We start from the raw sequence: 57,671 nt of genomic DNA, 5'->3' as shown, positions 1-57,671 counted from the left end.
CGGAAACCAACAATGTGAAAAAGCCGAGTTCAGCTTTTGACTGCGGACTCGGCGTACCGGCCTGGCCGATCAGACAACCCGGCCGGGTGGATGCTGCTGGAGCTGATTTCCTAAAAATCCGCCCGGGCTGCGGAAAAACCGCACCCGGGCGCGAGCGCTGACGTCAGGTAAAACGAGGCGTCAGTCCCGGATTACTTCACTTCCTTGAAGTCGGCGTCGACCACGTTGTCGTCCTTGGCTGAAGCACCGGCGGCACCGGCAGCACCAGCCTGGCCTGCGGCACCCGCTGCACCACCAGCGGCAGCGGCCTGCGCCTGCTGGTCGGCGTACATCTTCTCGCCCAGCTTCTGCGCGGCAGTGGAGAGGGCGGCGGTCTTGGCGTCGATACTGGCCTTGTCGTCACCCTTCAGGGCCTCTTCCAGTTCCTTGATGGCCGCTTCGATGACTTCCTTCTCGCCACCTTCCAGCTTGTCGCCGTATTCGCCCAGGGCCTTCCTGGTCGAGTGCACCAGCGCGTCGCCCTGGTTGCGGGTCTCGGCCAGTTCCTTCAGGCGCTTGTCTTCCTCGGCGTTGGCTTCGGCGTCGCGCACCATCTTTTCGATCTCTTCCTCATTCAAGCCCGAGTTGGCCTTGATGGTGATCTTGTTTTCCTTGCCGGTGGCCTTGTCCTTGGCGCCCACGTGCAGGATGCCGTTGGCGTCGATGTCGAAGGTCACTTCGATCTGCGGGGTACCGCGCGGTGCCGGCGGAATGCCTTCCAGGTTGAACTCGCCCAGGGCCTTGTTGCCCTGCGCCATTTCACGCTCGCCCTGGTAGACCTTGATGGTCACGGCCGGCTGGTTGTCGTCGGCAGTGGAGAACACCTGGCTGAACTTGGTCGGGATGGTGGTGTTCTTCTTGATCATCTTGGTCATGACGCCGCCCATGGTCTCGATACCCAGCGACAGCGGGGTCACGTCCAGCAGCAGCACGTCCTTGCGGTCGCCCGAGAGGACCGAACCCTGGATGGCGGCGCCCACGGCGACGGCTTCGTCGGGGTTGACGTCACGACGCGGGTCCTTGCCGAAGAATTCCTTGACCTTCTCGATGACCTTGGGCATGCGGGTCATGCCGCCGACCAGGATCACGTCGTCGATGTCGGAAACCTTCACGCCGGCATCCTTGATGGCGGTGCGGCAGGGCTCCATGGTCTTGGCGATCAGTTCCTCGACCAGGGATTCCAGCTTGGCGCGGGTGATCTTCAGGTTCAGGTGGACCGGCGCACCATTGGCCATGGCGATGTAGGGCTCGTTGATCTCGGTCTGTTGCGAGGACGACAGCTCGATCTTGGCGCGTTCGGCCGAGGCCTTGATGCGCTGCAGGGCGATGGCGTCCTTGGACAGGTCCAGGCCGTTGATCTTCTTGAATTCCTCGATGATGTAGTCGATCAGGCGCTGGTCGAAGTCTTCCCCACCCAGGAAGGTGTCACCGTTGGTGGAGAGCACTTCGAACTGCTTTTCGCCATCGACATCGGCGATTTCGATGATCGACACGTCAAAGGTGCCGCCGCCCAGGTCATACACGGCGATCTTGCGGTCACCCTTCTCTGCCTTGTCCAGGCCGAAGGCCAGCGCAGCCGCGGTCGGCTCGTTGATGATGCGCTTGACGTCCAGGCCGGCGATACGGCCAGCGTCCTTGGTGGCCTGGCGCTGGGCATCGTTGAAGTAGGCCGGCACCGTGATGACGGCTTCGGTGACTTCTTCGCCCAGGTAGTCTTCGGCGGTCTTCTTCATCTTGCGCAGGACTTCTGCGGAGATCTGCGGCGGCGCCAGCTTCTTGTCACGCACGCCAATCCAGGCGTCGCCGTTGTCGGCGGCCACGATCTCGTAGGGCATCAGGTTGATGTCCTTCTGCACTTCCTTTTCCTGGAACTTGCGGCCGATCAGACGCTTGGAGGCGTAGATGGTATTGCGCGGATTGGTCACCGCCTGGCGCTTGGCGGGCGCACCGACAAGGATTTCGCCGTCTTCCTGGTAAGCAATGATGGAGGGCGTGGTGCGCGCGCCTTCCGAGTTCTCGATCACCTTGGGCTGGTTGCCTTCCATGACGGAAACGCAAGAGTTGGTGGTGCCCAGGTCAATGCCAATGATTTTTCCCATGATTTTTCCTTCGATCTTTCAGCCCTGGATGCCGGGCTACAGTAGTTTTGAATGTTTTTAATATGTGGAGGAAAGATGGACTTTCAAGCGTCGAAACCACCGGAACAAGCAAAAATGATGCCTTTGGCGCTGCTCCCCTTTCGACGCCGGTCCACTTACTTTCCCTGGGCCACCGTCACCAGCGCCGGGCGCAGCAGACGCTCGGAAATCATATAGCCTTTTTGCAGCACGGCCACGACGGTATTGGCTTCCTGCTCGGCCGGCACGGCCGAGACGGCCTGGTGCTTCATGGGGTCCAGCTTGTCGCCGGCTTGCGGGCTGACTTCCTGCAGCTTGTTCTTTTCGAAGGCCGAGGTCAGTTGCTTCAGGGTCATGTCCACGCCTTCCTTGAGGGATTCCAGCGAGGCGTTTTCGATCTTCAGGGCCATTTCCAGGCTGTCCTTGACGGCCAGCAGGGATTCGGCAAAACCTTCGATGGCGAACTTGTGCGCCTTGGCGATGTCTTCCTGAGCGCGGCGGCGGATGTTCTCGCCTTCGGCACGGGCGCGCAGGAAGGCGTCCTGCATCTCGGCAGCACGGGCTTCGGCGGCGGCCAGCTTGTCTTCCAGCGTGGGCTGGGCCGGAGCAGCCTGCTCGGCGGCGTTGGCGGCAGCGGCATCAAGCGACTGCGGATCTTGCTGGGCGGTTTGGGCTTCCTGTTTTTCCATGTCTTGCATTCCTGAATTACCTCCAACGAATCGATTGGTGACGTGCATCCGGCAAGTTGCGTGCTGTATCGCCGGCGCAAGATGCGGCTCAAGTAAGGCATAACCCTGCATTTTCAAGGGCTATTTAGCCTTTTTTGAGTGGTTTTTTGCCTGATTCTGCCGTTGCCGCGTGAAATCCCGAGCGTTGGACAGCTGTTACAGCTGTTACCAGACCGGCCTTCATGTTCACTCGATGCCGGGCTAATATGAATTTAGCCTCAGAGCAGGCTACCCCTCGGACTTATCGTATCAACAAGGTGACATCATGAAACCGCCACTGATTGCGGCCACCATCCTCATCGCCGCCTATAGCCTGCTGGCCACCGCCTGGATCAGCTATACCCATCTGGTCGGCGAATTCACGCTATGAGGCGGCCTCCGGGCTGACATCCTGCGTCTGCCGTCGCGACCGCTGGCAAGCTGTGGCGACCCGCGGAACGGCTGCTTTGTTCTTCTGTGGAGCAGGTCCGCGCACCCAGGAAATTGCAAAATCAACAACAACGACGTATCCCGTCCGTATTCTAGCAGGCCGGAGGCGGCATTCCGTCGGTTCGAGGCAACTTGCTGTTGCCCTTTGGAAATGAATTATTGAGGGGCCCCCAGGGCCTTGGCGCGTTCGACGGCGATGCCCGCTTGCCGGACAGCCTCGTCGCGGGCAGCAGCATTGCTCATGGTGGGCCAGCCGGCCAAGTGCTGCTCGACGATCTCCACCATGCCACCGATCCAGGCGGGGGTTTCATTCAGGCAGGGGATGAAGTGAAACTCCTTGCCGCCGGCCTGCAGGAAGTCATGCTTGACCTCCATGGCGATCTCTTCCAGGGTTTCCAGGCAGTCGCTGGTGAAACCGGGGCACATCACATCGACCCGGCGTACGCCCTGGCGCCCCAGTTCCTGCAAGGTCGGAGCGGTATACGGCTGCAGCCATTCCGCCTTGCCGAAGCGCGACTGGAAGGTGACCAGATATTGATCCTCCGACAGCCCCAGCGACTCCGCCAGCAGGCGCGCCGTCTTGTAGCACTCGCAATGATAAGGATCGCCCAGCAGCAACGTGCGCTTGGGGACGCCGTGGAAACTCATCACCAGCTTGTCGGGGCGGCCATTGAGTTCCCAATGATCCAGCACCGACTGGCGCAGGGCCTGGATGTAAGCGTCCTGATCGTGATAGTTGCGGATCAGGCGCAGCTCGGGGATGTTGCGCACCTGGCGGTAGTGCTCGAACACCGCATCGAAGATGGAGGCCGTAGTCGTCCCGGAATATTGCGGATAGGCCGGCAGCACCAGGATGCGGGTGCATCCCTGTTCCTTCAGCTGGTCCAGCACCTGCGGCAGCGAGGGCGTGCCATAGCGCATCGCATACGTCACCTGCAATTGATGATGGCCGCGCGCAGCCAGCTGTGTGGCCAGCGCAGCGGCCTGGCGCTGCGTATGCACGCGCAACGGCGAGCCCTCCGCGGTCCAGATGCTGGCGTACTTTGCGGCCGACTTGGAAGAGCGGAACGGCAGAATGATGCCATTGAGGATGAACCACCAGATCGCCCGCGGGATTTCCACCACCCGCGGGTCTGACAGGAACTGCCTGAGGTAGCGGCGCAGCGACGAGGCATCCGGCGCATCGGGTGTGCCGAGGTTGACCAGCACCACGGCGGTGGAGGCCGGGTTGCCATGGGTGTGGGGAGGTTCTTTGCGGAAGGCCATGGTCGCTTCGTTGGATGTTCTTGTTGTGATCGCGGACGATCAGGGATCAGGGTTCAGGACGCCAGCAGTTCGCGCGCGTGCTTGCGCGTGGTGGCGGTAATTTCCAGGCCGCCCAGCATGCGCGCAATTTCCTCGACACGGGCCTTGGCATCCAGGCCGTCGATGTCGGACAGGGTCTTGCCGCCCTCGCTGCGCTTCTTGACCTGGTAATGCTGGTTGGCCTGGCTGGCAACCTGTGGCAAGTGGGTCACGCACAGCACCTGGCGTTCCTGTCCCAGGCGCTTCAACAGGCGTCCCACGACCTCGGCCACGGCGCCGCCGATACCGCTGTCGACTTCGTCGAAGATCAGGGTCGGCACGCTGGTGGCGGCCGAAGCGATCACCGAGATGGCCAGCGAGATACGCGCCAGTTCCCCCCCCGAGGCCACCTTCGCCAACGGACGCGGTGCCACTCCGGCGTGACCGGCGACCAGAAATTCCACCTGTTCCAGGCCATACGCGGCCGGCTCGCCGACGTTGAGGGCGATCTCGAAACGACCACCAGCCATTGACAGGTCTTGCATGGCCGCAGTGACGGCCTCGCCCAATGCGGCGGCTGCCTTGGCACGCGCCTTGGACAATTTCTGCGCCAGGGCCAGGTAGGCGGCTTGCAGCTTGTCTTCCTGGGCGCGCAGGGCGTCGAGGTCGCTAGCATCGGCCAGTTGTTTCAACTGTTCGGAGAGCTTGCGATATTCCTCGGGCAATTCATCGGGCTGCACATGGAATTTGCGGGCGCTGGAATGAATCGCCTCCAGACGCTCTTCCACTTCCAGCAGGCGGGCTGGATCGAGCTCTACCCGCCCCAGGTAATCATTGAGCGCATACACGGCTTCCTGCAGCTGGATCTGCGCCGGCTCCAGGGCATCGAGCACGGGCTTGAGGGCGGTATCGACATCCACCAGCTTGCCCAGCTTCTGCGTGATCGAGGACAGTTGCGAGAGGATCGGCGACTCCGATTCGGAGATCACGCCCAGCGCTTCCTGCGCACCGCCGATCAGCGCTGCCGCATGCGACAGGCGGCTATGCTCGGTGCTGATGTCGGCCCACTCGCCGGGCTTGACGGCCAGTTTCTGCAACTCCGCCACCTGCCACTCCAGCCGCTCGCGCTCCAGCAGCACATTGCGGGCATCCAGCTCGAACTGCTCGCGTTGCCGTGCCAGCGCACGCCAGGTGCGATGGGCAGCGGCAACTTCACGCGCCTGCTCCAGCAGGCCGGCCTGGCTATCCAGCAACTGGCGCTGGGCATCGGCCTTCATCAGCGACTGGTGCGCATGCTGGCCGTGGATATCGACCAGCATTTCGCCGACCTCGCGCAATTGGCCAGCGGTGGCGGCGCTGCCATTGATGTAGGCCTTGCTGCGGCCGGCATTGTCGATCACCCGGCGCAGCAGCACGCCACCGTGCTCGTCGGCGAACTCATGCTCTTCCAGCCAGGCCTGGACCTCGGGCGTGGCGGTGAAATCGGCGCTGACATCGGCCTTGGGCGCACCCTCGCGCACCACGCTGGGGTCACCGCGCCCGCCCAGGGCGAGCGCCAGGGCATCGATCAGGATGGATTTGCCGGCGCCGGTTTCGCCGGTGAAGACGGAAAATCCGCGCGCGAATTCGAGCTCGATGGCATCGACAATCACAAAGTCGCGGATCGTTAAGGTACGCAGCATGGTGGTCTCGCAGCGGGTTGGACGGACAGGCCAGAAGAATGGAGCAAGCCGGCGTGCGCCGGCCGCGCTTATTGTAATCGGCCTTCTATCGAGGGGTATTCATTCCAGTGCAGCTTCTCGCGCAGGGTGTCGAAATAGCTCCAGCCCTGGGGATGCAGGAAGGTGATCTTGTGCGCCGAACGGCGGATCACGATGCGGTCGCCATGCAGCACGCTGGTGAGCGACTGCATGTCGAAGTTGGCGCTGACCTCGCGCCCGGAGACCACCTGGATCACGATCTCGCAGGAATCCGACAGCGTGATCGGGCGATTGGACAGCGAATGCGGCGAGATCGGCACCATCACGATGCCATGCAGGCTGGGGTGCAGGATGGGTCCACCGGCCGAGAGCGCATAGGCGGTCGAGCCCGTCGGAGTCGCCACGATCAGGCCGTCGGAGCGCTGGTTGTACATGAAGCGGCCATCGACCTCGACCCGCAGCTCGACCATGCCAGAGGTGGAACCCCGCGCCACCACCACATCGTTCAGGGCCAGGGCGCGGAAGATCTCACCGCCCTCGCGATAGACCCGTGCTTCCAGCAGCGAGCGCGACTCGGCCTCGACATTGCCTTCCAGCATTTCGGCCAGAGCCGGTATCATGCGGTCTTGCGCGATGTCGGTGATGAAGCCCAGGCGTCCCTGATTGATGCCGATCAGCGGTACGTTGTACGGTGCCAGCTGGCGCGCGATGCCCAGCATGGTGCCGTCGCCGCCGACCACGATGGCCACGTCCGCATGATGGCCGATCTGCTCGGGGGTCATGCTGTCGTAACCTTGCAGCGCGATGTTCTCGGCGGTCTCGGTCTCGAAGACCACGGTGTGGCCGTGCGACTCCAGGAACACGGCGATGTCCGACAAGATCTGCGCGATGCCGACGGCCTGGTACTTGCCGACGATGGCGACGGTTTTGGGTACGGCTGCCTGAACGGGTAATTTGATGGGCCACATGCTGCGGATTAGACCATAATTTGAGATGACATTGTAATGAAACCAAGCGCTTCCACCCTGCCTCCCCCGCCCATCGAAGCCGTCCTGTTCGACCTCGACGACACCCTGTGGGCCATCGAACCGGTACTCGTGCGCGCCGAAGGCCTGCTCTACGACTGGCTGCGCGAACACGCGCCGGCCGTAGCCGCCGCGCATACCGTGACCAGCCTGCGCGAGCGTCGCATGGCCCTGATGCAGACCGATCCCGTCTACCGCATCGACCTCTGGAAGTTGCGCCATACCGCACTCACCGAGGTCTTCGGCGAACACGACGTGGATCTGGCCCTGGTCGATCCGGCCATGGCCCTGTTCTCGGAGGCGCGCAGCACGGTCGCGCTGTTCGACGATGTGGAACCGGCACTGCAGCGCCTGAAAGGCAGGCTGACGCTGGGCTCGGTCTCCAATGGCTTCGCCGACCTGGAACGCATCGGACTGGCCGGCCACTTCGGCGTCTCCATCGCGGCCCACCGCTTCGGGCGCGCCAAGCCCGATCCGGCGATCTTCCATGCCGCCTGCGAAGCGCTGCAGGTGGCCCCCGGCGCCACGGTCTATGTCGGCGACGATCCCCTGCTGGATGTGCAGGGCGCGCAGCAGGCCGGCCTGCGCGCAGTGTGGATGAACCGCTTTGCGCGGACGCTGCCCGATGGCATCTACCCCGATGCCATCTGCCGCGATCTGCACGAGCTGCACGACTGGCTGGCGGCGCAGGCCTGAAGCTCCGGCTGGCACCAATTCACATCAGCCGTCATGTAGCTGTCACTCTTTGCATCATAAGCCGCTAGAATACGCATCATGCAACTCGATAACCGCGCCCGCACACTCCTGAAGGCCCTGGTCGAACGGTACATCGCCGACGGCCAGCCGGTGGGCTCGCGCGCCCTGTCGAAACTGTCCGGACTGGAACTGTCGCCGGCGACCATCCGCAACATCATGGCCGATCTGGAAGAGATGGGCTTCGTCGCCAGTCCGCACACCTCGGCCGGACGGGTGCCGACGCCGCGCGGCTACCGCATGTTCGTCGATACCCTCCTGACCGTCGAGGCGATCGACGAAAGCGCGCTGGAAGGCCGCTTGCAGGCCCGCCTGCAGCACAGCGCCTCGCCGCAGAAGATCATCACCAATGCCGCCCAGGTACTGTCTTCGCTGTCGCAGTTTGCCGGGGTGGTGATGACGCCCAAGCGCGAATCGGCGTTCCAGCAGATCGAATTCCTGCGGCTGTCGGAAAAGCGCATCCTGCTGGTGATCGTGGACCAGGGCGGCGATGTACAAAACCGCATGCTGCTCACCGAGGTCGATTACACCCCCAGCCAGCTGATCCAGGCCGCCAACTACATCAACCAGCATTACGCCGGCCAGTCCTTCGACCAGGTGCGCCTGCGTCTGCAAGGCGAGCTGCGCCAGTTGCGCGATGACATGACCGTGCTCATGCAGGCCGCCGTGGAAGCCGGCAGCGACGCCATGAGCGAGGAAGCCGACAACAACGTGGTCATCTCCGGCGAGCGCAACCTGCTGTCGGTGACCGACCTGTCCTCCAACATGAATTCGTTGCGTCGCCTGTTCGACATGTTCGAGCAGAAGACCGGCCTGCTGCAGCTGCTGGATGTGTCCAGCAAGGCCACGGGCGTACAGATCTTCATCGGTGGCGAATCGCAACTGGTACCGATGGACGACATGAGCATCGTGACCGCCCCCTATGAAGTCAACGGGCGCATCGTCGGCACCCTGGGCGTGATCGGCCCGACCCGCATGGCCTACGAGCGCGTCATCCCCATCGTCGACATCACCGCCAAGCTGCTCTCCAGCGCGCTGAGCCAGCACTGACCGGACGCTACCGGCGCCCGGCGCCAGGTTGTGCAGCACGAACGAAAAAAAGCCACGTGTGTCGTCACGTGGCTTTTTTTTGCTGCCCTTCTACTGCGCTTTCCCTGCATATTCTTTGCAAAGGATTACCTCCGCAAAAAATGTGCAGGGAAGGAGGCTGATTACTTCTTCAGCTTCTTGCAGTTCTTGCAATGTCCATACAGCGCCAGGGCGTGGTCGGCGATTTCGAAACCATGTTCCTGGGCAATCTTGAGCTGACGCTTCTCGATCTCGGCATCGAAAAATTCCTCGACCTTGCCGCAGTCCAGACAGACCAGATGGTCATGGTGCGAACCTTCGTTCAGCTCGAAGACGGCCTTGCCGGTCTCGAAGTGATTGCGCTGGAGCAGGCCGGCCTGCTCGAACTGGGTCAGCACGCGGTAGACGGTGGCCAGGCCCACGTCCAGATTGTCGGACAGCAATTGTTTGTAGACGTCTTCGGCGCTCAGGTGGCGCACTGAGGTGTTCTGGAAGATTTCCAGGATCTTCAGGCGAGGCAGCGTGGCCTTCAGGCCGCTGGCCTTCAGTTCGGATGGATTGTTCGGCATGGTAGAGTGGGTTCCCGGTTTTTACTGGTCTCAAACAGGCGCGCTGGTCCGCTGGGAGGGCCTGGGGACCGCTCCGGCCGGGCTGGTGGGACAGCCTTTTACGCCCGGAACGCACTCATGCCTATTTAAGAAGTAAGTTCTAGCTTATCATATAGCGCTTTAGGCTCATGGCTCAACCCGGTTGAAAACTTTATGCGCATGCTTTCCCGAATGAAGTCCCGTCATCAAACCGCCGCAATCGGCGTCGTCGCGGCGCTGGCCCTGCTGGCTGGCTGTTCCTCGACCAAGTCGCCCGAGCAGGCGGCCCCGACCGACACCTCGGGCGTGAAGGTGACCGGCAAGAGCAACAGCCTGTTCGGCTTCCTCAAGCCCTATCGCATCGACATCCAGCAAGGCAATTTCGTCTCCAAGGAAATGGTGGCGCAACTGCGCCCCGGCCTGACCCGCGACCAGGTGCGCTTCGTGCTGGGCACGCCGCTGCTGACCGACATGTTCCACTCCAATCGCTGGGATTATGATTTCCGCCTGGCCAAAGGCAATGGCGAAATCATGACCAGCCGGGTCTCGGTCTTCTTCAAGGATGACCTGCTGGATCACGTCGAAGGCGGCGAGAACCTGCCCACCGAAAGCGAATACCTGACCCTGATCACCGATGCCAAGGTCGGCGCCAAGGCCAGCTTCGGCGGTGACAAGGACAAGGCGGACAGCGACGTCAAACCGGCTTCGCCCGTGGCGCCCTCCTCGGCCACCGGCAAGTAATATCTGTATCCCGTCATCCGTCATTCCGAGTTTCCCATGACCGCATTGAATATCGCAGTAGCCGGCGCCTCCGGGCGCATGGGCCGCATGCTGATCGAAGCCATCCTCAACGCCGACGACCTCAAGCTCTCCGGCGCCCTCGATACCTCCAGCGCACCGGCCATCGGCACCGATGCCGGCCTGTTCCTGGGCAAGACCACCGGCGTGGTCATCGAATCCGACCTGGCCCGTGGCCTGGCCGGCGCTGACGTGCTGATCGATTTCACCCGCCCCGAAGGCACACTGAAACATCTGGAGTTCTGCGCTGCGCATGGCGTCAAGGTGGTCATCGGCACCACCGGCTTCGAGGCCGAAGGCAAGGCCGCCATCGCCGAATTCGCCCAAAAGACCGCCGTCATGGCCGCGCCCAACATGAGCGTGGGTGTCAACGTGACCCTCAAGCTGCTGGAACTGGCTGCCAAGAATTTCTCGCACGGCTACGACATCGAGATCATCGAGGCGCACCATCGCCACAAGGTCGATGCCCCCTCCGGCACCGCCCTGAAGATGGGCGAGGTCATCGCCGATGCGCTGGGCAAGAAGCTCGACGACGTCGCCGTCTACGCCCGAGAAGGCGTCACCGGCGAGCGCGATCCGTCCTCCATCGGCTTTGCCACCGTGCGCGGTGGTGACATCATCGGCGAGCACACCGTGCTGTTCGCCGGCATCGGCGAACGCATCGAGATTGCGCACAAGTCGTCCAGCCGCGTCTCGTATGCCATGGGCAGCCTGCGCGCCGCGCGCTTCCTGGCTGGCAAGGAGAGCGGTCTGTACGACATGCAGGACGTGCTGGGCTTCAAGTAAGCCTGGCCCGGAACCACAGGAAATGCCCGACGCTGCCGCGCCCCACCAGGTCCGGCAGCGAATTTTTTTGGGGCAGGCCGCTCCAAGTGACAGCCCCCCTTGATTGCTTCCGATTGACCCCTTGCCGCGCTGGCGCGGCGCTTTCCCGAAAGAACGCAATATGGAACCGAACGTTGGATTTGCCCACTACTGGGCGCAAGGCGATGCCGTTTCCCACTCCGTCGCCTATCTGCTGCTGATCATGTCGATCGCCAGCTGGTACTACATCCTTTCCAAGGCCTGGGCCGCCTGGCGCATCCGCCGTGGCAGCAACGCCCTGGAACAGTTCTGGCAGGCCCCCACCCTGGCCGATGCCACCGGCGCCATGCAGCGGCTCGACAGTGAGCAGATCTACAGTCCCATGGCCGAGCGCGCCGCCGAAGCCGCCGACATCGGCACCCGCCAGCAAGGCACGCCCTCGCTGAACGCCGCCACCGACCCCGGCGAACTGATCACCCGCACCCTGCGACGCGAAATCAACCGTGTCTCGGCCCGCCTGGAACGCGGCCTGACGCTGCTGGCCTCGGTCGGCTCCACGGCCCCCTTTGTCGGCCTGTTCGGCACCGTCTGGGGCATCTACCACGCGCTGGTGGCCGTCTCGGCCAGCGGCACGGTACAGATCGACAAGGTCGCCGGCCCCGTCGGCGAGGCCCTGATCATGACCGCACTGGGGCTGCTGGTGGCAATTCCGGCGGTGCTGGCCTACAACGCCTTCACCCGCATCAACCGCGTGGTGCTGGCCGAACTCGACGGCTTCGCCCACGACCTGCACGCCTATCTCACCACCGGCGAACGCGTCGGCGGCATGCGCAAGCACTGACCCCCGGGAGCCCATCATGAGTTTCGGCGGATTCAACGACAACCAGAACTCGGCCCCGATGGCCGACATCAACGTCACTCCGATGGTGGACGTGATGCTGGTACTGCTGGTGATCTTCATCATCACCGCGCCCATGTTCACCCACGCCCTCAAGCTGGACCTGCCCACCGCGCAGTCGGCGCCGGCACCGGAAAAACCGGAAACCATCACCCTCGGCATCGACGCCGCCGGCAAGCTGTACTGGAACGACCAGCCGGTCAGCGAAGAGGAAATGGACAGCCGCCTGGCCGACGCCGCCGGCAAGAAGCCGCAGCCCGAGCTGCAGCTGCGCGCCGACAAGTCGACCCGCTACCAGACCATTGCCGAGGTGATGTCGGCCGCGCAGTCTGCCGGCCTGACCAAGCTGGGCTTCGTCACCGACCCCAAGACCGGCGGCAAGGTGCACGCCAACGCCAACTGAAAGAGATAGCACATGGCCACCGTAACACTGGCGGGCGACCGCATCACCGACTGGGAGAGCTTCCACACCGAGAGCGCGCAAGCCTTCGGCTTTCCCGATTTCTATGGCCGCAACATGAATGCCTGGGTGGATTGCCTGTCCTACCTGCGCGATGACGAAGGCATGTGCAAGTTCAAGCTCAAGCCCAAGGAAATGTTGACCATCGAGATCAGCCACAGCGCCGAGTTGCATCAGCGCCTGCCGGACCTGGTCGAGGATGTGGAATTCTGCTGCACGGCCATCAATGACCGCTGCGAGGATTATGACGAACCGCCGGTGATCGCACTGATCTGGAAGTAGATCGGCGTTATTGACTTATCTTTTGCATTGCATCGGCCGGATGGATTGATCTGCTACAGAGATCAATCCATCCGGCCTCTTTAATCGAGCTTAGTCGACTGCAATCGACTGCAATCGACTTCAATCGATCAGTTCATCGCCGTCATAGAACGGATACGGCCCGTCGAACTCGCCGATGAATGCCGTATGGCTCACCAGGCTGCGCGCCTGCGCATCCCACCAATGCAACTGGTAGCCCGGTGGCTCCATCACGAAGCAGGACGGCGCCTGCGGATCCAGGTCCAGCTGCACCTGATGTGACACCCCGGGACACGTGCTCGCCAGCGTGCCAGCGAAACGCCGCTGGATGGAACGATGCAGGTGACCGCACAGGATGCGCTCCACCTGCGGGTGCTTCTTTACCACCGCTTCCAGCATCTGCGGATTGATCAACCCCATGTCATCCATGTGACCGATCCCGGTGGTAAACGGTGGGTGGTGCATGGCGATCACGGTGGGCCGCTCCGGCTGCTGCGCCAGCACCTCATCAAGCCACTGCATGCTCTGCGCCGACAACTCGCCACCGCTGGCACGCGGGATCACCGTATCGAGCGCCACGATGCGCACCGGATAATCCTCGACCACATACTCGATGCGCTCGCCGCCCTGCTGCAGATAGGCATGCTCGGGAAAGGCCGCCCGCAGCGCGTTGCGTTCATCGTGGTTGCCCGGCAGCAGGTAGTAGGGCATCGTCAGCGGCGCCAGCAGCTCGCGCAGGCAGGCATATTCGGACGGCTTGCCGAAGTCCACCAGGTCGCCGGTGATGACCAGCACATCCGGGCGCTGCTGCAAGCCATTGACCTGCGCCACGCAACGACGCAGGCTCTCGGCGGTATCGACCACCCGGTACGACTTCCTGCCATCGGTCTTGATGTGCAGATCGGAAATCTGTCCCAGTATCATGCATTCTCCTTCACGGCGGCGGGCGCCATCTTCACCAGGGCCTCCGCCGGCACCCGCAGGGCGATCTGCTGCCCTGCCTCCCACCAGCCACGGCGGCTGGTCTCGGCGATGACCGGACGCTCCGTCCCGATCTCGATTTCAAAGCGGGTGCGGTCACCCAGGAAAAAGGTATTGATCAGCTTGCCACGCAGGCATTGCGCATCGGCATCGGTGATATCAACCACCTGCACATCCTCCGGCCGGAACATCGCCCACGCCGGCTGGCCCTGCCGTGTCGCATCCGCGGATTGCCCGGCATCGGGCAAGGGCAGGCTGCCGCTGGGCAGCAACAATCTATCTCCGGAAACGATACCTTGCACGCGATTCATCGCACCGATGAAATCGGCCACGAAGTCATTGGCAGGATGATAGTAGATCTCCTTGGGCGTGCCGATCTGCGATATCTTGCCGCGCTCCATCACCACGATGCGGTCGCCCAGCGCCATCGCCTCACCCTGGTCGTGGGTGACGTAGATGGCGGTGATGCCCAGGCTGCGCAAGAGCTTGTTGAGGTCGCTGCGCACTGCTTCGCGCAGCTTGGCGTCGAGTGCTGTCAGCGGTTCGTCCAGCAGTAGCACGCGTGGCTCCATCGCCAGCGCCCGGGCCAGTGCCACGCGCTGCTTCTGACCACCGGAAAGCTGGTCCACGCGGCGATGCGACAGGCCCTGCAGATGGACCATCTCAAGCAACTTCTCCACGCGCTCGGCGCGCTCACCGGCCGGGATCTTGCGGATCTTCATGCCGTAGGCGATGTTCTCGCCCACGCTCATGTTGGGGAACAGCGCATAGTTCTGGAACACCATGCCCACGCCGCGCTTTTCGATCGGCAGCGCGGTCACGTCATCCTCGCCGAACAGGACACGGCCACCCTCATCGGGAAATTCCAGGCCGGCGATCATGCGCAGCGTGGTGGTCTTGCCGCAGCCGGACGGGCCGAGCAGCACCAGGGTCTCACCGGGATGGATTTCCAAGTCCAGCGGCTGCAGCGCCCGCGTGCCGTTGGCGAAGGACTTGGCACACTGGTGTAGGCGGATGGAAACGGCTTCTTTCTTGGATTTCATAGACTGACTTTCTTGCGTGTTGCCTGGGTCGCCCACTGCATGCCGATCAGGAGCGGAATGATCATGAAAAAGAAGATCAGCGTATAGGCCGATCCCACCTCCAGCCGCATCGATGCATAGGCATCGGCCAGGCCCACCGGCAGGGTCTGGGTCAGCGGCGTGTGCAACATCCAGGTGATATTGAATTCACCGATCGAGAGGGTCACCACCATCAGCGCGCCGGCCAGGATGCCCGAGGCCGCATTGGGGATCACGATGCCGAAGAAACGACGCATACGTCCCGCTCCCAGGCTGGCAGCGGCTTCTTCCAGCTGCGCCAGTTGCGAGGACTGCATCACTGCCAGCACCGGGCGCACCATGAAGGGCAGCGTGAACAGCACGTGGCCCACCAGGATGAAGAAGATGCTGGCGCGGAACTGGCGATACTGTCCATAGGCCATGATCAGCGCCAGCGCGGTGGCCAGGCCGGGCACCGCCACCGGCATCATCAGCAACTCCTCGATCACCCGTGCCAGGCGGCTATGCCCGCCGCGATAGCGCGCCAGCATATAGGCCAACGGCACCCCGGCCACCAGCGTCACCGCCAGGCAGGCCAGCGCGATGAACAGCGAGCGCCAGATGGTGGGCTGGTACATCTCCCACACCTGGGCCACCCAGCGCAGCGTGAGTCCGCTGGACAGGCCCACGAAGAAATTCTCGGTGACGCCGGCCAGCATCGACAGCACCACCGGTACCACCAGGAAAGCGCACACCAGCAAGGTAAAGGCCAGTTGTACGTAAAAGCGCATTCGGTTCTGCATCATTGTTCCTTGCCCGCCTCAAGCCGCAGCGGCCACGCCACTACCGGTGAGCGAGCGCGCCAGGGCCAGCATGGCCCAGGTGATCAGGCCCAGCACGATGGACAGCGAGGCCGCCGTGGCGAAGTTGGCGTAACCGGTAAATTCGTTGTAGATGGTCATGGGCAGCACATCGATATTGGCAGCCAGGGTGAAGGCCGTACCGAAGGCGCCGACGCTGGTGGCAAAGCAGATCGCTCCCGAGGAGACCAGGGCCGGCAGCAGCGCCGGCAACACCACGTGCAGCAGTACCTGCCAGGGTCTTGCCCCCAGCGAGCGGGCCGCCTCTTCCAGCGAGGGATCGAGTTTCTCGGCCGCCGCCACCACCGTCAGGATCACCCGCGGAATGGAGAAATACAGGTAGCCGAGGAACAGCCCCGCCAGCGAATACGCAAACACCAGCGATTCACCGAACAGCCAGTTGGTGAAGCCGCCGATGATGCCCTGACGCCCGGCCAGCATGATCACCATGAAGCCGACCACCACGCCGGGAAACGCCAGCGGGAAGGTCAGCATGGCCAGCAGGACCGACTGGCCGGCAAAGCGGTTGCGCTGCAGGAACAAGCCCACCATCACCGAGATCGCCAGCGTGACCAGGGTCACCACCGCCGACAACGCCAGTGTGGACAAGAGGCTGGCAAAGTAATGGCGGTTGGTCAGTACCGACAGATAGGCCATGGCACCGTCCGGGCCCGACGCGCCGACCCCGACCAGGCGCGCCATCGGCAACAGCCAGAAGGCGCAGAACAGAGTCAGGCCCGGCGCGGCAAACCACAGCCACACGCCGTTGCCGGCGCTGCGTACGCGGGGTGCAGCGGGCGTTGCGGGCGCTGCGGAAATAGCGGTCTTCATGCTTGCTCCTGCGTCCTGCATTTATCGCACTTCAGCCAGGTAGCGCTCGCCGAACTTGCGCTGCGCTTCAGCCATCTTGCCGTAGTCGACCGACTTGGCGCGAGCGTAGTCGGATGCCGGCAGGAAGCGCGATTCGGCTTCCTTGGACATGGCCGCGGCACGCACCGGACGCAGATAGGCGTTGGCCCAGATGGCCTGGCCCTGGTCCGACAGCAGGAAGTCCAGCACCTTCTTGGCCTCGGCCTGGTGCGGCGCGTTCTTCACCAGCGACACCACGTAGGGCACGGTCACGGTGCCTTCGGTGGGGATCACGAAAGCGACGTTGGCGTGGTCCTTGTACTTGGCGCGATAGGCGTCGAAGTCATAGCCCAGCAGGATCGGAATCTCCCCCGAGATCAGGCGCGCATAGGAGGTCTGCTTGGGCACGATGGGCTGGTTCTTCTGCAGGTTCTTGAAGAAGCCGATGGCCGGCGAGAAGTCATCCAGCGTGCCGCCCAGGGCCTGGTTGATCGCCACCGCGCCGACGTAGCCGACGAAGGCCGAGGCCGGGTCCAGGTAGCCGATCAGGCCCTTGTATTCCGGCTTCTGCAGGTCAGCCCAGGACTTGGGGACCGGCTTGCCCTTGAGGGCGTCGACGTTGACCATGATGCCCATGGTGCCGGAGTGGATGGTGAACCAATAGCCGTCCGGGTCCTTCAGGCCATTGGGAATGTCGTTCCAGTGGGCCGGCTTGTAGGCGGCTACCAGATCCTTGTTCTTGGCTTCGATGCCGAAGGACACACCCAGGTAGGTGAAGTCGGCCACCGGGCTGGCCTTTTCGGCCGTCAGCTGAGCCAGGGCCTGGCCGCTGTTCTTGTTGTCGGGCGGCACGGTGACGCCGGTCTTGTCCTTGATCGCCTTGATCTGGGCGGCCCAGTCGGCCCACTCCGGCGGACAGTTGTAGCAGATCGCGGTCTGGGCAGAAGCAGCGACGGAGGCCGACAGCAACAGGACGCCGGCAGCGGTTTGAATAACACGTTTCAGGAACATGTCAGATCCTTTCCTAGAGGTTGAACAACGAAAGCACGACAGATTGAGAAAAAATTCAGGACAAATTCAGGACAAAGAGCGCGCAGCCGGCGGTGCCACCGATCCCCCCTTCCGCAGCACATGCGGCAGGATGTGACGCAGGGCCGGCTGGGCGGACTGCGGGGACTGCGATGACGGACCCTCGGCAGCCGTCGGCACGGCGCGCTCGATGGCTTCCACCAGCGTGCGCAGTGCGACATCGCCGATGCGCTCGGAGGGTTGCACCACGCTGGCCAGTACGGGTGCCATCAGGGCGCCGACCGGGATGCCGTCGAAGCCCATTACCGAGATATCCCCCGGCACCTGCAGGCCCAGCGCGCGCAGGTCGCGCATGGCGCTCAGGGCCAGCAGATCGTTGGAGCAGAACAGCGCGGTCGGACGCTGCAGCGGGTCGGCCATCATCTGCTGGTAGTCGGTGGCGGCGGTGAGGGTATGGCGCTCCACCTCGATGGCCGGCAGCGGCGCCAGGCCGGCCGCCTGCATCGCATCGAGGTAACCGTAGTAGCGCTGCATGGCGCGGTCCGAGGCGTTGAAGCGGCCCGACAGCATCTGGATGCGCCGGTGACCCAGACCGATCAAATGGGCCACCGCGTCACAGGCGGCGGCGCGGTTGTCCACCGAGACCGAGGCGCGATGCGTCATCGGCGCAGCGCTGGCCAGCTGGTTATAGGTCAGTACGAAGGGAATCCGTTCGCGCTCCAGCAGGTCCAGCGTGGCATTGGAACCGGCATCGGCCACCGTCAGGATCACCCCGTCCACCCGGTGCCCCAGCAACAGCTCGACCGCCGCCGACTCTTCCTCGGGCAGGTACTCGGTGGTGGTGAACATGACCGAGTAATCCAGCGCGCGCGCCGCCAGTTCGATGCCCTGCAGGCACTGGGCGAAGACGGTATTGGACAGCGTCGGCACCACCACCCCCACGGTGCGCGAATTGCCGGCCCGCAGGTTGCGGCCGGTGAAGTTGGGTCGAAAACCCAGTTCGGCGATGCTGCGATGGATCTTCTCGGCCGTTTCCGCGCTCACCGAGCCGGGCTTGTTGAGCAGGCGGGAGACCGTGGCGATGGAGACGCCAGCCAGATGGGCAACTTGTTTGATGGAAGGACGCACGACGGCACCAGGGGGCGAATGAAAACGATTTCATGATGCCGTCTGATTGTGACGACCTCATGACCATGCGCGGTCTCAAACGCCGGCGCCAAATTCGTCGGTGTTACCGTAAAAAAATAGCTTTTTCGCAATTTTTCGATATTTGATGAGAACAAATTCGAGAACCAACATCGCCCGGCGTGAAGATGGTTTCATATGCCTGCTCGACGAACAACGCCGACTACAGCCACGCGAATCCAGCCGATCCGTCCCCCCTGACCGGCCGGATGCACGTAGCTGCGGTCCCTGATGCCGCCCTGCTCTGGCACAGGGATCTTTGCCCGCCTCTGGCTTTTTCCGTGGAGGCGGGCTTTTTTGTTTCCCATTGGAAAATGCTCCGGCATGCGCTTCCCACGCTTGCCCGGTGCAGACTGCGTCGACGGGGTGGCGAGCCGGTATAATGCAGGGTTTCGAATTGCACTCCCTTCCCAACCGAATCCCATCCGTATCAGCCCGTCATGCAAGATAAATACAGCCCAGCCGAAGTCGAACAGTCCGCACAGCAGCACTGGAACGCCATCGACGCCTACAAGACCGTCGAAAACGCCCGTGACAAGCAAGGCCGCGACAAGAAGAAGTTCTACGCCTGCTCGATGCTGCCCTACCCCTCCGGCAAGCTGCACATGGGCCACGTGCGCAACTACACCATCAACGATGTGATGTACCGCTACCTGCGCATGAACGGCTACAACGTCCTGATGCCGATGGGCTGGGACGCCTTCGGCATGCCCGCCGAGAACGCCGCCATGGCCAATGGCGTGCCACCGGCGCAGTGGACCTATTCCAACATCGACTACATGAAGTCGCAGATGCAGTCCATGGGCCTGGCCATCGACTGGTCGCGCGAGATGACCGCCTGCCGTCCCGAGTATTACAAGTGGAACCAGTGGATGTTCCTGAAGATGCTGGAGAAGGGCATCATCTACAAGAAGACCGGCACCGTGAACTGGGACCCGATCGACCAGACCGTGCTGGCCAACGAGCAGGTCATCGATGGCCGTGGCTGGCGCTCGGGTGCGGTGATCGAAAAGCGCGAAATCCCGATGTACTACGCCCGCATCACCGACTACGCCGACGAACTGCTGGAACACGTCGAGACCAAGCTGCCCGGCTGGCCCGAGCGCGTGCGCCTGATGCAGGCCAACTGGATCGGCAAGTCCACCGGCGTGCGCTTTGCGTTCCCGCATGAGATCAAGGACGCCAGCGGCCAGTTGATCAACGACGGCAAGCTGTTCGTCTTCACCACCCGCGCCGACACCATCATGGGCGTGACCTTCTGTGCGGTGGCCCCGGAACATCCTCTGGCCACCCTCGCGGCCGAGAACAACCCGGACCTGCAAGCCTTCATCGCCGAGTGCAAGCAAGGCAGCGTCATCGAAGCCGACATGGCGACGATGGAAAAGAAGGGCATGCCCACCGGCCTGTACGTCACCCACCCGCTGACCGGCGAGAAGGTCGAGGTCTGGGTCGGCAACTACGTGCTCATCACCTACGGCGACGGCGCCGTGATGGGCGTGCCGGCGCACGACGAGCGCGACTTCGCCTTCGCCCGCAAGTACGACCTGCCGATCAAGCAGGTCATCGGCGTGGAAGGCAAGACCTACTCCACCGACGCCTGGGAAGAATGGTATGGCGACAAGGAAGCCGGCAAGACCATCGCCTCCGGCAAGTACGATGGCCTGGGTTATCAGGCGGCCGTGGATGCCGTAGCCGCCGACCTGGCCGCACAGGGAATGGGCGAAAAGAAGGTCACCTTCCGCCTGCGCGACTGGGGCATCTCGCGCCAGCGCTACTGGGGCACGCCCATCCCCATCATCCACTGCCCGGATTGCGGCGACGTGCCGGTGCCTGAAAAGGACCTGCCGGTAGTGCTGCCGGAAGACTGCGTACCGGACGGCAGCGGCAATCCCCTGAACAAGCATGAGCAATTCCTCAAGGTCGACTGCCCCCAATGCGGCAAGCCGGCCCGTCGCGAAACCGACACCATGGACACCTTCGTGGACTCGTCCTGGTACTACATGCGCTATACCTCGCCGGGCAGCAACGATGCCATGGTCGATTCCCGCAACGATTACTGGATGCCCATGGACCAGTACATCGGCGGCATCGAACACGCCGTGCTGCACCTGCTGTATGCGCGCTTCTGGACCAAGGTCATGCGCGACTTCGGCCTGGTCAAGTTCGACGAACCCTTCACCAACCTGTTGACGCAGGGCATGGTCTTGAACGAGACCTACTATCGCGAAGAAGCCTCCGGCAAGAAGCTCTGGATCAACCCGGCCGATGTGGAACTGACCTTCGACGACAAGGGCCGCCCGGTCTCGGCGATCCTCAAGGCCGATGGCCAGCCGGTGGAAATCGGCGGCACCGAGAAGATGTCCAAGTCCAAGAACAACGGCATCGACCCGCAAGCCCAGATCAACCAGTACGGCGCCGACACCGCCCGCCTGTTCACCATGTTCGCCTCGCCGCCGGAGCAGACCCTGGAATGGTCGGGTGCCGGCGTGGAGGGTGCCAACCGCTTCCTGCGCCGCGTGTGGGCCTTCGGCTACAACAATGCCGCGCGCATCGGCGCTGCCGGCGCCATTGATATCGCCCAACTGGACGACGGCCTCAAGACCCTGCGCCGCGAAGTGCACAAGGTGCTGCAACAGGCCGACAACGACTTCAAGCGCATCCAGTACAACACCGTGGTCTCGGCCTGCATGAAGATGCTCAACACGCTGGAAGCCGCCAAGCCCGCCGCCGGTGCGGCCGGTGACGCCGTGCTGGCAGAGTGCTTCTCGATCTTCCTGCGCGTGCTCAATCCGGTGGCGCCGCACATCACCCACGTGCTGTGGCAGCAACTGGGCTATGCCGCCGTCCAGGGCGACATCCTCGACGCCGACTGGCCGCAGGTGGATGCGGCCGCCCTGGAACAGAGCGAGCTCAAGCTGGTGGTGCAGGTCAACGGCAAGCTGCGTGGCGAGGTGACGGTTCCCAAGGATGCCGACAAGGCCGCCATCGAAGCCGCCGCCCTGGCCAATGAGGATGTGAAGAAATTCCTCACCGGCGCCCCCAAGAAGGTGATCGTGGTGCCCGGCAAGCTGGTCAACATCGTCGCCTGATCCGGCCCAACCCAACCGACGGAACCCCATGCACGCTCAAGTCCAAATCAAGCGTTTCCAACAATGGCTGCTGATGGCCCTCGCCGCCGTGATGCTCACGGCCTGCGGCTTCCACATGCGCGGCGCGGCCGACCTGCCCTTCAAGACCATCTATCTAGGCTTTGGTCCCAACTCCGCCGTCGGTGTGGAACTCAAGCGCAACATCGAGGCCAGCGGCGCCAAGGTGGTCTCCGACGCCAAGGATGCCGAAGCCAATCTGAAGGTGTTGGCCGACTCCCGCGATCGCCAGGTGTTGACCTTGAACACCAACGGCCGCGTACGTGAATATGCACTGTTCCAGCGCTTCACCTTCTCCGTCACCGACCCCAAGGGGGTGGTGATGATCCCGCCCACGGCCATCACCCTGCGTCGCGTCATCACCTATGACGAGAACCAGGAACTGGCCAAGCAGGCCGAGGAAGCGCTGCTCTACCGCGACATGCAGTCCGACCTGGTGCAGCAGATCCTGCGTCGCCTGGCGGCCTCGAAGTCGGCCATCAGCACCGAGAAGGCGCAGTCGGATTCCTGATCCGGCCACGCACATTGCCATGCAACTGCGCCACGACTCCCTGGACGCTCATCTCGGCAAATCGCTGGCGGGACTCTACGTGATCGCCAGCGACGAGCACCTGCTGGCGCTGGAAGCGGCCGACAAGATCCGCCGCAGCGCCCGCGCCAATGGCTACACCGAGCGCGAAGTGCTGGTGGTGGAGCGCAGCTTCAAGTGGGGCGAACTACTGGCGGCCAACCAGTCGCAATCGCTGTTCGGCGACAAGAAGCTGATCGAACTGCGCATCCCCACCGGCAAGCCCGGCAAGGATGGTGGCCAGGCCCTGCAGGACTACGCCGCCAATCTCTCGCCCGACAACCTCACCATCATCAGCCTGCCCAAGCTGGACTGGGCCACGCAGAAGGCGGCCTGGGTCGGCGCCCTGCAGCAGGCGGCGGTGTACATCGATATCCCGCTGGTGGAGCGCGCCCAGTTGCCGGGCTGGATCGGCAACCGCCTGGCCGCCCAGCAGCAGAGCGCCGACCGCCCCTGCCTGGACTTCATCGCCGACCGCGTGGAAGGCAACCTGCTGGCCGCGCACCAGGAAATCCAGAAGCTGGCCTTGCTCTACCCGGCCGGCAAGCTCGGTTTCGAACAGGTACAGGACGCCGTGCTCAACGTGGCCCGCTACGATGTCTTCAAGCTCAACGAAGCCATGCTCTCCGGCGACATCGCCCGACTCACGCGCATGATGGACGGTCTGAAGGGCGAAGGCGAAGCCCTGCCGCTGGTCTTGTGGGCGGTGACCGAGGAAATCCGCACGCTCCTCAAGCTCAAGTCCGGCATGGCCCAGGGCAAGCCCGTGGGCGCGCTGCTCAAGGAATACCGTATCTGGGGTCCGCGTGAACGACTAATGGAACCGGCCCTGCGGCGCATCAGCCTGGCCGCGCTGGAACAGGCCCTGCAGGAAGCTGCCCTGGTGGACCGCATGGTCAAGGGCCTGCGTGCCCGCGCCTTTGCCGGCGACCCGTGGGACGCCCTGCTGCAACTGGGACTGAAACTGGCCCGCGGGCACTGAGCGGCGAATAGCCCCACCGAGAGCAAGCAACACAGACACACCAACACGGCCGCGCCCATCGCGCACCGGAGGAACCCGAATGGAAAACATCGAACTCTACATGAACCGCATCGGCCAGCAGGCCCGTGCCGCCTCGCGTGCCATGGCGCGTGCCGATACCGCCGCCAAGAACCAGGCGCTGCTGCTGATCGCCGCCGCCATCCGTCGCGATGCGGACGCCCTGCGCGCCGCCAATACGCTGGACCTCGATGCGGCCCGCGCCAATGGTCTGGCCGAGGCCATGCTGGACCGCCTGACGCTGTCCGACAAGGCCATCGCCACCATGGCCGAAGGCCTGGAGCAGATCGCCTCCCTGCCCGACCCCATCGGCGAGATCAGCAACATGAAATACCGCCCCACCGGCATCCAGGTCGGCCAGATGCGTGTGCCCCTGGGCGTGATCGGCATCATCTACGAAGCCCGCCCCAACGTCACCGTGGACGCCGCCGGCCTGTGCATCAAGAGCGGCAATGCCACCATCCTGCGCGGCGGTTCCGAAGCCATCCATTGCAACCAGGCGCTGGCCAAGCTGGTGAAAGAAGGTCTCGCCGGTGCCGGCCTGCCGGAAGATGCGGTGCAGGTGGTCGAGACCACCGACCGCGCCGCCGTCGGTGTACTCATCACCATGCAGGAGTATGTGGACGTCATCGTGCCGCGTGGCGGCAAAGGCCTGATCGAACGCCTGATCAAGGAAGCCAAGGTCCCCATGATCAAGCACCTGGACGGCATCTGCCACGTCTACATCGACGACAAAGCAGACACGCGCAAGGCGCTGGACGTGGCCTTCAACGCCAAGTGCCATCGCTACGGCACCTGCAACACCATGGAAACCCTGCTGGTGTCACGCAACATCGCCGCCGCCGTCTTGCCACCGCTGGCCGAACTGTATCGCGTCAAGGAAGTGGAGCTGCGCTGCGACGCCGAAGCCGCCGAGATCCTGGCCGACTACCCGCTGCTGAAGGCCGCCACCGAAGAAGACTGGGACACCGAATACCTGGCCCCGATCCTGGCCGTGAAGGTCGTGGCCGACATGGACGAAGCCATCGATCACATCAACCGCCACTCCTCGCAGCACACCGACAGCATCATCACCGAGGACTACACCCGCGCCATGCGCTTCCTGCGCGAAGTCGATTCGGCCTCGGTCATGGTCAATGCCTCGACCCGCTTTGCCGATGGTTTCGAATACGGCCTGGGTGCCGAGATCGGCATCTCCAACGACAAGCTGCACGCGCGCGGCCCGGTCGGCCTGGAAGGCCTGACCTCGCTGAAGTACGTGGTGCTGGGCCAGGGCCAGGTACGCCAGTAATCGACGACTTCAACGCCAAGGAAAGCCATGCTCTGGATCAAAGCCCTGCACATCGTCTTCATCGCCTCCTGGTTCGCCGGCCTGTTCTATCTGCCGCGCATCTTCGTGAACCTGGCACAGGAGACCGACCTGGTCTCGCGCGAACGCCTGCTGGGCATGGCGCGTCGGCTGTACCGCTTCACCGGCATGACCGCGCTGGTGGCGCTGGTCCTGGGCGCGTGGCTGCTGGCCATCACCTGGCAATTCTGGAAAGGCCCGGGCAACGGCTGGCTGCATGCCAAGCTGTTCCTGGTGGTGCTGGTGATCGGCTATCACCACGCCTGCGGCTCCCTGCTCAAGAAGTTCGAGCACGGCAAGAATACCCGCAGTCACGTCTGGTTCCGCTGGTTCAATGAAGTCCCGGTGCTGCTGATGCTGGCCATCGTGATCCTGGTCGTCGTCAAGCCGTTCTGATATCCCCAAGCCACGTACGTCTCACCACACACCATCATTCATTCCGGAGTCGGTCATGAGCAAAGTCTGTGAGTATTTTTTCGCCCCGCATTCGCCGTTCGCCTATCTGGGCCACGAGCGCTTCGTCGCCCTCGCCGAGAAATACCAGGTGCAGATCCTTCCCAAACCCTTTGACCTGTCGAAGATCTTCGGCGTCTCCGGCGGTCTGCCGCTGGCCAAGCGCGCACCGCAGCGCCAGGCCTATCGCCTCAAGGAACTGGCACGCTGGAGTGAATTCCTGGGCAAGCCGATGATCCTGCAGCCGACCCACTTCCCGGTCAACAGCGATACCGCCGCCCGCCTGATCATCGCCACCCAGCTCGCACACGGCACGGCTGCCTCGCTGCGGCTGACCGGCGCCATCATGCACGCCGTCTGGGAAGAACAGAAGAACATCGCCGATACCGATACCCTGGTCGCCATCGCCAACGCACAGGAGCACGATGGCGCGGCCCTGCTGAAGTCGGCCGAGACCGCCAGCGTGCAGGCCGAATTCGACCGCTTCACCGATGAAGCCAATGCCGCCAGCGTATTCGGCGCCCCCTGGTTCGTCTACGAAGGCGAAGGCTACTGGGGCCAGGACCGGCTCGATTTCGTCGAGCGTGCCTTCGCGAAAGCCTGAGCGGCCAGCGTACAATGACGCCGGACTGCGCAATGAACTGAAGCGCAGCCCGGCGTTCTGATTTTTTGAAGCCCTGTTTTTCAACGGATAAAAGGTACTCCCATGCAATCCCTGGACACTCAACACTCTTATTTCTGCCCCTGCCCGCGTGGCCTGGAAGCGGCACTGGCCGAAGAACTCGACGAGATCGCCGTCCATGCCGGCCCGGCCGCCAATCTCAAGGTGCACAACCAGGTCCCGGGCGGAGTGCACTGCTCCGGCACGCTGCTGGCGGCCTACCAGATGAACCTGCATTCGCGCATCGCCAGCCGCGTGCTGCTGCGCATGGGCCATGGTTCCTACAAGAACGAAAACGACATCTACGACCTCACCCTGGCCCAGGCCTGGGAAGACTGGTTCAAGGTCTCGCACACCATCCGCGTGGACCTGACCGCCGTGAAGTCGCCGCTGCGCAGCCTGGAATTCAGCACGCTCAAGATCAAGGATGCCATCTGCGACCGCTTCCTCGACCAGTTCAAGCTGCGTCCCTCGGTCAATACCCGCACCCCCGACATGCGCATCGCCGGCTTCGTCGATGCCCACAACTTCACGGTCTACCTGGATACCTCCGGCGAGGCGCTGTTCAAGCGCGGCTGGCGCGAAGAGACCGGTGATGCACCGCTGCGCGAGAACCTGGCCGCAGGTCTCTTGCGTACCTCCGGCTGGAAGCCGGGCGTGCCGCTGTTCGATCCCATGTGCGGCTCCGGCACCATCCTGGCCGAAGCAGCCCAGATGATTGCCGGCGTGCCGCCGGGCGCGCGCCGCCGCTTTGCCTTCGAGAAGTTCAGCAACTTCGACGCCGATGCCTGGTTCGCCATCAAGGGCGACTTCAAACCCAACCCGATCCCGACCACGCCGACGCTCTTCGGCAGCGACATCTCCGGCGACATGGTGGAACTGACCCGCAAGAACCTGGTGCGCGCCGGTATCCAGTTCGAGATTCCACTGAAGCAGATCGAGGCGCAGGAGATCAAGCCGCCGCTGGACGCCGATGGCCAGCCACTGGTCGGCATCATCCTGACCAACCCGCCTTACGGTGAGCGGATCGGCGTGCGTGGTGATCGCGCCCTGCCGACCGAAGAACTGTTCGCGCAATTCTTCAGCGCCTTCTCCAGTACCCTCAAGCAGCGCTTTGCCGGCTGGAGCGTGTTCCTGTTCTCGGCCGACCTGAGCTTGCCCAAGCTGATGCGCCTGAAGGAATCGCGCAAGACCCCGTTCTTCAACGGCGCCCTGGAATGCCGCCTGTTCCGTTTCGACATGGTGGCCGGCTACAACCGCCGCGAAGAGGCCAAGCCGCATTCCCGCGACAGCGAGGACTGAAGCAGGACAGGCGGGACCGGATTGTCAACCCCACCAAGACAATCCATCCCGCCGCAGCCGGTTTATCCGGCCCGCATTCTTCCCTACAGTGTGGACATGGCCCATCTCCATCACGCCCGCCAGAGAGCGCGCACGATAGCTGGCCTGCCTTCATCCACTCCACACTTCCCGGGATCATCATGAGCACCGTCACCGTCAACACCCGCGCCGACTACGCCGCCTTCCTGCTGCGCGTCACCATGGGCATCTTCTTCCTGGTCCACGCCGGCCTGAAAATCTTCGTCTTCACCCCGGCTGGCACCGTGGGCTTCTTTGCCTCGCTGGGTGTACCCGGCTGGTTCGCCTATCCCGTGATGGCACTGGAAGTGGTGGGCGGCATTGCGCTGGTGCTGGGCTACTACGGTCGTTGGCTGGCACTGCCCCTGGCGGCCGACCTGCTGGGCGCCATCGTGCTGGTCCACGGCAAGGCGGGATTCTTCTTCACCAACCCCAAGGGTGGCTGGGAATACCTGGCGCTCTGGATCGTCGGCCTGATCGCCGTGTTCCTGCTGGGAGATGGCGCCTTTGCCCTCAAGCGTGACGAACGCAGTTGAGCATCCGGTTTGCCGAAGTCCTCTGGCCGGGCCACGCGCCCGGCAAAAGTCATCTAGATTCAGTGTGAACGTCGAGATCTTTTAGTTCAGTTCTTGCATGCGGGAAATCAAGTTTTCCACAGGCGCCTCAAGGAAACCATCATGTCCGATACCCTCCACCTGCCCTCGCTGTTCGTCTCGCACGGCTCGCCCATGCTGGCCGTGGAACCTGGCCGTACCGGTCCGCTGCTGGCGGGCATCGGCGCCGCCCTGCCGCGCCCGCGTGGCATCGTGATGATGTCGCCGCACTGGGAGACCTTTACTCCCCGCGTGGGCAACCAGGCCAAGCCACGCGTGATCCACGATTTCGGCGGTTTCCCGCAGGCGCTCTATGCACTGGACTACCCCGCCCCGGGGGCGCCCGCACTGGCCGAGCACGTAGCCCAGCGGCTACGCGATGGCGGTCTGCCGGCCAACACCGATGACGGTTGGGGGCTGGACCACGGTGCCTGGGTACCGCTGCGCTATCTTTATCCACAGGCCGATGTGCCGGTGATCCAGCTGTCGCTGCAATCGCAGCAGCCGCCGGCCTATCACTTCCAGGTCGGCCAGTTGCTGGCGCCGCTGGCCCGCGAAGGCATCCTGCTGGTCGGTTCGGGCAGCTTCACGCACAACCTGCGTGAACTGCGTCGCAACGATACCGATGCCGGTGATGCCCCGCATACGCTGGAATTCCTGCAGTGGTTCCTGGACCGCATGCAGGCCGGCGACCTCGAAGCCCTGTTCGGCTACCGGACCACGGCTCCGCACGCGGTACGCACCCACCCCAGCGACGAACACCTGCTGAGCCTGTTCTTCGCCATGGGTGCGGCCGATGACTGGACCCGACTGGTTCACCTGGACAGCGGTTCGACGTATCATAGCCTGCGCATGGACGCCTTCGCCTTCGGCACGGCCTCCAGCCTGCTGGCACAACTACCGGCTGCCGCCTGAGCCCCCGTCTCCCCGACGGCGCCGGCGCGGCGCCATCTGGGGGATAGACGGGTTGAACAAACTGCGTGAAATCGAATGCTTCATTGCCGTGGCCGAACTGGGCAGCTTCGTCAAGGCCGCCGATGCACTGGGCATCTCCAAGGCGGCGGTCTCGCGCACCGTACTGGAACTGGAAGCCCGCCTGGGCTCCCGCCTCATGCAACGGACCACGCGCCGGCTCTCGCTCACCGAAGCCGGCAGTCTCTACCTTGAACGCTGCAAGCAGATCGTGGCCGACATCGAAGCCGCCGACGACCTGCTCTCGGCCGGTGCCGCCCGACCGGCCGGCCTGTTGCGCATCAACGCCCCGGTCACCTTCGGCGTGCTGCACCTGGCACCGCTGTGGCCGATGTTCCTGGAGCGCTACCCGGAGGTAGAGCTGGACATCACCTTGTCGGACCGCATCGTCGATATCATCGACGAAGGCTACGACCTGGCCATTCGGATCGCGCGGCTGGCCGATTCCACCCTGATCCACCGCAAGCTCACCAGCACCAGCCTGCCGATATGCGCCTCGCCCGCCTATCTGGAAAAATACGGCACCCCCCACCATCCCCACGACCTGGCGCGGCACCAGGTCATCAGCTACAGCTACAACCAGGGCAAGGACGAATGGCAGTTCAGCGGTCCGGAAGGACCGGTCAGCGTACGCGTGAATTCGCGCATGCACGCCAACAATGGTGACAGCTGCGTGCAGGCTGCGCTGGGCGGGGTAGGCATCACGCGCCAGCCCACCTTCATGATCGACCAGTATCTGCGTAGCGGCCAACTGGTCCCCATCCTCGCCGACTTCGGCACGCCCGCGCTGGGCATCTATGCCGTCTATCCCAGCCGCGCCCATCTGCCGGCCAAGGTCAGGGCGATGCTGGACTTCCTCGCCGAGGCATTTGCCCAGGTCCATTGGGACCACTGACGGCGCCACGCCCCGCACCTGCACCCGGCCTCACCTTCCCATCCCCTGCAGCAGCGCTCCCGCCCGATGGCTTGAACGTCATCGGCGCATAAATTTCATCATTCCCGGCCAGGCCCTTGCGCTCGTGTTGCGTGCTTCCTCCTGCCTTTGTCAGCCTGACGCTTGATCGATATCAAGGATAGTGACTCGCTTTTGAGGAAACGGGAGCGGGCCACTGCGCTGTTGACTTTCACTTTCTGACCACTCAAAGTGACCATATTGCAGACGTATTGTTCATATTATGGACAATAAAAGACAAATATCCCGCCTGGAGACCTCATGAGCACTCTCATACCCGCTGACGCGAAGATGCAGCCCTATCAATTCCCCAACCCCAAGGAAGCCCCGCTGGAAATCGTGGTCAACCCCGCCGTCCCCGAGGACGAGCGCGTCTGGGTACCGCAGGCCGACAATGTCTGGTTCCGCCCGCTCTGCCTCAATGTCTCGCAGGGCTACTGGACCAACCTGCTGCGCGTGCGCAAGTCCGGCGTGCTCTCGCGCCACCGCCATCCGGCGCCCGTCCACGGCATGGTGCTCAAGGGGAAATGGCGCTACCTGGAGCATGACTGGATCGCCGAACAAGGCAGCTACGTCTTCGAACCACCCGGCGAAACCCACACCCTCTACGTACCGGAAGACGTGGAAGAAATGATCACCTACTTCCACATCACCGGTGTGATGTTCTACTGCGACCCCTGGGGCAAGTTCGAAGGCTATGAAGATGTCTTCACCAAGCTCGATATGTGCCGCAAGCATTACGAAGCGGTCGGGTTGGGCAGCGACTACGTCGACCGCTTCGTGCGTTGAGGGCGGACCGCATGCATTACGACACTGCGAACTACGATTTCCGCGACTGCGTAGCCGTGGTCACCGGTGGCCATGGTGGCATCGGCGCGGCCGTCGCGGCGCGCCTGGCTGAGGCCGGCGCGCGCGTGGTGGTGTGGGACCTGCACCAGGCCGCCAGCTCCCCCTACCGGCAGCAACAGGTGGACATCACCGACGCTGGCTCGGTCGAGGATGCCGTCCATCAGTTGCTGGTCGAGACCGGGCGCATCGACTTCCTGGTCAACAATGCCGGCTATGCCGGCCCCACCGTACCGCTGGACGAATACGACGTGGCCGAATGGCATCGCATCGTGCAGGTCAATCTGCTGGGGGTCTTCCACGCCTGTCGCAGCGTGGTCCCGGCCATGCGCGCCGCCGGACGCGGGCGCATCGTCAACATCGCCTCGCTGGCCGGCAAGGAAGGTACGCCCAATGCATCGGCCTACAGCGCCGCCAAGGCCGGCGTGCTGGCCCTGACCAAGTCGCTCGGCAAGGAACTGGCCGAGACCGGGATACTGGTCAATGCCATCGCCCCGGCCGCGGTCAAGACGGCGCTACTGGAACAGATGTCGCCGGCCCACGTCCAGACCATGATCGCCAAGAGCCCGATGCACCGCCTCGGCACCGTGGAAGAAGTGGCCGAACTGTGCGCCTGGCTGTGCTCGGGCTCGTGCAGCTTCAACACCGGTGCCGTGTTCGACCTCTCGGGTGGTCGCGCCACCTACTGAAAGGAGCAGGATCGCAGAATCATCCGGGCAGCGAGGATCACGGCCAGGGGCGATGCAGACATCACCCCGGCCGTGCCGGAGCAGCAGCAGGGACGGCATCCACAACGTCCTCAAGACAGCGTCCTCGCATGACGCTTCCGCCATGTCACCGACACAGAGCGCCGCAGCAGACGGCGCCGGCAGGAAGCACGCCAATGGCATTGACTCATTCACTCTGGAGACGTAACCCATGGAAGTCCAAAAGGAAAAGAGCCTCCGGCTCAAACGCATACAGGTCGTCGCACTGACCTTCCTGATGCTGGCAGGCATCGTCAACTATCTTGACCGCAGCACCCTGTCCATCGCCAATCATTCGGTAAGCCAGGAACTGAACCTGAGCGCCTCGCAGATGGGCCTGCTGCTGTCGGCCTTCTCGCTGGCCTATGCCTTCTCACAACTGCCCATCGGCGCCATGCTGGACAAGTTCGGCGCCCGCGTGATGCTGGGCGCCGGCATGTTCGTCTGGTCGCTGGCACAACTGGCCGGCGGCTTCGTCAACACCCTGCAGCAATTTCTGGTGGCCCGCGTGTTCCTGGGCCTGGGCGAGGCACCGCAATTCCCGGCCGGGGCCAAGGTGGTCTCGGAGTGGTTCGCCATGCGCGAACGCGGTGGACCGACCGGCATCTTCGTGGCCTCCTCCACCATCGGCCCCGCCCTGGCACCACCCATCCTCACCATCCTGATGCTGTCCTTCGGCTGGCGCATGATGTTCGTCATCATGGGCGTGCTGGGCATCGCGGTGTCGGTGGGCTGGTATCTGTTCTACCGCAATCGCAACGAGGTCGAACTGACCCCGTCCGAGGTACTGTACCTGGCCGACGACCACGACACCGATCCCAATGCCAACGCCAAGCTGACCTGGAACGAGTGGAAGAGTCTCTTCAAGTACCGCACCACCTGGGGCATGCTGTTCGGCTTCATGGGCGTGATCTACATGGTCTGGCTGTACCTGACCTGGCTGCCGGCCTATCTGGAGCATGAGCGCCACCTGTCCATCGCGCGTACCGGCTGGGTGGTGGTCATCCCCTACATCTTCGGCACGCTCGGCATGCTGTCCTCGGGCTATATCGCCGATGGCCTGATGAAGCGCGGCATGCCCGCCATCCGCAGCCGCAAGTGGCCGATCTGCGCCGGTCTGATCGGCGCGGGTGCCTTCACCATCCCGGCCGCCTACACCCCCAGCACCACCATGGCGATCGTCTATATCTCGCTGGCCATGGCCTTCGTGAACATGGCCTCGGGCGGTGCCTGGGCGCTGGTGTCGGTGGCCATCCCGCGCCGTCTGGTGGCCTCGCTGGGCAGCATGCAGAACTTCGGTGGCTATCTCGGTGGTTCGCTGGCGCCGGTCATCACCGGGGTGGTGGTGGACCAGACCCACTCCTTCGTCAACGCCCTGCTGATCAGCGCGGCGGTGGCCTTTGCGGCGGCGCTGGTGTACATGTTCGTGGTCGACAAGCCCATCGAATCGCACGCCTGATCCCGCTGCACGCAGTCGCCTGACCCGATGCCGCCGCCTGCGGGTAGCGGCATCCAGCCAGTCCCCTGCCACCCACGCTATCCACAAGGAACACCATGAGCTTCATTCCCGATCTTCTGCAGGGCAAGACCGCCCTCGTCACCGGCGGCACCCAGGGCATAGGCGGCGCCGTCGCACGCCAGCTGGCAGCACTCGGTGCCCGCGTCATCGCAGCCGGATTGCCGCCCTTCGCCCACGAGGAATTCGCCGGCACCGACATCACCCTGGTGGAGATGAACGTGGCCAGCGAAGAGAGCGTGCGCGCTGCCCTGGCCGGCCTCAGGCAAATGGACATCGTGGTCAACTGCGCCGGTATCATCAAACGCGGCGCGGAACTGGAGACCGAAGTCTTCGAACAGGTGATCGCCGTCAACCTCACCGGCACCATGAGAGTGTGCGCGGCCTCCCGCGAGTTGCTGCGTCAGTCCGGTGGCTGCATCGTCAACACGGCTTCCATGCTCAGTTTCTTCGGTGGTGGCCTGGTCCCCGGCTACAGCGCCAGCAAGGGCGGCGTGGCGCAGCTGACCAAGTCGCTGGCCATTGCCTATGCGGCCGACGGCATCCGCGTCAATGCGGTCGCGCCGGGCTGGATCGCCACCCCGCTCACCCAGGCCCTGCAGGACGATCCGGCCCGCGCCAGCCCGATCCTGGCGCGCACGCCCTTGAACCGCTGGGGCCGCCCGGAAGACATCGGCAATGTCGTGGCCTTCCTCTGCTCGCCCGCCGCCTCGTTCATGACCGGCACCATCATCCCGGTCGACGGCGGCTATCTGATTGCCTGATGTCACCCTGCAAGGCATGCCATTTTCCCGCGTTCGCTGCTCCAGGCGGCGCGGGCTTTTTTGCGCTGGAGCGCCACCAGGCTCCGCTATAATCTGCCCCGATCCTGATTTCGCCCTGCCTCCGGAAACCTGCGCCCATGCCTGACCACGACAAACATCCCGACGACCCGAACAAGATTGCCGGCACCGCCGCCTTCTCCAAGTTCGTCGCCGTGCTGCAATTGATCGCCGACCAGGACGCGCCCCTGAACATCGCGCAGCTGGCAGCGCTGTCGGGCTATCCGCGCCCCACCGTCTATCGCATCCTGGCCGCCTTGATGGCCGAGGGCATGGTGGTGGAAAACCCGCGCAGCAAACAGTTCGAGGTGGGACCGCGACTGATCAACCTGGCCAGCCGCGCCTGGGATCGCAGCGATATCCGCACCACTGCCATCGAACCGCTGCGCCAGTTGCGCGACATCACCCGCGAGACCATCCACCTGGCCGTCCCCAGCGACGTCAGCATGGTCTATATCGAAAAGCTGGAAAGCCCGCAAGCCGTGCGCATGGCCTCGCGCATCGGCACCCGCGTGACGCTCTACTCGAGTTCGGTGGGCAAGGCCTACCTGGCCGGGCTGGAAGAATCGCGCCGCGAAAACCTGATGCGCACGCTGCAGATGGAGGCCTTCACCGAGCATACCCACACCGATCTTCCGGCATTGCGCCACGACCTGGAACAGACCCGCGCACGCGGCTATGCAGAAGACCGTGAAGAGAACGAAGCCCAGATCTTCTGCTACGGTGCCGCCATCGTCGGCACCGATGGCCTGCCGGTGGCCTGCGTGAGCGTGAGCATTCCGCTGTTCCGGCGCCTGCCGGATCCACATCAAGCCTACGTGGTACCGCTGCTGCAAGCCTGCGCCACCATCTCGCGCAAGCTGGCCGGACCGGGCTGAAGCCGGTCCGACCTTCAGGTCACTTCAGCATCACGCCTCGGGCGGCAGCTCGACCTTGTAGATTTCCTTGCCATCGGTACCGTGTAGCGTGACGGTGAGCGTCTTCGATTTCGCATCGATCTTGCCGATACCAAAGAACTGCAGCAGCTCCGCCGGGGAGCGGTTCTGCTTCATGTCCGCCGGGATGCTCACGAAACGCACATCCGGACCGAAGGTCCGATCGATCTCACCCGGACCGAAGGTACCGGCATTGATCGGCCCCCCGACGAATTCCCAGAAGGGCTTGAAGTCGGTGAACTGTGCCCGCTCGGGCGCATAGTGGGTGGCTGAAGCGTAGTGCACATCGGCCGTCACCCACACCACGTTCTTGATGTCGTGCTGCTTGATGAAGCGCAGCAGCTCCGCCACTTCCAGCTCACGACCGGACGGCTTGCCGTTGTCGGCATTGGCCCAGGCCTCGAAGGTGCCGGGCGGCACATCGGCATTGAGGTCCGGCACCACGATGGACAGCGGCATGTCGCTGGCGATCAGCTTCCAGGTCGAGCGCGAACGCAACAGCGACTGCTTGATCCAGCGCATCTGCTCCGGCCCGAGGAAATCGGCATCATGACCGCCACGCTGGCGATTGGGTGAATTGCGGCCGCGATAGCTGCGCTCGTCCAGCATGAACACCTCCAGCAGTGGCCCGTGATTGAAGGCGCGATAGATGCGGAACGGATCGGCCTGGTCAATGCGGAAGGGGTTGTGTTCGAACATGGCCTGGCGCGCACGGGCCGCCAGCACATCGATGTTGCGCTCGTCGTAGCGCTTTTCCTGCACGCCGATCACCTGACCCGGATACCAGTTGTTGCGCACTTCGTGGTCGTCCCACTGCACCAGGAACGGCACTTCGGCGGCAAAGCGGCGCTTGTTGGCGTCCAGCATGTTGTAGGCGAAGTTGCCGCGATAGTCGTCCAGCGTCTGCGCCACCTTGGACTTGGCCTCGGTCACGACGTTGCGCCACAGGCTGCCATCGTCCAGCTTCACCTCGGCCTGGATCGGACCATCGGCATAGATCTGGTCGCCCGAATGGATGAAGAAGTCGGGACGGAAGCGACGCATGCTTTCATACACCCGGTAGCCGCCCCACTGCTCGTTGATGCCCCAGCCCTGGCCGGCTTCGTCGCCCGAGAAGGCGAAGGTGATGTCGCGCAGTTGACCATGTTGGCGCGAGGCCGGCACCATCAGGCTGCCGGTCAGCGGCTCGCTCAGGGCCGACTCGTGCACCAGATCCTGGAAACGCACGCGGTAGTAAACCCGCTGTCCCGAGGGCAGACCGCGCAGGTCGACACGGGCGGTGTAGTCCTCCCGCGCCAACGCGGTGGGACCGGCGACGCGCACCGCATCGGCGAAGTTCTCGCTGGTGGAATACTCGACCAGCATGCGCGCATTGCGATCGGCACGCGCCCAGACGATGGCGCTGTCACGGGTGACGTCGCCACTCATGATCCCGCCCGGGAATTGCGGGCGCAGACGTTCGGAGGTGACGATGGCCGGCGCGGCAGCCAGGCTGGCGGGGCTGGCGAGCACGGCCGCACTCCCGGCGGCGGCCGCAGTGACGGCGCTGTCGCGCAGGAAGCGGCGACGGCTGGGTTCGGCTGGCGAATTCTGGTCTGGCATGGCAACTCCTGAGGGTGAGGAAAAAAGAAGGGAGTTGCAATTTAGCAATCGCGTATGACCGTTCCATGAAAGCACGATGACCAATGCTGACCGGATGGCCCGAAACGGCAAAATGACGTGATTTTCAAGAAAAATTCGAGCCGCCCGGCCATCGCACCAAAACAAGCCTCGCCACAGTCGCACCTACGCAGATCGCACCAACTTAGTGCCAAAAACAGACTGACAAGTACCTGACACACCTGAAAAGTCCTTTAAAATCAAGCCACTGCAAAATAATCACCAAAATGGAACGAAAATTGCATCAGTCCGGGCTTTCGATTCTTTCCTTGCACAATTTTTGGGAGATTTTCTGGTGGACGATCACAAAAACGGCGCAGACGCCCTCTTCATCCTGCTGGGGGCGATCATGATCCTGGCCATGCATGCCGGCTTCGCCTTCCTGGAACTGGGGACGGTGCGCAAGAAGAATCAGGTCAATGCCCTGGTGAAGATCCTGGCCGACTTCGCGGTCTCGACCATCGTCTATTTCTTCATCGGCTATTACGTCGCCTACGGTGTGAGCTTCTTCGCCGGTGCCGAAACCCTGGCCGAGCGCAGCGGCTTCGAGCTGGTGAAGTTCTTCTTCCTGCTGACCTTCGCCGCCGCCATTCCGGCCATCATCTCGGGTGGCATCGCCGAGCGCTCCAAATTCAACCCGCAGCTGCTGGCCACCGCCGTACTGGTCGGCCTGGTCTATCCCTTCTTCGAGGGCATCGCCTGGAACCAGCATTTCGGCGTACAGGCCTGGCTGGCGTCCACCTTCGGCGCCGAGTTCCATGACTTCGCCGGCTCCATCGTGGTCCACGCCGTCGGCGGCTGGATCGCCTTGCCTGCCGTGCTGCTACTGGGTGCGCGTCGCGGCCGCTACAGCAAGGAAGGCGCGGTCGCCGCCCATCCGCCCTCCAACATCCCCTTCCTGGCACTGGGCGCATGGATCCTGACGGTGGGCTGGTTCGGCTTCAACGTGATGAGCGCGCAGACCCTGGACAAGATGAACGGCCTGGTCGCGATGAACTCCCTCATGGCCATGGCCGGCGGCACCCTGGTCGCACTGCTGATGGGCCGCAACGACCCCGGCTTCGCCTACAACGGCCCGCTGGCCGGTCTGGTGGCGGTATGTGCCGGCTCCGACCTGATGCATCCGCTGGGCGCGCTGGTCACCGGCGGCATGGCCGGTGCCATCTTCGTCTGGATGTTCACCCGCACCCAGAACAAATGGAAGATCGACGACGTGCTGGGAGTCTGGCCCCTGCATGGCCTATGCGGCCTGTGGGGCGGCCTGGCCGCCGGCATCTTCGGCTTGCAGGCGCTGGGTGGACGCGGCGGCGTGTCCTTCATGTCGCAACTGGTGGGCAGCGTGATGGGCATCGCCATTGCGGCAGTCGGCGGATGGATCGTGTACGGCCTGCTGAAGAAGACAGTCGGGATCCGCCTCGATCCGGAACAGGAATTCGAAGGCGCCGATCTGGCGATCCACAAGATTTCGTCGACGGCGGAGCGGGAGACGAGCTGGTAGGAATACCAGATAAGCTCATCCCGAAAAATCTCCGTGTGATCAAGCGATATCTAGCTGGCGCGGGAGAACCTGCGCATACGCGCAACAAGCATCGCTGCTGCAGCTGTGGTGAAGGCAGCCAACAAGGCAGTCGCCTCCCACCCGCTGCTCATTGCAAGCGTCCCTGCCAAGGCAGTGCCCATGGCTCCCGCACCGTAATAGAAGAACAGATACGCCGAGTTCAGCACACCGGACCGCGATGGATCGATAGCGACGACGCCCGCCTAATTGGCAACTTGCGCGGTAAAACAGCCCGCATCGAACAGCGCCAGCGCTACCAGGGTGGCGGGAGCATGATCAAGTAGCATCGCCAAGGCTCCCGCCGCAATGGATGCGCAGAGGAGACCGCAGACAATCACGCGGCGATTCCCGAACCGGTCTGCCAGACCTCCGGCGATACGGGTCATGACCAGACCCACCAGCCCTGCAAGACTGTACAGTCCGATGCTCGCGGCGTTGAGGTTATATGGTGGCGCGGCCAGACGTACGACCAGGCCCACCCAGATCAGGTTGAAGGCGAAGAACCACAGCATCCCTGCGCCGATACGCAGGCGCAGCTCTTCCGATTGCCTTACCAGGGCCGGCAGCGCGCATAGGGTCGAAAAGTACCCCGTCTGTGCTGCAGGCCGTTGCGTAGGCAACAACGGCAACACGCAAAGGCCACAGACGGCAGTGAACGCCGCCAACACCATCAGCGCTCCGCGCCACCCATACCATTGCGCCAGCAACCCGCCCACGAACCGGCTCAGCAGAATGCCTGCGGAGATGCCGGCGGAGATCGCCGCCATGCTCAGGGCACGGCGTCGTGCATCGGCAAACTTGCCGACGACGGCGCTGCTTTGTGCGGCCACCGTGCTCGCAGCGCCGATCAGAACAAAGCATCCGATGAGAGCATCCGGGCTCGGTGCCCATGCCGCAAGCGCCAGTGAAAGCGCCAGCGCGAAGAACTGTCCCGGAATCAGGACACGCGGACTCAGCCTGTCTGCCAGGGGGACCAGCAGCACCAGGCCGATCAGATAGCCAATGATGGCACCGGATATCACAGCCGTCATCGGTGCCAAACCCACCCCAAAGTCAGCGGCGATGACCGAGAGCGCCGGTTGCATGGCGTAGTTGTTTGCAATGGCGCTCCCCGCCGCGACCGAGAGCACGAGGAGTGCACGGCCGGTGAGCCGGCCGTGCTGTGCGGTCATCGTCTTCACCTGTCGGCTCTGACGGCAATGGCTTCGACCTCGACCAGAATCGCGTCATCCACGAACGGCAAGGCATGCACCAGGGAAAACGCCGGACGGATATCGCCGTAGACCTCGCCATGGGCGCGGGCTGCATCTTGCCAGTGCGCAAAGTCCGCAACGATCAGCCGGCTCTGTGCCACATCCGCCAACTGAAAACCGTTGTCCGTGAGCACCTTCTCGATGGTGACCAATGCCTCCTTGGTCTGCGCGTAGACGTCCGGGCCCTTTCCGGCCGTTCCTGAAATGAAGATCGTATCGTTCACGATCACTGCCCGCGAGTATCCGACCTTGGACTCCCAAGGTGAGCCCGTGCTGATGAGTTGACGCATGTGGATTATCCTTTCGTCGATTTATAACTACTTGAGTAGTAGTTATTTGAATCGTATACTACTCAAGTAGTTAGTCAATCCCTCCGCACAGAAAAAAGAGCCAGGCATGACCGCAGAAAACGAATTGATCGCGTCCATGACGCGACTGGGATTCACCCAGTACGAGGCGCAGGCCTATACCGCCCTGGTCGGCCAGGCCGCACTGACCGGCGCCGAGGTGAGCCGCAGGGCATCGATGCCGCCATCGAAGGTGTATGAAACGCTGGCCCGGCTGGAAATGCGGGGCGCGGTCCTGGTGAATCGCTCCGAGCCGGTGCGTTACAGTGCTGTGCCGCATACCGCACTGCTGGCGGAACTGCGCTCGCGCTTCGACGCCGACCTGGAAGCGGCGGCATCGGCACTGGATCAACTGCCGGTGCAAGAGGAAGCCGGACTGGTCTGGTCGCTGAGCGGGAGAAAAGCGATCGTGCAGGCGTTTGCACGTTCGATTTCAAGCGCGCAGGAAAGTGTGTTTGCCGGAATCTGGGACGAGGAGCTCGACGAGCTCGGGCCACTGCTTGAAGCGGCCAGCGCGCGCGGAATCGAAACCCACGTCGCTATCTATGGAGATGGCACTTTGCAAGGCCCGCATACCTACGACCTGGCAGAGTGCGGGGCAAGCGCGAGGTTGCGGCTTTCTGGCCGACGCCTGGCCGTGGTGGTTGCCGATGACAGCGCAGCCGTGGTGGCGGAGTTTGGAGACATGACGGCCGATCAGGCCACCTTGACAACCAATCCTGTCATCGCCCTGCTGGCCGTGGAATACATCAAGGCCGATGTCACCGGGCGCCTGATGATCAATGCGATGTCGCCAGCCACCTACAAGAAGCTGCTGACGACATCGGCAATGCGGGCCATGCTCAAGCCCGTTGATGCGAAGACTTGAACGGTGATGGCAGCCAGGCTACCTGGCTTGCGCTCGCGTGGTCGCGCGTCACCGATCCCCTCGCAGGCGCCGTCCTCCGCCAAGAAGCGAGAGACAGCGCCGAACGGGACCGTTCAAGCCTGCGCCGGCTCGCGAATGGTCAGGATGGTGATGAAGCACAGCACCGAGCACACCGCCAGAAACACCCAGACATAACTCCAGCTGTAGTTGTCCAGCAAGAGACCGGCGATCAGCGGCGCACAGGCACCACCCAGTTGCCCGAGTGTATTGACCATCGCACTGGCCATCGGATAGACCTTGCGGGAGGTCATGCCCATCGGATAGACCATGTACGTGGAATAGCCGATGTTGAGCAGGATCCCCGTCAGCAGCAGCAGCGAGCCATACAGGAAGGGATCGGCCGGCGAGTTGACGAGGATGACCATCATGATGGTGGTGAAAAACGCCGAAATCAGCATGGCCGGCTTGCGACGCTTGTCGAGCAGGCGATCGGTCATCATGCCGCCCAGCAGATTGCCGATCACCGCGCCCACCCAGGGGGCGGCAGCGACCATGCCCATATTGGTCACGGAGTAGCCCTTGACGCTGATCAGGTAGGTGGGAATCCAGGCGAGCAGCACGTTCACGATCGCCGTCATGAAGAAATAGCCCAGCGCCGCGCCCATGATGTTCCATGAACGGAAGATGCCCTTGGTCGTATCGACCGTGGCGACCTTGCTGGTGCGGATCAGGCGATCCAGCAGGGCGAAATCGCGCTTGCTGTTCGAGGCCTGGGCGGTGCCGCTGGCGGCCCGATCGTCATTGATGTGCTGCAGCTCCTCCTCGGACACATGGCGGCTTTCCGAGGGCCGGTTCTTCACCACCAGCAGCCATACGACTGACAGGACGATGCCGGGCAGTGCGAAGATGTAGAAGATATAGCGCCAACCCCAGTAATGGATGATGACCGCACAGACCGGCGGCACCAGCACCGGGCCGAACTTGGCGGCGGCCAGGAAGATCCCCGTCATGGTGCCTTTTTCGCGCGCCGGAAACCAGTTGTTGATGGTCGAGGTGATCCCGATGGGCAGGGGTCCTTCCGCCAATCCCAGGCCGAAGCGGTAGATCTTCAGCATCAGCAGCGATGAGGCCGTGCCGATCAGCCCGGTGAACAGGGAGGTCGCCAACATGGCGAGCGAAAACACGCGGGGAATGCCAAAGCGCGTGTAGGCCAGGCCGGAAGGCAACTGCGCAAGGCTATAGGCGAACAGGAAAATACTGGCCAGTGCACCGGCTTCGGTGTTGGACATCACGAATTCCTTGCGCAGGAACGGCAAGGCGACGCCCAGGTTGGCACGGTCGGCTGCAGCCACCGTGTACACAATGAAAATCAGTGCGCCGATGACCCATCTGAAATGGCTCTTCGACTTCGTACGTTCCATGGCTACCGCTTCCATTCAAGTCTCCTTCAGCGATTGAAGCATTTTCTGTTTTTCGTCTGCGCCGCCCGGCACCATCAGCCAGGAGCAGGCAGGAAGATGGAGTCCGGTCTTGCGCCGGCTCTCCCTTTCGGTGGCTTACACCAGTCCGTAATTCTTGAGGATGTCCTGCAACTTCATGAGCTCGACGGTGGAGGCGCCGTCCTCGATGGCACGACGCATCTTTTCTTCCTTTTCTTCGCGCGCGATGCTGCTGGCGATGGTCGCGTCGACGTCGTCCTTTGCCACCACTGCCAAGCCGTCGCGGTCACCCACGATGATGTCACCAGGATGGATGACGACATCGCCAATGACTACCGGAACGTTGACCCTGCCCGGCTGGTGCTTGCCAGTACCCTTGATGGACAGGCCGCGGCAGAAGACCGGGAATCCCAGATCGATGATGGTGTTCGCATCGCGTACGCAGCCATTGACCACCAGTCCGGCGATACCCCGCTTCATTGCCAGCACGGTCAGCACGTCACCCCACGGACCGGCTTCCATGAAGGCCTTGGCATCGACCACCAGCACGTCGCCCGGTTTGGCCTGCAGGACTGCGTAGTGCAGCACCAGGTTGTCGCCCGGGCGTGCATCCACCGTCAGGGCCGGACCGGCCAGGCGAGAGGTGGGATCGATCGGTTTCATGCCGTGGTCGAGGGCGCCCTTGGCACCCTGTGCTTCGTAGACCGTGGCCGAACCGAGCTCACGCAACTGGGTAATCTGTTCTTTGGTGGTCATGATGGATATGTCCTGGGTTGGAAGTTGAAGTCAGGTTGCGTCGCCATCGGCGAGCAACCAGGTAAGAGCCTGTCCGACGTCGGGGTTGTCCACGTCCAGTGGACGTCGCTCCAGCAGCGCCGCAGTGGTATTGAAACGCTCTTCCACGCCCGGCAGCACCAGCGATGGCAGTCCCTGGCCGTCGAGTTCCCGGCGCGCATCGTGGACTTCATGGGCACGGCGTTTTGCATGGATCACGTGAGTGCGCACCAGCATGTCGATGAAGCTGCGCAGTGGGGTCTCGTCGATATCCTTCAACTGGTGATACAGCTCTTCGCGTACGCCCTGCTTCTCGGCGCTCATCAACAGCTCGACCGCCAGGGCTTCCATGCCTTTGGTAAAGATGCTGCGCAGGATCTTCAGCGAAATCGCAGCGCCCGGGCTGGCGCCCTCGATGACCTGCACCCGGCCGTTGGCGGTGAGCAGCACCTCCCTGAAATCGGCGGCCTTGTGGCCGGCCGCCAGCAGTGGGGTCTTTTCCCAGTTGAGCGAAATGGCGCCCATGATGGCCACATCCACGTATTCGAATCCAGCCGCACGGGCGGTGGCGAAGGCTTGCTTCTTGGTCTCCGGGCTGGCGGTCGTCAGATCGGCAAATCCGGTCCCCGCGTCCAGGAACGGCGCCACCTGTTCGACCACGGCCAGGGCCTGTGCCCCGGTCACGCAGGAAAACACCCAATGTACATTTTCGAAGCAAACGCCTGGCTGCTGGTGCAGTTCCAGGTTCCATTGGCTGGCCAGCTCCCGGGCCGCCGGGGAAGGGAAGGCTTCGCAGAGGATCAGTTCATGCCCTGCTGCATAGAGGGCTTTGGCATAGCAGCGACCTACTTCGCCCATGCCGACGATTGCAATGCGCATCGGTGTCTCCGGTTTGAATATTTTTACGAAGAATACAAAAAAAGTACAATTAAGGCAAATCAGTTTCACCCGTAGCTTAAAAAAACCACAAAAAGAACAATATTGGGACATTCAAGGCTAATGAACTGCACCGTTGGACGAGGTCGGGATGGCGCATATAGAATCCGCCATCGGCAATGGAAACGGGAGCATCGAAGGTGGAACGCGGCAAGGACAAGGTCTACGAAGTACTCCGTCAGCGTGTTGTCGGAGGACGATACAAGCCAGGCACCCAGCTCAAGGAAGAACCGCTTGCACGCGAACTGGGCGTAAGTCGTACGCCCGTGCGGACCGCTCTGAGACGTCTTGTCGAGGAAGGCCTGGCCACTGCCGACGCCGGCCAGGGTATCCACGTGGCTGCCTGGAGCGAGTGGGATATCGAAGAGACCTTCCAGCTGCGCATGCTGCTGGAGCCCTACGCGGCCAGCCTGGCTGCCGAGCGTGGCGACGAGGAAATGCTGAAGATCCTCAAGGACAGCAATGAACGGATGGCCTCCGCCATCCGGGATGGCGGCCCCAATTCGGTCGAAAAGATCCAGGCCGCCAACAGCACCTTCCACCGGACCATCCTCGATTATTCCGCATCACCGCGCTTGCGTGCGATGCTGGAGACCATCATCGACATGCCCATCATCGTCCGTTCCTTCCACCTCTATGAGCGGGCACAACTGGAGCAGAGCCTGCATCATCACCAGGACCTGGTCCTGGCAATGGAAGCAAAAGATGGCGAATTGGCGCGCCAGGTCATGCGCCTTCATCTGCGGATGTCCTACCACCGCTTCATGAAGCGACGCAGCGAGTATCAGGGGCTAGGCTCGCCCGGATGACTGCTCGCGGACAGGTCAGCGGCGTGCCTGGCAGCAGGCGGCATGACACCCTGGAGGGTGTCCGCATGGATTGAGGGGGAGTCTGGGCGATGCAGGTAGGGTGCTGCGAGAAGGTGCCGGCCCGCGGACGGCCGGCCGCCCTGTTGTTCTTACATCGACGTCGCCGACCGCGCCGCCTGCTCATACAAGCCCGACAGCACGCGCAGGAACCGGGCCAGCTCTTCCAGCTCGTAGCTCTCGGTGTTGTCGCCCGTCAGGCTGGAGACCAGCAGCTGCTCCCTGATCTCGTAATAGCGCTTGCAGACGTCCTGCCCCGCTTCATTGGTCGAATACAGCACTTCCTTGCCGCGCCGCTCGGTACTCACCAGGCCCAGGGCGTGCAGCTTCTTGAGCGAGTAATTGACCACGTGCGTGTCCTCGATATTGAGGATGAAGGCGATGTCGGCCAGCTTCTTCTCTCGCGCGCGGTGGTTGATATGGTGCAATACCAGAACGTCGGTGGCCGTCATGTCCTTCATGCCCGCAGCTGAAATGCAGCGGATCATCCAACGGTTGAAGGCATTGCTGGCGATGATCATGCCGAACTCGAATTCGCTCAACTCCTTGCTCCTTCCTGACGCCAGATGCAGTGACGATACGATCGGCACCTTGCCTGGGGTGTTGGGCTGGGCGAAATTGGCTTTTGGGGTTTTCTTTTCGGTTGGCATAAAGGTCTTTGGAAAGCAGACAAGATCACTGACCGCCACAGGAAATATCGTCGAGAGATTTCTCCCGCCGCCGGCGGTCAGTCGAGAAACCCCGATTTTAAACCCCAATTTCCTCGGCAAGGTGAGCCAGATTGGGCTCTGTTGAATCTGCAGTTCACTTTTCCACCAGCAACTTCCTGTCCTCCGGCGTCCATGCCAATGGCGCCCCGGCATGCTCACCCGACAATTCCCAGTCCGCCGCGCCAGGTTCGTGCGTCGTCTGGCTTGCCTGCGCACCCTGTGTCTTGAAGATCGATACCGCGCGCCCCAGCGCCAACGAACGGTCATGCATCTGCTGCGCAGCCGCGGCCGCCTGTTCCACCAGGGCCGAGTTCTGCTGGGTCATGTCATCGATCTGCTCGACCGCCTGATTGATCTGGCGGATGCCTTCGCTCTGTTCGTCGCTGGCCGCCGATATCTCGATCATGATGTCGGCCACGTGTTTCACGCTGGAGACGATCTCCTGCATGGTCTGCCCGGCCTGATCCACCAGCGCACCACCGGCATCGACCTTCTTCACCGAGCTCTGGATCAGCCCGGCGATCTCCTTGGCAGCAGCGGCGCTGCGTTGGGCCAGGGCGCGTACCTCGGCGGCGACCACGGCAAACCCGCGCCCCTGCTCACCGGCGCGGGCTGCCTCCACGGCAGCGTTCAACGCCAGAATATTGGTCTGGAAGGCGATGCCATCGATCACCCCGATGATGTCGACGATCTGGCGCGAGCTCTCCTTGATTTCCTTCATCGTGCTGACCACCTGGGTGACCACGTCGCCCCCCTGGGTCGCCACCTGTGAAGCGTTGAGCACCAGATGGTTGGCCTCGCGGGCGTTCTCGGCGTTCTGGTTGACGGCATTGGTCAGCTCCAGCATGGAGCTGGCGGTTTCTTCCAGCGTGCCGGCCTGCAATTCGGTACGGGCCGACAGGTTGGCATTGCCTTCCGCGATCTCACGGGCCGCCACGGAAATGGCGTCGGACCCCTCGCGCACCTGCATCACTGCGCCCACCAGGCCGTCGCGCATGTGTTGCAGCGCCGCCAGCAGCTTGGCCGTTTCGTCCGAGCCGGTGGCCTCGACCTGGACTGCCAGATCACCACCGGCCACACGCTCGGCAATATTGATGGCGGCATTGAGCGGGCGCGTGATGCCGCGCATGACGGAATAGCCCACCAGCGCCGCCAGCAGCGTGGCGATGCTGGCCATGGCAATCATCAGCATGCTGGCCGAGGTAGCCACCTGTTCGGCGTCGCGCCCGCCCTCTTCCATGCGACTGCCCTGGTAGGCGATCAGATTGTCGAGGGCCTTGAAATAGGCGCTCTGATAGGGGGCGATCTCGGGCAGGATCAGGTCCCGCGCCTGCTCGACCTGTCCATCCTTGACGGCGGCGATGAAATTGTTCAGCACCGGCGTGTACTGGGCACGTGCCGCATTGACCGCCTTGAGCATGCGCAGCCCGTCTTCGGAACTGGTATTGGTGGCAAACTGCTTGAGCGTGCTGTCGATGGTCTTGCCGGCCCGATCGATGGCGTCGAGCTCGCCCTTGATCTCGTCGACCGTGCTCATGAAGAGCAGGTTGCGCATGCTGCGCGCCGTCTCGTCCAGCGCACTCTTGACCGAGTTGGCCATCACGGTGCGCGGATAGTAATCCCTGGCGATCATGGCGATGCTGCCGTTGATCTGGTTCAGGCGCAGCACGCCAATGGCCGTCAACGCCAGCATCAGGAAAATCACAATGCCGAAACCTGCGCTCAGGCGTTGTCCGATGTTCAGATTCTTCAACTTCATGTGGATGCTCCTTGCAAGTCGAAATGCGGTAACGACGATGGTGTCAGCCTGCATCTCCTCCGCACCTGGCCGACGACTCCCCTCAAGACATGGAGCCGTCGGCAATCAGGCCCGGCGTCACGCACAGTAAGAAACTGCCTGCCCGAGAAACCTAGGCACTACTTACCTTTTCCCCCTCAAGACTGCATGCGCCGGAAAAAGCCGTTAAAACGTATGGCGGATGCCAAAGTTCCAGGCGCTGTTACCGGAGCCGGTTTCGATGGAGCTACCCACGGTGTACGGTGCGCCATTCTTGTTGCTGATGTGTGCATACATCGCATACAGATCGGTGCGCTTGGACATCGAGTAGCGATATCCCAACGCGACCTGGTTGGCGTCCTGGTTGCGGGCGGTCTTGTCGTTCTTGTGGATGTACGAAGCCAGCACGGTATGCTGCACGCCGAATGGCACGGTCACGCCGATGAGCATGTCGGCGCTGTCGGTGGAGGCGAACACGGGACCGGTGCCATAGGAATTGACGGTGCTGCGCAGCGGCGAGCTGTTGACGCCCTTGTTGATGCCATAGGCGCCGTGCAGCTTGAGCACGCCAAAGTCGTACACCGCACCCAGCAAGGTGCTGCGTCCGCTGCTGGTCTCGGCGGTGGTGGTGTCGTTGTTGCGACCATGGAAGCCCAGGCGCACATTGAGCGGACCGTTGGCATACTGCACGGCAGCGCCGATCTGGCTGGCGGCCTTGGTGGAGCCGGCCGTTTCGCCGAAGCCGTAAGCCAGTTCACTGGTGAATCCTCCCACCTTGGGCGAGATGTACTTGACGGTGTTGTCCATGCGGCTGGAACTGTTGCCGGTGTTGGGCATCAGGTTGGCCGCATCGCCGGCATAACCGGTGCCGAACGGATCGACCATGGCCAGCGTCATGTATTGCGGTGTGTACTGACGTCCCACCAGCACCGAACCCATGCCGCCATTGAGGCCGACATAGCTTTGACGACCGAACAGCAGACCGCCCTGGCCCAGTGCACCGGTGTCGTTCTGGAAGCCTGACTCCAGCAGGAACACCGCCGACATGCCGCCGCCGAGATCCTCAGTCCCCTTGAAGCCGATGCGCGAACCGCCGCTGATACCGCTGGTCAGCTTGTTCACCTTGCCTGCAGCGCCACCGGTTTCGATGACGTAACCGGTATCGATCAGACCGTAGATGGTCACCGACGATTGCGCCGATGCCGGCAGAGCGTAGATACCTGCCGCAGCCATGATCGACGCAGCCAAAATCCGTTGTTTCATTGTGATTCCCCGTAAATGATTTCCAAAAAATCGCGTATCGGCATGATCGTGCGCGCCCTTCCATGCCGATACGCGCCAGCCCGCCGCACACCGGAAGCAATTGGCCTTTTTGCTTCCAGCGCTTGAACGGGAACTGCAAAACCACTGCTTTCACGACCCTCTTCGGGGTCCTCATTCACGCCGGAGCGAACACGCCCTGCTCCAGCCTTTCAAATTTTTCAGACAGGAATTCCGTGACGAAGGCAAACGCCGGATTGCAACGGGCCAGCGGCGCCAGCGCCCCGTCCAGCACGGCCGGCTGCAACCATGGATAAGGCAGAAAGGACTGCAGCGTCGTCACCAGACCGCCCGCCCTGTCGGGCAGGCTATCCATGCGGTCGATGCGGATATGCATTTCCGAGATGCGCCAGCCTTCACCCTCAGGGACGAATGACCAGCGATAGCTACCGCGTCCGATGCGCAGCTTGGCCTGGAGCTTGTCGCGCATGATGACCAGCCACGGCAGGTCATCGATCTGCGCCGCCGCACCGGCCGGCACGTCGGCCAGGTAATAGGTGCGGCATTGCGAAAACTGACGACCGAAATCGGTCACCAGCGTCTGCGCGATCCCTTCGCTGCCCACCACCAGCGGCGGAAAAGAAATGGCGTCGTCGCACACGGCAATGGTCAACATGGCGTTGGGCGCGAAGATGTCGTGGATCAGCCCGGCACTGCCTTTGTCTTTTGCATGGACGTACGCTTCCAGCAGGGATTTATGCGTCAACATAAAAGTCCTTGGTTCATGACGGCAACCGCCGTCGCTCGCGATGCGGAGGGAAGCGGCGTCCCGGGAACGCGACGCCGGATCGATCCCGATGGGCTACTCGTTCAGGCGGTCTGTCACGGCTTTCCTCTCGGGCATGGGGCGGGTCTGCATGTCACAGACCGCCCAGATAGGCCTTCTTGATGTCTTCGTTGTACAGCAATTCATCACCGCTGCCTTCCATGACGATGCGCCCGGTCTGGATCACATAGCCGTAGTGGGCGATGTCCAGCGCCTTGTGCAGGTTTTGCTCCACCAGCAGGATGGACACGCCCTTGGCGTTGATCTGCTGGATGGTGTCCAACACCTTGGTCACGAACTTGGGTGCGATGCCCCAGGACGGCTCGTCCAGCAGCAACAGCCTGGGCTTGGCCATCAGGCCGCGACCGATGGCCAGCATCTGCTGTTCGCCGCCGCTCATGGTGCCGGCCAGCTGATGGCGACGTTCCTTGAGGATGGGGAAGGTGGCATACATCTCGTCCAGGGAAGCCGCCACTTCATTGCTGTCGGTGCGGGTATACGCGCCCAGTTCCAGATTGCGTTCCACCGTCAGGCGTGGGAACAGGCGACGGCCTTCCGGCACCAGCGACAGCCCCAGCTTGACGCGGTCGAAGGACGGGATCTTGCCGATATCCTGGCGCTCGAAGCTGATCTGGCCAGCGTCCGGCTTGTTCAGGCCGGCGATGGCACGCAACGTGGTGGACTTGCCATTGCCGTTGCCGCCGACCAGCGCCACGATGCTGCCGGCCTTCACTTCCAGGTCGACCTTGGACAAGGCCAGCACGCCGTCATAGCTGGCGCGCAGATTGGTTACTTGCAACATCATTCATCTCCCAGGTAGGCGGCAATCACGTGCGGGTCGTTGGAAACCTCGCTCGGGCTTCCATCGGCGATCTTCTTGCCGTAGTCCAGCACGACGATCTGGTTGGCGATGGGCATGATGCCTTCCAGCACGTGTTCCACGATCAGACAGGAAATGCCACGGTCGCGGATCTTCAGCACCACCTCCACGGTTTCCTTCACCTCGGTGGGATTGAGGCCGGCCATCACTTCATCCATCAGCAGCAGCTTGGGCTTGACCGCCAATGCGCGGGCCACTGCCAGGCGACGTTGCTCGCTGATGGTCATGCTGCCGGCCGGCTTGTCGGCGAAGCGTCCGAGATTGACGAACTCCAGCAGCTGGCGCGCCGTGTCCCGCACCTTGGAGACGCTATGCTCATTGAGGAAGGCCCCCACCATCACGTTCTCCAGCGCGGTCATGCTGGTGAAGGTGCGTGCCACCTGGAAGGTACGGCCGATGCCGATGCGGGCGCACTGCTCCGGGTTCATGCCGGAGATCTTCACGTCTTCCAGCCAGATGTCACCGGTGGTCGGCGGCGAATAGCCGGCGATGCAATTGAACATGGTGGTCTTGCCGGCGCCGTTGGGACCGATCAGGCCAACGATCTCGCCGACCTGGACATTGAAGGAGATATCCTGGTTGGCGGTCAGGCCGCCGAATTTCTTGTAGACGTTCTCGACACGAAGCAGGCTCATTTGCTGCCCTCCTGATGTTGCTTGTTGGCTTTGCGGCGGGCCAGATAGGTCCGCACGTAACCGACGATGCCGTTCGGGTAATAGACCGCGATGGCGATGATCAGCGCGGCGTAGATGATCAGGTCGGTACCGCGACCGGTGCCGCCGAAGAGGGTACGTGTGCCTTCCTCGATGGCCGTCAGCAGGCCGGCACCGACGATGGGGCCGAACAGGGTGCCGATACCACCCAGGATGGAGACCAGCGCCATCTTGATCGAGATGCCGGTGCCGAGCACCGACGCGGGATCGATATAGAGTTCCTTCTGGGCATACAGGCTGCCCCCCATGGCGGTGAAGAAGCTGCTCACGGCAAAGGCGATCTGCTTGTACTTCGACAGGCTCACGCCCAGGCTGCGGGCGGCATCCGGTTCATCCTTGATGGCCCGGAAGTAGTAGCCCAGATAGCTGCGCTCGATCCAGGCATTGGCCAGCAAGGTCAACAGCAGCAGACCCAGCGCGATGTAGTAGTAGGGCTCCTTGCCGCTGAAGATCATCTTGGACCAGCCTTCTTCCCCCATGGGGATGGTCAACCCGACGGCGGCGCCGGCGAAGTCCCAGTTGGTGAAGACGATCTGGATGATCTCGGCCACCGCGATGGTGGCCATCGCGAAGTAGTGGCCCTTGAGACGGAAGCAGGACCAGCCGATCACCAGGCTGGTAGCGGCAGCGATGACGCCGCCGGTCAACATGGCGATCCAGGGACTGAGGCCCCAGATCGAGAACATGATGGCCGAGGTATAGGCGCCAATGCCGTAGAAGGCCACATGGCCCAGCGAGACCTGACCGGCATAGCCGCCGACGATATTCCAGGACACGCCGATCTGGGCCGCCATCAGGATCAGGATCGCCAGGTTGAGGTGGGTGGGAGAAGTGACGAACGTGGGCAAGGCCACCGCCACCACCAGCAGGATCGCCAGGGCGATGCGCATCTTGTTGGCGAGCGCGCCCGACGGTGGCGCTGTGATGATCAGGCCGGATGTATTCTTGGACATGGATTTTCTTTCTTGTCTGGATCGGTGGCGATCGGTGGCGTAGTCAAGCTTTGCCCATCAGGCCCTGCGGACGGAACATCAGCATCCCCAGGAACAAGGCCAGCACGATCAGCATCTTGTATTGCGGCCCCAGGAGGAAGCCGCCCATCACTTCGATCAGGCCCACCAGCACACCGGCGATCAGGGCACCGACCACGCTGCCGAAGCCACCCAGGTTGACCACCACGAAGGCGATCAGGATGAAGTTGGCGCCCACTTCCGGGAAGATCGGGAAGAAGGTCGACAGCAGCGCGCCAGCCACGCCCGCACAGGCCGCGCCGATCCCCCAGGCCAGGGCAAACATCTTCTGCGAATCGATGCCCATCAACTGGGCGGCTTCCTTGTCGGCGGCGGTCGCTTCCAGTGCCGCGCCCAGACGGGTACGGGTGAGGAAGGTATAGATCACGCCGGTGACGATGATGGCGCCCAGACCAGCGGTCAGCTGTGGCATCCCGATCTGGATGCCGGCGATCGACACCTGGCCGCTGACCATCGAGTTCTCGATGGTGCGGAAGTCGGCCTTCCAGAAGAATTGCGCGATACCGCGGAACAGGATCATCAGGCCGAAGGTCGTAAAGATCTGCGACACCATCGGTGCATTGGTGATCTTGCGGATGACCAGTTTGTAGAGCAGTGCACCCAGCGCAAAGAGGAACAATGCCGTCAGCGGCAGGGTGAAGATCGGGTCGAGCGCGAACAGGGCGAACAACCAGAAGCTTGAGTACATCCCGAACATCAGGAACTCGCCATGCGAGAAGTTGACGATATCCATGACGCCAAAGATCAGGGTCAGGCCGATGGCAACGAGCGCATAGATCAGTCCGATCAGCAAACCGGACGCAAGGGTCTGCGCCAAAATATCCCAAGACATAATTTTTCCCTCCAACGAACTATTCACGCACCGTCTTATCAGCCGCCTGCGATGAAGATTTTTCCGCGGGGAGGGCGGCGCTGCCACGGCTGGCATGACTGACATTGATGTCAATCCTGCCGGCCGCCCTCCCCGTGGCACCATGAGTGCTATCGCCTGCTTACTTGCGCTGATCCCACTTCGGCATCGGCCACACCACGTCGCGGGTAGCCATGTCGAACGGCCACACGGTGTAGTACTTGCCGTTGATGATCTGCAGCAGGATGCCCGAGCTCAGGGTGTTCTGGCCGTGCTCGTCGAACTTGATGCCCTTCCACGGCATGATCAGCTTGTCACCCGGGATGTTGGTCTCGGCCAGCGCCTTGCGGATGGCTTCGGCATCGGTCGAACCGGCGCGGTTGATGGCGTCGGCCAGGGTCATCAGGCCGGTGAAGGTGCGCGACGAGTTGCCAGTGAAGTTGATCTTGTAGCGGTTGTAGAACAGATCGTTGACCTGCTTGATCAGCGGGTTCTTGGCGGCCAGGTCGAGCGACCAGACATCACGGGTGATGATGTAGTCGGCATCCTTGCCCAGGGTCTTGACGAACTCGGTATCGATGAAGCCGGCGTCGTTGGCCAGGATCATGTCGGGGTTGAAGCCGAGCTCCTTGTAGGTCTTCATCGACAGGATGGCGTCACCGAGGTAGGACGACTGCAGCACCACCTGCGGCGCGGCGGCCTTGAGCTGCTGCACTTCCGAAGTCAGCTGGGTGCTCTTGGCCGGATAGACCACGGTCTTGACCAGATCGAAGCCACGGTCCTTGGACAGCTTGGTCTCCAGCTTGGTGGTCTCGTTGCCCCACAGGGTGTTCTCGTTGAAGGCGCCGAGCTTGTTGACCTTGATGCCCTTCTTGGCTTCCAGCTCCTTGAAGAACTCATAGAAGTTGCTCACGAACAGGTCATCGTGGGCGGTAGTGCGGAAGAACCACTTGAAGCCGCGCTGGGTCAGCGATGCCGAGGACGATTCCGGGTTCAGGTAAGGCACCTTGTAGCGCTCGGCAACCTGGCTGGTGGTGGCGGTGACGTTGCTGAAATAGCTGCCGACCAGGGCCACGACCTTCTCCTGGCTGATCAGGCGTTCGGCTTCGGTAGCACCGACCTGCGGGTTGCCCTGGGAATCGGCGAACACCAGCTTGATCTTGGCGCCCTTCAGGTTGGGCAGACCGCCGCCGGCCGAAAACGGCAGGTTGGGTACGCCCTTGGCGCCGTTGTTGATGATGTCGGCAGCCAGTTCCAGCGCGTCCTTCATCTCGGCGCCGGTGGAGGCGGCAGCACCGCTCAGAGGATAGATGACACCGATCTTGATTTCTTGCTGCTGCGCGTGTGCCGCAAACGCGACCAGGGAAAACGAGACCGCTACCCCTGCCGTGCGGACCGCTTTGACGCTGTTGGAGATGAGACCTAGCATGATGAGACGCTCCTTGTTGTATTGAATGACACCCAAAATCCCCCACTGCATGAAGCCTTTAGCGGGAGCTACCCCAAATTACCGAGGCGCATTGCAACCGGTTCCCGGAAGAAGGTTGCACAACGCCCTCCTCGCTGGCTGACCAGCAAGGCTTACTGCCATCTTCGAAACCTGCGCGACATGGACGCCCCCCTGCGGGGACAGCCAGGCCATCGCGGCCCAGGTGATGCGGTTCGTACTGTTGACTATCGACTGACGGATTCGGACTGAGGGAATGTCGCCATGCCGGCTGACAGGACCTGCTGCCAACACGGTTTCATTCCCAAAAATGGCGACGCGCACTGATGCCACGTCCTTATTGCTTTGCTTCTTCTTCCATTTTTTGTCTCCACTTGTTTTTTTTGTTGAATCCTATATTTTTCATCGATAATATGTCAATAAATTATTTTTAAATAAAAGACTAAATGCCGATAATTTCATGATCGTGTCATTAGCAAAGCGCGTGCCAGAATTTGAAGTCAAGTGGGGACAAGGTGGGAAACACGGTCACAGCAAGGGTTTCAGACCTTTTTTTGATTTTCGGCCGGGGATTGGCCGACTCAGGAAGCAGCATTCAATCGCACGGTTTGAGTGCACTATCTCAATAATTCATCAATAAACTGCACTAATAAAGTTAATTCAGAAAGGTTGGGCGTCCATGGAACAAGGTCAGAATTTGTTGGGGGAGCAGCGTTGGCAGTTTTGGATCGACCGCGGTGGCACCTTCACCGACATCGTCGCGCGCAAGCCGGATGGCACGCTGTTGACGCACAAGCTGCTGTCGGAAAATCCCGAGCAATACAAGGATGCGGCCGTGGCCGGCATCAAGCGTCTGCTGGGACTGAAACCCGGTGAGGCGATTTCGCCACAGGTGGTCGAAGCGGTGAAGATGGGCACCACCGTTGCCACCAATGCCCTGCTGGAACGCAAGGGCGATCCGACCGTGCTGTTGATCACCCGGGGCTTCCGCGACGCCTTGCGCATCGCCTACCAGAACCGCCCGCGCCTGTTCGATCGCCACATCGTCCTGCCTGAACTGCTGTTTGAAAAAGTCGTGGAAGTCGACGAGCGCCTGGGCGCCCACGGCGAAGTGATCACCCCCCTGGACACCACCTCGGTACGCCAGCAACTGACAGCGCTGCATCAGGAGGGCTATCGCGCCGTGGCCATCGTGCTGATGCATGGCTATCGCTTCACCGAACACGAAAAGCAGCTGGCCGACATCGCCACCGAACTGGGCTACACCCAGGTCTCGGTCTCCCATGAAGTAAGCCCCATGATGAAGCTGGTCTCGCGCGGCGACACCACCGTGGTCGATGCTTACCTCTCCCCCATCCTGCGCCGCTACGTGGACCAGGTCGCCAGCGAGATGGATGGCGTGCGCCTGCTCTTCATGCAGAGCAACGGTGGCCTGACCGACGCCCACCGCTTCCAGGGCAAGGACTCCATCCTCTCCGGCCCGGCCGGTGGCATCGTCGGCATGGTGCGTACCGCCGAGACGGCCGGCTTCAACAAGATCATCGGCTTCGACATGGGCGGCACCTCCACCGACGTGTCGCACTACGCCGGCGAATTCGAGCGCGAGTTCGAGACCCAGGTGGCTGGCGTGCGCATGCGCGCGCCCATGATGAGCATCCACACCGTGGCCGCCGGCGGCGGCTCCATCCTGCACTTCGACGGCACCCGCTATCGCGTCGGCCCGGACAGCGCCGGTGCCAACCCCGGCCCGACCAGCTATCGCCGTGGCGGCCAGTTGGCAGTCACCGACTGCAACGTCATGCTGGGCAAGATCCAGCCCGCCTACTTCCCCAAGGTCTTCGGCCCGGCAGCTGACGAGGCACTGGATCGCGATGCCGTGGTCGCCAAGTTCAGCGAACTGGCCGAACAGATCCATCAACAGACCGGTAATCGTCGCACGCCGGAAGAAGTGGCCGAAGGTTTCATCGAGATCGCCGTCGGCAACATGGCCAACGCCATCAAGTTCATCTCGGTGCAACGCGGTCACGACGTCACCGACTACACCCTCACCACCTTTGGCGGCGCCGGTGGCCAGCACGCCTGCCTGGTGGCCGATGCGCTGGGCATGACACGCGTTTTCGCGCATCCCTTCGCCGGCGTGCTGTCGGCCTATGGCATGGGCCTGGCCGACCAGACCGCCATGCGCGAGCAGGCCATGGAACTCCCCCTGTCTCCCCGCTCGCTCGGACAACTCGATGCCGAACTGGGCAAGCTGGCCGAGCAGGCCGCAGGCGACCTCCTCACGCAAGGCGTGGCGCAGCAGCAGATCAACGTCATCAAGCGCGCCCACCTGCGCTACGACGGCACCGATTCGGTGATCGTGGTCAACTTCGGCGACCTGGCCGGCATGGTCGAGCAGTTTGAATCGGCCTACAAGAAGCGCTATTCCTTCCTGATGCCGGAAAAGACCATGATCGTCGAGGCCATCTCGGTGGAAGCCATCGGCATCTCCACCGACCGTGAAGAAAAACCCGAATACCTGCCCCCGCGCCAGGGACCGTTGACCGTCACCGAGACGGTGCGCCTGTTCTCCGGCGGCCAGTGGCACGACACCGCCCTCTATCGTCGCGAAGACATGCGCCCCGGCGATGTCGTCCACGGCCCGGCCATCGTGGCGGAAAAGAACGCGACCAATATCGTCGAACCCGGCTGGCTGGCCGAGGTCACGCCGCTGAACCACCTGGTGATGCAACGCTACCAGGCCCGCCCGCAACGCAAGGCCATCGGCACCGACGCCGACCCGGTCATGCTGGAGGTATTCAACAACCTCTTCATGAGCATCGCCGAACAGATGGGGCTGCGCCTGCAGAACACTGCCTTCTCGGTCAACATCAAGGAGCGCCTGGACTTCTCCTGCGCCCTGTTCGACGCCCAGGGCAACCTCATCGCCAACGCCCCGCACATCCCGGTGCACCTGGGTTCCATGGGCGAGAGCATCCGCACCATCATTCGCGAGAACGCCGGCAAGATGCAGCCCGGCGATGTGTTCATGCTCAACGACCCCTACCACGGCGGCACCCACCTGCCCGACATCACCGTGATCACGCCTGCCTTCGACAAGGACGGGCGCGAGATCCTGTTCTATGTCGGCTCGCGCGGCCACCACTCCGACATCGGCGGCATCACCCCTGGCTCCATGCCAGCCAACAGCACCGTGGTGGAAGAAGAAGGCATCCTCATCAACAACTTCCAGCTGGTGCGCGGCGGCCGCTTCCTCGAACAGGAAACCGTGGCCCTGCTCGGTTCCGGTCCCTATCCGGCGCGCAACATCGCCCAGAACCTGGCCGACCTGCAAGCCCAGATCGCGGCCAACCAGAAAGGCGTGGATGAACTGCTGAAGATGGTGGATCACTTCGGGCTGAACGTGGTGAAGGCCTATATGGACCACGTCCAGAACAATGCGGAAGAAGCGGTGCGACGCGTCATCACCCTGTTGAAGGATGGCCACTACGACTATCCACTGGACAATGGTGCGGTGATCAAGGTCGCCATCCGCGTGAACCACGAGCGGCGCACTGCCGACATCGATTTCACCGGCACCTCGCCGCA

Annotated in this window: 52 protein-coding genes and 1 pseudogene (1 of these 53 only partly in view); 26 read left to right on the top strand and 27 right to left on the bottom strand. The window is 62.7% G+C overall.

What is annotated here, in order from left to right; genetic code table 11:
- Window positions 1-191: 191 nt before the first annotated feature.
- The 5 genes from dnaK to I5R65_RS06685 all read right to left on the bottom strand — a co-directional run bounded on the left by dnaK (window position 192) and on the right by I5R65_RS06685 (window position 7,265).
- Window positions 192-2,138 carry a molecular chaperone DnaK gene (dnaK, locus tag I5R65_RS06705; RefSeq protein ID WP_180665626.1) on the bottom strand — a complete coding sequence of 649 codons (1,947 nt, stop codon included), beginning with the start codon at window positions 2,136-2,138 and terminating at the stop codon, window positions 192-194.
- Window positions 2,139-2,293: 155 nt separating this feature from the next.
- Complete coding sequence (gene grpE / locus I5R65_RS06700) at window positions 2,294-2,854, bottom strand: nucleotide exchange factor GrpE (protein WP_180665624.1); 561 nt, start codon at window positions 2,852-2,854, stop codon at window positions 2,294-2,296.
- 615 nt (window positions 2,855-3,469) lie between these two features.
- The gene (gene hemH / locus I5R65_RS06695; protein ID WP_180665622.1) at window positions 3,470-4,579 is read right to left on the bottom strand and encodes a ferrochelatase; all 1,110 of its coding nucleotides are present in this window, start codon (window positions 4,577-4,579) and stop codon (window positions 3,470-3,472) included.
- A 53-nt stretch (window positions 4,580-4,632) separates the two neighbouring features.
- Complete coding sequence (gene recN, locus I5R65_RS06690) at window positions 4,633-6,279, bottom strand: DNA repair protein RecN (protein ID WP_180665620.1); 1,647 nt, start codon at window positions 6,277-6,279, stop codon at window positions 4,633-4,635.
- A 68-nt stretch (window positions 6,280-6,347) separates the two neighbouring features.
- On the bottom strand, window positions 6,348-7,265 hold the full coding sequence (locus I5R65_RS06685; RefSeq protein ID WP_180665618.1) for an NAD kinase: 918 nt from the start codon (window positions 7,263-7,265) through the stop codon (window positions 6,348-6,350).
- 36 nt (window positions 7,266-7,301) lie between these two features.
- On the opposite strand from I5R65_RS06685, the gene I5R65_RS06680 reads away from it, so the two are divergent.
- Window positions 7,302-8,018: an HAD family hydrolase gene (locus tag I5R65_RS06680; protein WP_180665616.1), complete on the top strand. Its 717-nt coding sequence runs from the start codon at window positions 7,302-7,304 to the stop codon at window positions 8,016-8,018.
- Between the two features lie 78 nt (window positions 8,019-8,096).
- Entirely contained in the window at window positions 8,097-9,125 is a 1,029-nt protein-coding gene (hrcA, locus tag I5R65_RS06675) for a heat-inducible transcriptional repressor HrcA (RefSeq protein WP_180665614.1), read from the top strand.
- A 161-nt stretch (window positions 9,126-9,286) separates the two neighbouring features.
- Here the strand turns inward: hrcA and fur are convergent, their stop codons facing one another.
- Window positions 9,287-9,712: a ferric iron uptake transcriptional regulator gene (gene fur, locus I5R65_RS06670; RefSeq protein WP_013232645.1), complete on the bottom strand. Its 426-nt coding sequence runs from the start codon at window positions 9,710-9,712 to the stop codon at window positions 9,287-9,289.
- Between the two features lie 210 nt (window positions 9,713-9,922).
- On the opposite strand from fur, the gene I5R65_RS06665 reads away from it, so the two are divergent.
- The 5 genes from I5R65_RS06665 to I5R65_RS06645 all read left to right on the top strand — a co-directional run bounded on the left by I5R65_RS06665 (window position 9,923) and on the right by I5R65_RS06645 (window position 12,972).
- Entirely contained in the window at window positions 9,923-10,471 is a 549-nt protein-coding gene (locus tag I5R65_RS06665; protein WP_180665612.1) for an outer membrane protein assembly factor BamE, read from the top strand.
- Window positions 10,472-10,507: 36 nt separating this feature from the next.
- Complete coding sequence (gene dapB, locus I5R65_RS06660) at window positions 10,508-11,314, top strand: 4-hydroxy-tetrahydrodipicolinate reductase (protein WP_180665610.1); 807 nt, start codon at window positions 10,508-10,510, stop codon at window positions 11,312-11,314.
- A gap of 160 nt (window positions 11,315-11,474) precedes the next feature.
- The gene (locus tag I5R65_RS06655) at window positions 11,475-12,173 is read left to right on the top strand and encodes a MotA/TolQ/ExbB proton channel family protein (RefSeq protein ID WP_180665608.1); all 699 of its coding nucleotides are present in this window, start codon (window positions 11,475-11,477) and stop codon (window positions 12,171-12,173) included.
- Window positions 12,174-12,189: 16 nt separating this feature from the next.
- Window positions 12,190-12,633, top strand: coding sequence for a biopolymer transporter ExbD (locus I5R65_RS06650; RefSeq protein ID WP_180665606.1), 444 nt, complete (start codon window positions 12,190-12,192; stop codon window positions 12,631-12,633).
- Between the two features lie 12 nt (window positions 12,634-12,645).
- Window positions 12,646-12,972, top strand: a complete 327-nt coding sequence (locus I5R65_RS06645) for a barstar family protein (protein ID WP_180665604.1) — start codon at window positions 12,646-12,648, stop codon at window positions 12,970-12,972.
- Window positions 12,973-13,092: 120 nt separating this feature from the next.
- Here the strand turns inward: I5R65_RS06645 and I5R65_RS06640 are convergent, their stop codons facing one another.
- The 6 genes from I5R65_RS06640 to I5R65_RS06615 all read right to left on the bottom strand — a co-directional run bounded on the left by I5R65_RS06640 (window position 13,093) and on the right by I5R65_RS06615 (window position 18,877).
- Window positions 13,093-13,914: a phosphodiesterase gene (locus I5R65_RS06640; RefSeq protein ID WP_180665602.1), complete on the bottom strand. Its 822-nt coding sequence runs from the start codon at window positions 13,912-13,914 to the stop codon at window positions 13,093-13,095.
- A complete protein-coding gene (locus I5R65_RS06635; protein ID WP_180665600.1) occupies window positions 13,911-15,014 on the bottom strand; it encodes an ABC transporter ATP-binding protein in 1,104 nt (367 codons plus the stop codon). Before I5R65_RS06635 ends, I5R65_RS06640 begins: the two co-directional genes overlap by 4 nt.
- Window positions 15,011-15,814 (bottom strand): ABC transporter permease, encoded by an 804-nt coding sequence (locus tag I5R65_RS06630; protein ID WP_180665598.1) that lies wholly within the window; start codon window positions 15,812-15,814, stop codon window positions 15,011-15,013. The genes I5R65_RS06635 and I5R65_RS06630 overlap by 4 nt, the downstream gene beginning before the upstream one ends.
- A gap of 18 nt (window positions 15,815-15,832) precedes the next feature.
- Window positions 15,833-16,702: an ABC transporter permease gene (locus I5R65_RS06625; RefSeq protein ID WP_180665596.1), complete on the bottom strand. Its 870-nt coding sequence runs from the start codon at window positions 16,700-16,702 to the stop codon at window positions 15,833-15,835.
- 21 nt (window positions 16,703-16,723) lie between these two features.
- A complete protein-coding gene (locus I5R65_RS06620) occupies window positions 16,724-17,731 on the bottom strand; it encodes an ABC transporter substrate-binding protein (RefSeq protein WP_180665594.1) in 1,008 nt (335 codons plus the stop codon).
- Between the two features lie 66 nt (window positions 17,732-17,797).
- Window positions 17,798-18,877: a LacI family DNA-binding transcriptional regulator gene (locus I5R65_RS06615; protein ID WP_180665592.1), complete on the bottom strand. Its 1,080-nt coding sequence runs from the start codon at window positions 18,875-18,877 to the stop codon at window positions 17,798-17,800.
- 497 nt (window positions 18,878-19,374) lie between these two features.
- Here I5R65_RS06615 and leuS point away from each other — a divergent pair, with 497 nt between their 5' ends.
- From leuS to I5R65_RS06540, 15 genes are all read left to right on the top strand, one after another.
- A complete protein-coding gene (gene leuS, locus I5R65_RS06610; protein ID WP_180665590.1) occupies window positions 19,375-22,023 on the top strand; it encodes a leucine--tRNA ligase in 2,649 nt (882 codons plus the stop codon).
- A 28-nt stretch (window positions 22,024-22,051) separates the two neighbouring features.
- The gene (gene lptE, locus I5R65_RS06605; protein ID WP_180665588.1) at window positions 22,052-22,591 is read left to right on the top strand and encodes an LPS assembly lipoprotein LptE; all 540 of its coding nucleotides are present in this window, start codon (window positions 22,052-22,054) and stop codon (window positions 22,589-22,591) included.
- 19 nt (window positions 22,592-22,610) lie between these two features.
- The gene (gene holA / locus I5R65_RS06600; RefSeq protein ID WP_180665586.1) at window positions 22,611-23,630 is read left to right on the top strand and encodes a DNA polymerase III subunit delta; all 1,020 of its coding nucleotides are present in this window, start codon (window positions 22,611-22,613) and stop codon (window positions 23,628-23,630) included.
- Between the two features lie 79 nt (window positions 23,631-23,709).
- Window positions 23,710-24,978 carry a glutamate-5-semialdehyde dehydrogenase gene (locus I5R65_RS06595; RefSeq protein WP_180665584.1) on the top strand — a complete coding sequence of 423 codons (1,269 nt, stop codon included), beginning with the start codon at window positions 23,710-23,712 and terminating at the stop codon, window positions 24,976-24,978.
- 27 nt (window positions 24,979-25,005) lie between these two features.
- Window positions 25,006-25,431, top strand: a complete 426-nt coding sequence (locus tag I5R65_RS06590; protein WP_006461815.1) for a CopD family protein — start codon at window positions 25,006-25,008, stop codon at window positions 25,429-25,431.
- A 55-nt stretch (window positions 25,432-25,486) separates the two neighbouring features.
- Window positions 25,487-26,092 (top strand): 2-hydroxychromene-2-carboxylate isomerase, encoded by a 606-nt coding sequence (locus tag I5R65_RS06585; protein WP_180665582.1) that lies wholly within the window; start codon window positions 25,487-25,489, stop codon window positions 26,090-26,092.
- Between the two features lie 102 nt (window positions 26,093-26,194).
- On the top strand, window positions 26,195-27,451 hold the full coding sequence (locus I5R65_RS06580; RefSeq protein WP_180665580.1) for a class I SAM-dependent RNA methyltransferase: 1,257 nt from the start codon (window positions 26,195-26,197) through the stop codon (window positions 27,449-27,451).
- Between the two features lie 179 nt (window positions 27,452-27,630).
- Complete coding sequence (locus I5R65_RS06575) at window positions 27,631-28,044, top strand: DoxX family protein (protein WP_180665578.1); 414 nt, start codon at window positions 27,631-27,633, stop codon at window positions 28,042-28,044.
- A 141-nt stretch (window positions 28,045-28,185) separates the two neighbouring features.
- Window positions 28,186-29,016 (top strand): dioxygenase, encoded by an 831-nt coding sequence (locus tag I5R65_RS06570; RefSeq protein ID WP_180665576.1) that lies wholly within the window; start codon window positions 28,186-28,188, stop codon window positions 29,014-29,016.
- 52 nt (window positions 29,017-29,068) lie between these two features.
- The gene (locus I5R65_RS06565; RefSeq protein WP_180665574.1) at window positions 29,069-29,968 is read left to right on the top strand and encodes a LysR family transcriptional regulator; all 900 of its coding nucleotides are present in this window, start codon (window positions 29,069-29,071) and stop codon (window positions 29,966-29,968) included.
- A gap of 318 nt (window positions 29,969-30,286) precedes the next feature.
- A complete protein-coding gene (locus I5R65_RS06560; RefSeq protein ID WP_180665572.1) occupies window positions 30,287-30,814 on the top strand; it encodes a 2,4'-dihydroxyacetophenone dioxygenase family protein in 528 nt (175 codons plus the stop codon).
- Window positions 30,815-30,825: 11 nt separating this feature from the next.
- A complete protein-coding gene (locus I5R65_RS06555) occupies window positions 30,826-31,560 on the top strand; it encodes an SDR family NAD(P)-dependent oxidoreductase (protein WP_180665570.1) in 735 nt (244 codons plus the stop codon).
- A gap of 229 nt (window positions 31,561-31,789) precedes the next feature.
- A complete protein-coding gene (locus tag I5R65_RS06550; RefSeq protein ID WP_180665568.1) occupies window positions 31,790-33,076 on the top strand; it encodes an MFS transporter in 1,287 nt (428 codons plus the stop codon).
- Window positions 33,077-33,171: 95 nt separating this feature from the next.
- On the top strand, window positions 33,172-33,897 hold the full coding sequence (locus I5R65_RS06545) for an SDR family NAD(P)-dependent oxidoreductase (RefSeq protein ID WP_180665566.1): 726 nt from the start codon (window positions 33,172-33,174) through the stop codon (window positions 33,895-33,897).
- 137 nt (window positions 33,898-34,034) lie between these two features.
- Window positions 34,035-34,832 (top strand): IclR family transcriptional regulator, encoded by a 798-nt coding sequence (locus I5R65_RS06540; RefSeq protein ID WP_180665564.1) that lies wholly within the window; start codon window positions 34,035-34,037, stop codon window positions 34,830-34,832.
- Window positions 34,833-34,862: 30 nt separating this feature from the next.
- On the opposite strand, the gene I5R65_RS06535 is transcribed toward I5R65_RS06540, so the two are convergent.
- On the bottom strand, window positions 34,863-36,491 hold the full coding sequence (locus I5R65_RS06535; RefSeq protein WP_180665562.1) for an alkaline phosphatase: 1,629 nt from the start codon (window positions 36,489-36,491) through the stop codon (window positions 34,863-34,865).
- A 352-nt stretch (window positions 36,492-36,843) separates the two neighbouring features.
- Here I5R65_RS06535 and I5R65_RS06530 point away from each other — a divergent pair, with 352 nt between their 5' ends.
- A complete protein-coding gene (locus I5R65_RS06530) occupies window positions 36,844-38,046 on the top strand; it encodes an ammonium transporter (RefSeq protein ID WP_180665560.1) in 1,203 nt (400 codons plus the stop codon).
- Between the two features lie 50 nt (window positions 38,047-38,096).
- On the opposite strand, the pseudogene I5R65_RS06525 reads toward I5R65_RS06530, so the two are convergent.
- Window positions 38,097-39,278: pseudogene (locus I5R65_RS06525) on the bottom strand (MFS transporter).
- Window positions 39,279-39,283: 5 nt separating this feature from the next.
- The gene (locus tag I5R65_RS06520; RefSeq protein WP_180665557.1) at window positions 39,284-39,649 is read right to left on the bottom strand and encodes a RidA family protein; all 366 of its coding nucleotides are present in this window, start codon (window positions 39,647-39,649) and stop codon (window positions 39,284-39,286) included.
- A 106-nt stretch (window positions 39,650-39,755) separates the two neighbouring features.
- On the opposite strand from I5R65_RS06520, the gene I5R65_RS06515 reads away from it, so the two are divergent.
- Complete coding sequence (locus I5R65_RS06515; protein WP_180665555.1) at window positions 39,756-40,574, top strand: TrmB family transcriptional regulator; 819 nt, start codon at window positions 39,756-39,758, stop codon at window positions 40,572-40,574.
- A 113-nt stretch (window positions 40,575-40,687) separates the two neighbouring features.
- On the opposite strand, the gene I5R65_RS06510 is transcribed toward I5R65_RS06515, so the two are convergent.
- The 3 genes from I5R65_RS06510 to I5R65_RS06500 form a co-directional block, all read right to left on the bottom strand.
- Window positions 40,688-42,010 (bottom strand): MFS transporter, encoded by a 1,323-nt coding sequence (locus tag I5R65_RS06510; RefSeq protein ID WP_180665553.1) that lies wholly within the window; start codon window positions 42,008-42,010, stop codon window positions 40,688-40,690.
- A gap of 120 nt (window positions 42,011-42,130) precedes the next feature.
- Window positions 42,131-42,769, bottom strand: a complete 639-nt coding sequence (locus tag I5R65_RS06505; RefSeq protein ID WP_180665551.1) for a 4-carboxy-4-hydroxy-2-oxoadipate aldolase/oxaloacetate decarboxylase — start codon at window positions 42,767-42,769, stop codon at window positions 42,131-42,133.
- A gap of 30 nt (window positions 42,770-42,799) precedes the next feature.
- On the bottom strand, window positions 42,800-43,666 hold the full coding sequence (locus I5R65_RS06500; RefSeq protein WP_180665549.1) for an NAD(P)-dependent oxidoreductase: 867 nt from the start codon (window positions 43,664-43,666) through the stop codon (window positions 42,800-42,802).
- A gap of 176 nt (window positions 43,667-43,842) precedes the next feature.
- Between I5R65_RS06500 and I5R65_RS06495 the strand changes: the two genes are divergently transcribed.
- A complete protein-coding gene (locus I5R65_RS06495; protein ID WP_196872158.1) occupies window positions 43,843-44,532 on the top strand; it encodes a GntR family transcriptional regulator in 690 nt (229 codons plus the stop codon).
- 149 nt (window positions 44,533-44,681) lie between these two features.
- Here I5R65_RS06495 and I5R65_RS06490 read toward each other — a convergent pair whose 3' ends face one another.
- From I5R65_RS06490 to I5R65_RS06450, 9 genes are all read right to left on the bottom strand, one after another.
- A complete protein-coding gene (locus tag I5R65_RS06490; RefSeq protein ID WP_180665547.1) occupies window positions 44,682-45,239 on the bottom strand; it encodes a winged helix DNA-binding protein in 558 nt (185 codons plus the stop codon).
- 154 nt (window positions 45,240-45,393) lie between these two features.
- On the bottom strand, window positions 45,394-47,058 hold the full coding sequence (locus tag I5R65_RS06485; RefSeq protein WP_180665545.1) for a methyl-accepting chemotaxis protein: 1,665 nt from the start codon (window positions 47,056-47,058) through the stop codon (window positions 45,394-45,396).
- Window positions 47,059-47,262: 204 nt separating this feature from the next.
- Window positions 47,263-48,339, bottom strand: a complete 1,077-nt coding sequence (locus tag I5R65_RS06480) for a porin (protein WP_180665543.1) — start codon at window positions 48,337-48,339, stop codon at window positions 47,263-47,265.
- A gap of 175 nt (window positions 48,340-48,514) precedes the next feature.
- Window positions 48,515-49,105: a nuclear transport factor 2 family protein gene (locus I5R65_RS06475; RefSeq protein WP_180665541.1), complete on the bottom strand. Its 591-nt coding sequence runs from the start codon at window positions 49,103-49,105 to the stop codon at window positions 48,515-48,517.
- Window positions 49,106-49,256: 151 nt separating this feature from the next.
- A complete protein-coding gene (locus I5R65_RS06470) occupies window positions 49,257-49,964 on the bottom strand; it encodes an ABC transporter ATP-binding protein (RefSeq protein ID WP_180666281.1) in 708 nt (235 codons plus the stop codon).
- Window positions 49,964-50,677, bottom strand: coding sequence for an ABC transporter ATP-binding protein (locus I5R65_RS06465; protein WP_180665539.1), 714 nt, complete (start codon window positions 50,675-50,677; stop codon window positions 49,964-49,966). The genes I5R65_RS06470 and I5R65_RS06465 overlap by 1 nt, the downstream gene beginning before the upstream one ends.
- Complete coding sequence (locus tag I5R65_RS06460; RefSeq protein WP_180665537.1) at window positions 50,674-51,708, bottom strand: branched-chain amino acid ABC transporter permease; 1,035 nt, start codon at window positions 51,706-51,708, stop codon at window positions 50,674-50,676. The genes I5R65_RS06465 and I5R65_RS06460 overlap by 4 nt, the downstream gene beginning before the upstream one ends.
- A 43-nt stretch (window positions 51,709-51,751) precedes the next feature.
- A complete protein-coding gene (locus I5R65_RS06455) occupies window positions 51,752-52,618 on the bottom strand; it encodes a branched-chain amino acid ABC transporter permease (RefSeq protein ID WP_180665535.1) in 867 nt (288 codons plus the stop codon).
- 160 nt (window positions 52,619-52,778) lie between these two features.
- Entirely contained in the window at window positions 52,779-54,065 is a 1,287-nt protein-coding gene (locus tag I5R65_RS06450) for an ABC transporter substrate-binding protein (RefSeq protein ID WP_180665533.1), read from the bottom strand.
- 697 nt (window positions 54,066-54,762) lie between these two features.
- Between I5R65_RS06450 and I5R65_RS06445 the strand changes: the two genes are divergently transcribed.
- Window positions 54,763-57,671: the 5' portion of a hydantoinase B/oxoprolinase family protein gene (locus I5R65_RS06445; protein ID WP_180665531.1), read on the top strand. The gene runs 718 nt beyond the window's last position; the window shows 2,909 of its 3,627 coding nt (coding positions 1-2,909); it begins with the start codon at window positions 54,763-54,765; its stop codon lies beyond the right edge, outside the window.

This window comes from Herbaspirillum sp. AP02 (assembly GCF_015767275.1).
Lineage (GTDB): Bacteria > Pseudomonadota > Gammaproteobacteria > Burkholderiales > Burkholderiaceae_D > Herbaspirillum.
Note: the sequence above shows the minus strand (reverse complement) of the source record. Positions and strands in the feature narration are given on the sequence as shown.

Coding starts and splice junctions, on each gene's coding strand:
- dnaK (WP_180665626.1), bottom strand. CDS start 2,138: ATGGGAAAAATCATTGGCATTGACCTGGGCACCACCAACTCTTGCGTT.
- grpE (WP_180665624.1), bottom strand. CDS start 2,854: ATGCAAGACATGGAAAAACAGGAAGCCCAAACCGCCCAGCAAGATCCG.
- hemH (WP_180665622.1), bottom strand. CDS start 4,579: ATGGCCTTCCGCAAAGAACCTCCCCACACCCATGGCAACCCGGCCTCC.
- recN (WP_180665620.1), bottom strand. CDS start 6,279: ATGCTGCGTACCTTAACGATCCGCGACTTTGTGATTGTCGATGCCATC.
- I5R65_RS06685 (WP_180665618.1), bottom strand. CDS start 7,265: ATGTGGCCCATCAAATTACCCGTTCAGGCAGCCGTACCCAAAACCGTC.
- I5R65_RS06680 (WP_180665616.1), top strand. CDS start 7,302: ATGAAACCAAGCGCTTCCACCCTGCCTCCCCCGCCCATCGAAGCCGTC.
- hrcA (WP_180665614.1), top strand. CDS start 8,097: ATGCAACTCGATAACCGCGCCCGCACACTCCTGAAGGCCCTGGTCGAA.
- fur (WP_013232645.1), bottom strand. CDS start 9,712: ATGCCGAACAATCCATCCGAACTGAAGGCCAGCGGCCTGAAGGCCACG.
- I5R65_RS06665 (WP_180665612.1), top strand. CDS start 9,923: ATGAAGTCCCGTCATCAAACCGCCGCAATCGGCGTCGTCGCGGCGCTG.
- dapB (WP_180665610.1), top strand. CDS start 10,508: ATGACCGCATTGAATATCGCAGTAGCCGGCGCCTCCGGGCGCATGGGC.
- I5R65_RS06655 (WP_180665608.1), top strand. CDS start 11,475: ATGGAACCGAACGTTGGATTTGCCCACTACTGGGCGCAAGGCGATGCC.
- I5R65_RS06650 (WP_180665606.1), top strand. CDS start 12,190: ATGAGTTTCGGCGGATTCAACGACAACCAGAACTCGGCCCCGATGGCC.
- I5R65_RS06645 (WP_180665604.1), top strand. CDS start 12,646: ATGGCCACCGTAACACTGGCGGGCGACCGCATCACCGACTGGGAGAGC.
- I5R65_RS06640 (WP_180665602.1), bottom strand. CDS start 13,914: ATGATACTGGGACAGATTTCCGATCTGCACATCAAGACCGATGGCAGG.
- I5R65_RS06635 (WP_180665600.1), bottom strand. CDS start 15,014: ATGAAATCCAAGAAAGAAGCCGTTTCCATCCGCCTACACCAGTGTGCC.
- I5R65_RS06630 (WP_180665598.1), bottom strand. CDS start 15,814: ATGCAGAACCGAATGCGCTTTTACGTACAACTGGCCTTTACCTTGCTG.
- I5R65_RS06625 (WP_180665596.1), bottom strand. CDS start 16,702: ATGAAGACCGCTATTTCCGCAGCGCCCGCAACGCCCGCTGCACCCCGC.
- I5R65_RS06620 (WP_180665594.1), bottom strand. CDS start 17,731: ATGTTCCTGAAACGTGTTATTCAAACCGCTGCCGGCGTCCTGTTGCTG.
- leuS (WP_180665590.1), top strand. CDS start 19,375: ATGCAAGATAAATACAGCCCAGCCGAAGTCGAACAGTCCGCACAGCAG.
- lptE (WP_180665588.1), top strand. CDS start 22,052: ATGCACGCTCAAGTCCAAATCAAGCGTTTCCAACAATGGCTGCTGATG.
- holA (WP_180665586.1), top strand. CDS start 22,611: ATGCAACTGCGCCACGACTCCCTGGACGCTCATCTCGGCAAATCGCTG.
- I5R65_RS06595 (WP_180665584.1), top strand. CDS start 23,710: ATGGAAAACATCGAACTCTACATGAACCGCATCGGCCAGCAGGCCCGT.
- I5R65_RS06590 (WP_006461815.1), top strand. CDS start 25,006: ATGCTCTGGATCAAAGCCCTGCACATCGTCTTCATCGCCTCCTGGTTC.
- I5R65_RS06585 (WP_180665582.1), top strand. CDS start 25,487: ATGAGCAAAGTCTGTGAGTATTTTTTCGCCCCGCATTCGCCGTTCGCC.
- I5R65_RS06580 (WP_180665580.1), top strand. CDS start 26,195: ATGCAATCCCTGGACACTCAACACTCTTATTTCTGCCCCTGCCCGCGT.
- I5R65_RS06575 (WP_180665578.1), top strand. CDS start 27,631: ATGAGCACCGTCACCGTCAACACCCGCGCCGACTACGCCGCCTTCCTG.
- I5R65_RS06570 (WP_180665576.1), top strand. CDS start 28,186: ATGTCCGATACCCTCCACCTGCCCTCGCTGTTCGTCTCGCACGGCTCG.
- I5R65_RS06560 (WP_180665572.1), top strand. CDS start 30,287: ATGAGCACTCTCATACCCGCTGACGCGAAGATGCAGCCCTATCAATTC.
- I5R65_RS06555 (WP_180665570.1), top strand. CDS start 30,826: ATGCATTACGACACTGCGAACTACGATTTCCGCGACTGCGTAGCCGTG.
- I5R65_RS06550 (WP_180665568.1), top strand. CDS start 31,790: ATGGAAGTCCAAAAGGAAAAGAGCCTCCGGCTCAAACGCATACAGGTC.
- I5R65_RS06545 (WP_180665566.1), top strand. CDS start 33,172: ATGAGCTTCATTCCCGATCTTCTGCAGGGCAAGACCGCCCTCGTCACC.
- I5R65_RS06540 (WP_180665564.1), top strand. CDS start 34,035: ATGCCTGACCACGACAAACATCCCGACGACCCGAACAAGATTGCCGGC.
- I5R65_RS06535 (WP_180665562.1), bottom strand. CDS start 36,491: ATGCCAGACCAGAATTCGCCAGCCGAACCCAGCCGTCGCCGCTTCCTG.
- I5R65_RS06520 (WP_180665557.1), bottom strand. CDS start 39,649: ATGCGTCAACTCATCAGCACGGGCTCACCTTGGGAGTCCAAGGTCGGA.
- I5R65_RS06515 (WP_180665555.1), top strand. CDS start 39,756: ATGACCGCAGAAAACGAATTGATCGCGTCCATGACGCGACTGGGATTC.
- I5R65_RS06510 (WP_180665553.1), bottom strand. CDS start 42,010: ATGGAAGCGGTAGCCATGGAACGTACGAAGTCGAAGAGCCATTTCAGA.
- I5R65_RS06505 (WP_180665551.1), bottom strand. CDS start 42,769: ATGACCACCAAAGAACAGATTACCCAGTTGCGTGAGCTCGGTTCGGCC.
- I5R65_RS06500 (WP_180665549.1), bottom strand. CDS start 43,666: ATGCGCATTGCAATCGTCGGCATGGGCGAAGTAGGTCGCTGCTATGCC.
- I5R65_RS06495 (WP_196872158.1), top strand. CDS start 43,843: ATGGAAACGGGAGCATCGAAGGTGGAACGCGGCAAGGACAAGGTCTAC.
- I5R65_RS06490 (WP_180665547.1), bottom strand. CDS start 45,239: ATGCCAACCGAAAAGAAAACCCCAAAAGCCAATTTCGCCCAGCCCAAC.
- I5R65_RS06485 (WP_180665545.1), bottom strand. CDS start 47,058: ATGAAGTTGAAGAATCTGAACATCGGACAACGCCTGAGCGCAGGTTTC.
- I5R65_RS06480 (WP_180665543.1), bottom strand. CDS start 48,339: ATGAAACAACGGATTTTGGCTGCGTCGATCATGGCTGCGGCAGGTATC.
- I5R65_RS06475 (WP_180665541.1), bottom strand. CDS start 49,105: ATGTTGACGCATAAATCCCTGCTGGAAGCGTACGTCCATGCAAAAGAC.
- I5R65_RS06470 (WP_180666281.1), bottom strand. CDS start 49,964: ATGTTGCAAGTAACCAATCTGCGCGCCAGCTATGACGGCGTGCTGGCC.
- I5R65_RS06465 (WP_180665539.1), bottom strand. CDS start 50,677: ATGAGCCTGCTTCGTGTCGAGAACGTCTACAAGAAATTCGGCGGCCTG.
- I5R65_RS06460 (WP_180665537.1), bottom strand. CDS start 51,708: ATGTCCAAGAATACATCCGGCCTGATCATCACAGCGCCACCGTCGGGC.
- I5R65_RS06455 (WP_180665535.1), bottom strand. CDS start 52,618: ATGTCTTGGGATATTTTGGCGCAGACCCTTGCGTCCGGTTTGCTGATC.
- I5R65_RS06450 (WP_180665533.1), bottom strand. CDS start 54,065: ATGCTAGGTCTCATCTCCAACAGCGTCAAAGCGGTCCGCACGGCAGGG.